The sequence below is a fragment of the Aristophania vespae genome, from assembly GCF_009906835.1.
Classification (GTDB): domain Bacteria; phylum Pseudomonadota; class Alphaproteobacteria; order Acetobacterales; family Acetobacteraceae; genus Aristophania; species Aristophania vespae.
Map to the genome: position 1 here is coordinate 1,759,045 of NZ_CP047652.1, position 57,671 is coordinate 1,816,715.

Here is a 57,671-nt window from a genome sequence, read left to right on the forward strand (position 1 = left end):
TGAGGATATTTCAATTTCAAGCAGTTTTTTATCAACGTCTCGTAAGACGAAATATATTTATGGTCATTCCATTTCCAGGAAGCCGAAACAATCTGTAATTTTTTGGGTCGTGGGTAAAATAGTGCCGTATCCACAACGGCTGGCACGACTTTGACATCATCAAACCCTATAACAGACTGAATAGACTGCTCAGCCCATTTACTGGGAACAATAATGCTTTTGATACCCCAGCTTTTAAGGTCGCTCGCTGTGACATTATAGGAATAGAAATAAAACGGGTTTTGGCAAAATATAATTTTAGTGCACGGCCAATTTAGAGACACTGTCTCTTTAAACCATCCATTTAGTGTTTCTGGATATACGGCAACGTCATGGGCATGGAGTGTTACGTCTTTACAGGCCAGGGCACGCTGTACAGGATCTTTTAAAAGGTCAGGTGGGCCAGAGGGCTGTAAAACGACAGTTTCTATCCCCTCTTCGTTAAGCAGGGCCGCATGGCGATAAGTCGTTTTAATACCACCCGTAAAAATGTCTTTTGCAAAGGCGTTCAAAAAAACAACGCGACCCATAAACACTTATCTCTATTTTGCTCCCCCTACGCGTTGTTAGGAAGGATGATTGAGGATGGCTAAAATCGAAGATGGTGTTAACACTTGTGGAAGAATTTTGCCAAACGATTTTTCTTTTGCCTCCCCTTTAGCAGACAGCCTTCTTTTTTCATAATAAACGTATAGAGGCACGCCATCACGCCCATATTTATTGAGATACTGCGTAATTTCTGTATCGCGGCGGGTCCAATCTCCCACTAAAATAACGACATTATGGTCTTTAAAAGCTTTTGAAACAGAAGGGGATTTTAAAGCAACACGCTCATTAACAAGACATGTTATGCACCATGAAGCTGTCATATCGACCAAAACCGGTCTGCCTTCATTACGGAGTTCTTCCAAACGTTTTTGGGAAAATGTCTCCCAACCTGATGGTAATGACGACGTGGCGTTGATTTTCTCTCTCAACCCGCCATCAGGAACTACAGAACCCTGCGTAAAGACCAATATGGCAGCAGAGGCACCCAGTGCCATAACAATGCCGCCATAGCAAAAACGGCTAAAATTCTTTTTCCCGCCATGGGCGTCATTTCTTTGTGCCAAACCATAAAACCATCCAGCGAGAGCCAGGCAAATGGCAATGGTTGTCATAAATACTATAAAATGAGGACCAACCTGTACTGTTCCAATCCATAAAAGCCACAGACTTGTTGCCAAAAGCGGAAAGGCCAAAAACTGCTTAAAAACCTCCATCCAGGCTCCTGAACGAGGCAGAAAATTGACGGCACGAGGGACATTAGCCAGTAAAATATAAGGAAGAGCCAACCCCAGCCCCATAACAACAAAAATAAAGACCCCTATAAAGGCTGAATGAGATAAAGCAGCAGCTATGGCAACACCCATAAATGGTGCCGTGCAGGGGGTAGCGACAAAAACGGCCAAAAAGCCTGTTACCATTTCCTGCCACTGATGTGTTTTATTGGTCTGTTCTTCTAAAGCCTGGTTATGGCTTGCTATGGTTCCTAACCGAACCCCCAGCCTTCCTAACCCAATATGAAACACACCAAAGAGATTTAGGGCCAAAAGCATCAGCCCCCACCCCATAGCCGCAACAAAATAAGGGGATTGAAACTGGAACCCCCACCCAATACTAGCCCCCAAAGCTCGCAAAATTATCAATACTGCACCGAGAAAGGCAAAACTGATAATAACGCCCAAGGTATAGTAAAAAGCGCTCTTCTGCCTTTCTCGGCGCTCAGCATCTTTCAAATGTGACAGAGACAGTATTTTCATTGCCAATATTGGAAAGACACAGGGCATGGCGTTAAGGATAATCCCCCCTAAAAAGGCAAAAAGGAGGATGAGCCCTAGTTTTTGTGTTTTAGCGTCTTTGAAACTGGAAAGCGTTTTTTCGGTCGTGATATTTAAATAACTTTCCTGCCCCTGCACGTCTTTAAGGAACAAAACACCTTTTATTGGCTTTTCACCTAATGGTCCTTTTAATGAAGAATCAGCTTTTAGAGAAAGAGATAATTTTCCTTTGGAAAGACGAAGATTTTGTAGGGTATCTGGATTAACAAAGCCTGATTCTTCTGGGAAAAAATATGCCTGACTGATTGTTTGAGGAGAGAGTTCTTCACCCTCTAAAATCAGCTTTCCATCAGACGATAATCTTGCCCTGAAAGGCGATGGTTGGGGGAGCTTTTGTTCAGCTTGTTTGAAAAGAACTGTTTCTTTTTGGGCTTCAAGCGGTTGAGAAAATAAAGGGAGAGCAAGGGTAAAATCTCCCTCTTCTGGCACGCAAATAGTCGCACAAACCAACCATTGGGCATGAGCTTTAATGCTAATATCTTTTTGGGCCTTAATAACGGTTTTTCTGGAAAGGAGAACGTCGCCGTTATAGGCATAAGCCGTTAAGTCCCCTTCTTTTAAGCGCTGTGGAGCTGGCCAGTTTATGGGGCCAATTTTCGCGCTACCCCCTGATATTTTAAGATCAAAATGAGGTGGCTCCCCCGCTGCACCAGGGTTTATCCAGTAACTATGCCAGCCTGGTTTTAATTTTAGAAATAGGCCAATTTTAATGGAGCCATCTGCGCTAATAGCATCATGATCTGCGACGAGGCGAGCCTGCACGTGAGGTGTTTGCACAAGATTTGACTGAGCCGCATAAACATTCTCACCCCCAAGCCATAAAAGAGCAAAAAGAATAGCACTCAAATATCGAATCAAAGCCGTCACCCCTTAAAATAACTATTTTGCCCTAAAACGCCTTTGAACCCAGAAACATCATTGTTTCATGTGAAACAATGATGTCCTCAATAATCAAAACCAAACTTTAGCGCATAATTCCTGTATGACCGATGCTATAGCGCCCCGGCTGTGGCCAAACTGTCAGACCATGAGGCTCGGCCCTACCGGAATTTCTTTGACTTTTCCGCTCTGCGTGTCAATCGCATAAACCACATCATCAAAACGCCCAGATAGCCATAAAGTGCGACCATCAGCACTGACATTACCCATATCAGGACTGCCTCCCCCTGGAATAGGCCATGTTGTGACGACCTGTTCTGTAAAGGCTGAAATGACAGAAACACTTCCTGGTCCATGTTTTTGGCCATGAACTTTGTGGCTTCCTCTGTTAGCAGCATAAATCAGGCCACCATCCCTGCTTATATAGAGACCATGAGTGCCAATGCCTGTTGGAATAAAACCAGTTTTCTTAAATTTATCGCCATCAACAATAAAAACCCCATCAGCCATCATATCTGCCACATAAAATTTATGGCCATCGCGAGCTGTTAAAATATCTTGAGGCATTCCTCCTTTATTGAGGGCTAACATTGCTATTAACTTGTGATTAACTGTGTCGACCTTTGCAATATATCCACTAAATTCGCAGGTAAAAATAGCGTAACGTCCATCTATAGAAAATGCAGCATGATTTACCCCACTACAAAGCGGCACATTTACCGAAGCCTTTAACGCCATTGTGTGAGGGTCACGGAAATCCAGGCGACGACGGGCTTCTGCCACGACGATGGCATTTTTTCCGTCCGGCGTGAAATACATATTATAAGGATCATCAACAGCGATGGCACGCCCAGTTTTACCCGTTGCAGGATCAATTGGCGTCAAAGAGCCATCTGTCCGTCTTTCACTATTATTAGTGACCCATAAAGTACGCAAATCCCACGCTGGCACTACGTGCTGGGGCGAATAGCCAACGGGCAACGTATCCACCACTTTCATGGTTTTAGGGTCAATAACCGAAACGCTATTACCTCTCACATTAGGAACATAAACGCGTTCCAAATGATCTTTTACAATAGGTGATAATTTATCAGCCCCTTCTGTCTCACTATAAATATCATCCGGATTAATGACAGGTGGCATACCCTTAAGGGTCTGAATAGCATTTACGACAACAGGCTTAGTCTCTTCTGCATGAGGCCGGCGTTTGAGGAAATATAAGTCTTTTCTCTTTTTCAGAAAGTCACTTTTTACACCTAAATGTGACTCTTTTAAGTGAGTCTCGTTTTTTTCTGTATGTGCAGTGACAGAGCTATCTTTAGGGACAATTGGTTCGGGGGCTGTTTCTTTGGGCTCCGATGGGCGCTCCGTGATAACGGGCATACCATCAATATATTGACTATGAGAATAATGGAGTGAGGGGAACGCGCTTTGTGCTTTTACTGAACCAACAGCCGCAAAAGCGCAGAAAAAAGTAAGAAAAAAACTGCGCCTCATAGATGACTCCTGTTAAATAATCTAATTGCCTTTACAGCCTCATTAAGCTGCATTTCAATTCCCCACCGACCAATCTCAGCGCTCGCTGGTCTAGGATCACCCCCATATACACCATCTGCTATTCCTGGCTTAGGGGCCTGTTTTAAAGCCTTAAGGCGCACAAGAGAAGGATCAACAGCCAATGTAAGAGAGGTATCACTCAAATCCGCATGCTGACCTAGAAATGGTTTTAGCCCTTTTTTGGCTAATAATTGGGCATAGCTATGAGGAATGACGTCGTAATAATTTTTCACATAAAGAAGGCGTGCTTGTGCACCCTCTTTTTGCCATTTTCGGTTTAGTGACTGAGCAATTTGGGCAAGTTGTTTTTGATATCCACCATGATCACCCAAAAGAACAATTGTCTTAAAACCCTGCACCTTCAAACTTTCTGCAATTCCTTCTAGCAGCCCTGCAAAAACATGAGGTGGAATTGATAATGTGCCTGCAAAACGCATATGAGACTGACGTGGGTTTGTCGATCCCTCTGGCACATAAGCAATAACAGGTGCTACAAACGTGCCACCCAAATTGCGTGCAATCTCTCCGGCTAAATAATGCACTCGCCTATTATGTTTATCGACAGCAATATAAGGACCACTCTGCTCAGTACCCCCTATTGGTACGATAACTGTGGTGCTTCCCTCTTTTAAAGCCTGGGTTATTTCAGTCCAGCTATGGCATCCAAGCTCAAATTCTGCATTTTTCTGCTCGCAACTTTGCGCAAAAGCAAAATTCACGCAAAAACTGCTTATTAAAACCAACAGGGTTATTTTTAGAAAATCTGTTTTATCATTGAGCAGCCTCCAGCGGAGGAGAGGGGTAAAATGCGCCATATCGCCAGTTAGCTACCTCAGAAGGTTCATCTTCAAGACAGGAAGATGCCTGTGGAGGGTAAAAGATGTTCTCAAAATCCTCGCCCTTCATAACACGCTCAACCAATCTTTCAAAAACATAAAGATTATCTCTTAAAAGCTTCATAACACTTTCATTATTATTATTTTCACAGATAATATCTCTGTTCATCATCGCTTCGATTGAAGGACCCAGCGGAATAAAGTCTTTTGCCTTTTTTTGACAAAGCTTAAAGTCTTCACTTTTTACGTAATTTAGGAACTTATGAAAACTTTCTTGCAAAGGTGAAAATATTTTCAAACTATCACAGAGAAAATCTAGCTCATTTAATTTGTTATTCATAAAAATAACGCAATGATAAGCAAAGTAAAAAATAGCATCCATATTTGTCTTTGCATATAAATAATACCAGCTATCAAAACCAGCATATGAATTATAATGGCAAGATACAAAAGACGTAATCATAGATGATAAAAAATCATTATATAGATCAATATATCTTTTCGTCTCTTCTCCTCTTAAATAAGCGGCAATAGTATTACATACCATTGTATTTTCATAAGCTATGAAATCTGTTCCATTTGAATAGAGGGGATCAATAAAAGCTTTTGCTTCGCCTATAACAGCCCAGTTGTCGTGTGATATAAACTCGTCAGATACATATGTATATCTACGAAAATACTTGAAATCGAGCACAGCGTAATTTTTGCTCATTAACTCATTATAAAGCCCTAACTGGTTAGATTTTAACCATAAAAAAGCCTTTTCCTGATTGATAAGATCTCTAGCATTATGAATATTTTCATCAAAAACAATGCCTATGCTGGTTTTTCCGCCAGCTAAAGGAATAAGCCAAACCCAATAGCCACGACCCATTAGATGCACAGTGCTGTGACTACGATTAAAGCCTTTAAAAACATTCTCTGAAGAGTCTGAAACATAAAAATTATTAAGATCTACAAAGCCATCAACCCGGAACCAAACAGCAGAATGGGTCAATGGAAATTCTGTTTTAAAGTTGAATTTTTTGGCCAAACAACGCCGGCGCCCAGAAGCATCTACCATCCAACGCGCTTTAATAAGCTTTTGCTCACTATTTTGGTCAAGTGCTACGATGTGATGGAGGCCGTCTTTTTTTTCTACATTTATAAAACGATGATTTTCGTGAATAACAACCTTATTCTTAACAAGCTCATAAAGATCATTTTCTAAAAGACCACGATCCATCTGATAAGCTTCATGGTAAGGAGTGCCCTCTATTCCCATTTCTTTATAACTTACGCCGTCACTATCAGTATGTAAGATGCGCAAGCCCATTTTAACGATATGTTTATTTTGCAAATAATCTTTAAGGTGCAGACTCTCACGTAAATAGTAACTTCCTATCTCAACGGCCGATTCTCCAACTTTGTGAACCGCCAAAGGATTTGGAAAAGATTTATCATGAATAAGACATACGCTCACATCCCCAAGCTCTAGGGACATTTGACGAGCTAGGCTTAACCCGGCCAATCCCGCACCAATGATCGCGACATCATAAACCATGGTTGTTCTTCTTCATTTACAATAAAGGATAAAAAAACAATTTAGTCTATTTATATAGCCAATTTTCTGATTATACTTACTACCATATAGAATATTGGAGCAAGTTCTTTCGTGAGCCACTATTTAAACCATAAATCTTACAGATTCACCCCATGAATTTCCCCCTCTATTCTGATCCGGAAACAGTTGATAGCGCCGCGCATCTCATTCAGGTAGCACTCACACCTGTATTTATGCTCTCTGGTATTGGTACACTCATAAATGTATTTAATACCCGCCTTTCACGCGTTTCAGACCATCTTGAAGATATCAGCAAAAGACTTGCATCGCCCCCTTCTGAAGGTCAGGAACCAGACCCTTATTTCACGCCAGCACGCTTAAAAGTTCATCAGGCCCGTCTTCGGCGGCGTATATTTGTGCTTGATATCGCCATTATTCTTAATGGATGCGGTGGGGCCTTTACGTGCGGATCAGCCATAGCGTTGTTTCTAGGCTCCATTAGAGACTCCGTAACATCAACCTGGCTGATCTTTCTATTTGGTGCTGCCTTATCCTGCACCGTGGCAGCCCTTACGGCTTTTTTAATAGATACTCTTCTGAGTTGGCATGGTCTGAAACATGACCGTGAAGATATTCTCCAAAAACGTGAAAAGCTTCTTGCCGAGGCTGAAATGAAAGAAAAGCAGCCGGAAAATTAACCCGGCCATTTTTCCAGAATTGCCATTTTCACGTCATGCGGAAGGCCAACATAACCTAAAGCACTATTAAGCTCTTCACCGTGGCTTAATCCCCATTGAAAGAAAGATTTCACGCCTTTTCCTTCGGCCGTATTGATGTTTTTCTGAGGAATAAGGGCATAGGTTGCTGAAACAATTGGCCACGCATTAGGCCCGGCCTGATCCAATAAATTGACCGTAAAATTAGGGGAATTTTGCCAGTCAGCCGCCTGAGAGGCTGCCGAGAGGCTTTCTAGGGTAGGTGCGATAAAAACTCCATCGTGGTTTTTTAATTTTGCCACATCAAGATGGTTCCCTGTGGCATAGGAAAATTCTACATAACCTATACTGCCCTCTGTTTGTTTGACGAGGGCTGCAATACCATCATTACCGCGCGCACCAGCCCCACCAGGCCATTCAACAAGGGTTCCGGCACCGATCTGCTTTTTCCATTCAGAAGAGAGCTGAGACAGATAAGATGTGAATACATAGCTCGTACCTGACCCATCAGCACGATGAATTGGCACAATATCATCATCAGGTAACTTCAAACCCGGGTTTAGAGCGAGAATAGACGCATCATTCCATTTTGTGATTGTGCCATCATAAATACCAGCAAGGGTTGGGCCATCAAGCTGTAATGTTCCCTTCACAATATGAGGGACATTTACAATAACAACAACGCCGCTCATGACGGTAGGAAATTGATAGAGCGCTGCCTTTTTAAGCCCCGCCTCGTCCATGGGCTTATCAGAGGCACCAAAATCTATGGTTCCTTCCATGACCTGATCTTGGCCAGCACTAGAACCAATTGTCTGATAATTAACATGAACATTTATATGCGGAAATGCAGCCTCACCCCAGCTTTCATAAACAGGTGCGGCAAAGCTTGAGCCTGCCCCCGTGACCGTTACGGCAGCCTTGTGAAAATTGTTTTCACGACTATTTTTGCTTTGAGCGTAACTGACTCCCAAAGAACTCACACACCCTGAAACAATAAGACAGCCAAGCCCTATTTTGAGGAGTAAAGCATGATTAAACCGCATAGAGCCTCCAACCGAAGCTGATGATCATTGTGACGTATATGTCGATATCATAACACAGAAATAGGAGTCAGATAGTTTTTGGGCTATTTCCATCCGTAAAATATTGTTATGGGCAATTCTGTCCTTAACAAACTCGGCAGGTTGCCAATGATGACACCTTCGCCCCGTCTTAGGCCTAAAACTATTTTGCTTTCATGCCTTTCTATAGGCACTGCAAACATCTCCCTTTTTACGACTGTGCAAGCCGCCACTAATACAGCAGATGCTATCACAGTTATGGAAAAGCAGATCCATGCACTGCAAAATCAGCTTAATCAGTTAAAGACCAAACAGGAGGCCGAAAATAAGCGTGTAAGAGCGCAACTTGCTCAGCAACGGGAACTCATAGAAGCCAACCCCTATGCGTCTCGCGATGCTCTTTTGCATCGCTCTTCAGAAAGCGCTTTCTTAAGCCCTGTCAGAAATGGGCCCTACCAAAGTAATTTTGCTTTAGGAGGAAGCTTTTTTCTCTCTCCTTCACAGACGGCCCACACACCTAACGGTATTGTTACCGCCACGCCGCCAGCTCATCCTGACCTATATGGACCGCTCCGTCGTGGTCAAATTCAAATTGGTGGTGTCAGAGTTACGCTGGGTGGCTTTTTGGAAGCTGCAACCATATGGCGGTCACGCCAGACCGGCGCTGATATTGCAAGTGGGTTCAACGCTATTCCATGGAAAAATCAGCCCGCCCACCATATGAGCGAATTCCGCCAATCTGAAAGGCAAAGTCGTCTTGCTGTATTGGTAGAAGGCATGATTACCAAAAAACTTGAAGCAGATGCCTATGTAGAAACTGATTTTCAGGGCGCTGGATCAGCCTCAAACTCCCGTCAGTCAAATTCTTACGTCCCCAGAGCTCGGGTCGTTTATGGCGAGTTGAAAGATCATGACGATGGTCTTTATTTTTTAGGGGGCAAAACTGGTCTCTTATTACCTTATTTAATAAGGGAATGTTTGCACGAGATGAGCAGATGCCTCTGGTCATTGAGGCTCAATATGTGCCAGGCTTTAACTGGACACGTAACCCCCAATTACGTGTTGTAAAGGTTTTTGGGCAAGAAGAGCGTTATGCCCTTGGCCTTTCAATCGAAAATCCAAGCGCCGTTCCGGCAGGCCGCGCATTTGGCCATGTCACTGATAGTGTTAGCGGAACAAATGTTAATAACCCCAATACTTTCTACACAACCGACCCGGCACCCGATCTTATTGCCAAATTAGCGGCTGACCCTGGTTGGGGGCATTATGAGCTTACGGGTATAATGCGCTTTTTCAGAAGTCGTTCCAGTAAAGAGGGAGACGGCCAAAACCACACCGTTATAGCTGGTGGCGGTGGAGGGGGTATGGTCTTACCTCTTATTGACAAAAGATTATATGCCCAACTTTCCGGGCTTGTTGGTCAGGGTTTAGGGCGCTACGGCACATCAAACATGCCTGATTATACATATGGTCCTAATGGTGGACCTGTTGCCTTACCAGAAGCCAACATACTCGTTGGGCTCTATGGCACGCCCTATAATGACCTCACGCTCTATGCTTATGCAGGAGCTGAAAAGATATTACGGCGCAAGGCCTTTGACCAGAATGGACAGCATTTTGGTTATGGCAACCGTGGTTATGATATGAGCGGATGTTCAACTGAACTTTCAACAGCCTGTGCCGGTGCAGCGAATGTACAAACCGTGGCTCAGGCCACAACAGGGTTTTGGTACACAGCCGCGAAAGGTGATTACGGGACATTACGTGTTGGAGCTCAATACGCCCATACTTACATTCAGGCTTTTTCTGGCTTTGGAGGAAGACCGCACACAGATGCAGATATGCTCTTTATGTCTCTGCGTTATATGCCTTTTAATTAATTGATTCACAAAAATTACGGAACAAAAATATGCGCATCACAATTATTGGCGGGGGTTATGTCGGGCTCGTTTCCGGGGCCTGCCTTGCTGCCTATGGTGCGCATATTACCCTGGTTGAAAAAGATCCAGAACGCTTGAAACGGCTGGAAATTGGTGAACTTCCCATTTATGAACCAGGTTTAGAAGCACTCTTTTCTGAACAAAAAGCACAAAAACGCCTTTCTTTCTGCGCCACTATTGAAGAAGGACTTCGGGGCAGCAAAGCTGCTTTTATAGCCGTTGGTACTCCAGCACGCCGCGGAAGCGGCCATGCTGATTTAAGTTTTGTTTACGATGTTGCAAAAGATATTGCCCTGACGGCCCAGAATGATCTTGTGGTGGTGACAAAATCGACCGTCCCTATTGGGACGGGGCGTGAAGTAAGCAGCATTTTACGAACATTAAGACCCGAACTGCGCTTTTCCGTAGCCTCTAATCCAGAATTTTTACGAGAAGGACAGGCCATAGCAGATTTTATGAATCCTGACCGCGTGATCATTGGATTAGACCGGAACAGCCCGGACAAGGGACTCCACGCGCAAAAGCTTCTAACAACCCTTTATCACCCCTTACACACCCTCAAAACAAACTTGTTTTTATGGGGCTAGAAAGTGCCGAACTCACAAAATATGCAGCTAATGCCTTTTTAGCCATGAAGGTCACATTTGCTAATGAAATTGCTGATATCTGCGAAGCAACAGGCGCTGATAGTGAGGAAGTACGTTATGGTATGGGTTTGGATCCCCGTATCAGCCCTGATTTTTTAATGGCTGGACCAGGTTTTGGTGGGTCATGCTTTCCTAAAGATACACAAGCCTTGGCTGTAACGGCGCGCAAAGTCGGTACGCCCAGTCAATTAGTTGAAACAACAATTGCCGCCAATGATGCCCGTAAACGCCGCCTGGCTGAGAGAGTTTTGACCTTATTAGGCGACCACATAACGCAAAAAACCGTCGCAATTTTAGGATTAACTTTTAAAGCCAATACAGATGATATGCGCCAGGCACCCGCTCTCACTCTCTTACCTTACCTAAATGAAGCAGGTGTAACTTTGCGTGTTTATGACCCACAAGGCATGACGCAGGCGCGTTCTCTTTTGCCCAAAGGAATTTATTTCGCCCATAATGCTCTGGATGCTGCAAAAAACTCTGATCTTTTGGTCATTCTTACGGAATGGGAAGAATTTTCTCATATCTCTTTCGAGGAACTTCAAAAAGCCATGAAAGGGCGGAAGATTCTTGATTATCGTGGATTATGGAAAGATCAAAACGTCTCTGATTATGGTTTTACCTATCACCGCATCGGCAAGAGAGACTAAAATGTCATGGCCATGTGGGTATTAAAATTAAAGCATTTAAAAGAGCGTCATAAAACGCTCTTTTAAATAACTCTACTTCTCTAATAGATACCTAATGGCTGCATAATGGCCGTCATTAACTCTTTTACTGAAGAGGCTATAGCCTGCTCGGTAGAGAGAGTGATATCTGCATTTAAAGGCGGTTCATAAGGTGATGAGACACCCGTAAACGCTGCAATAGCGCCTTCACGCGCTTTTACATAAAGCCCTTTAGGATCGCGCTTTTCACAAATATTTTGGGGTGTATTGATAAAGACCTCGTGCCACTCTGTGCCAATAATCTTTTTCGCCATCGCACGATCTTCTTGCATTGGAGATACGAGTGCTACAATAACAATATGACCGGCTTCAGCCAGAATTTTTGCTACATGCGCCGTGCGACGAATATTTTCCCGTCTGTCCTGAGCCGAAAAACCAAGGTCACTACAGAGACCTACACGCAGGCTATCACCATCTAATACAATAGCTGAATAACCTCTCTGATTTAACTCTTCTTCAGCAGCACGAGCAATTGTGCTTTTCCCCGACCCTGGTAAACCAGTCATCCAGAAAATACCCGCTTTATGGCCACGCATTTGGGCACGTTTTTCCTGTGTCACACGGCTTGCGGTCGGATGAATGGCCTGCTGCCCTTCTGCAAGATCTGCAACACCAATAAGCGGCGCACCACCAACAATACGTTGGTGACTATCGACTAAAACACCACGCCCATCACTCATGCCAGGAGCAAAGGGGTCAAAAAGCACATTATGTGACGCGGCCAGTGTAATTTCTGCAAAACCATCGGCTGGTACTTCATCACCTGGATTTAGAGAAAGATCATCTAAATCCACCACAGCATCAATAGAGGCTATGGTTACATCATGCTCAGCTGTAGATAAGCGCAGGCGAAAAGACTCCCCTACCCGTAAAGGTTCGCTACGTAGCCAAAAGAGCCGTGTCTTTATACGGGCTGAGCACAAGGGTGCCGCCGCCTCATCCCCTGCAGGGAAAAGCAAATCCCCGCGATCAGGCACCAAATCAGGCTCTAATCTCAGAGCAATAGACTCCCCGGCCCCCGCAACCGGATAATGGGGAGCATGCCAGCGTGCGACTTCAACAACTAATGCTTCCTGCCCTTGTGCCCCAATAACAAGGCGGTCTCCCTCACGGACAGTACCCCGCTCGATGCGACCTGCAACATATCGTTTATCATCAAAACGATACACGTCCTGTACAGGCATGCGGAAAGGCAAGGCTAAACGTGGCGCTGGAGGGGGTACATCTTCCAATACTTCTAATAAAGTAGGGCCGTTATACCATGCAGCCTGCTCTGAGCGCGTCGCAATATTATCGCCATCACGTGCAGAAGCGGGAATTACATCTTTAACATTTAATTCTAACCGGCCTAGAAGCTGACGAATATCAGCCTCAACCTGCCTAAGAGGTGCTTCTTCAAAATGAAGTCTATCGGCTTTATTGAGGAGCACAATAACATGACGAATACCAATAAGACGCAATAGCATGGCATGACGGCGTGTTTGCTCACGCACACCTTCCATAGCATCAACGACTAATACGGCTGCTTCTGCGTCAGCAGCGCCTGTAATCATATTACGTAAAAACTGACGATGACCGGGAGCATCAACAATAACATATTCACGCTGCTTTATACGAAATGGAATACGTGTTGAATCTACGGTTACACCCTGATCGCGCTCAATTTGTAAGGAATCAAGCAAAAAGCTCCACTCAATGGTCAAGCCACGCTTACGGCTACTTTCTATAATTTGCGTAACACGTCCATCGGGTAAGCTGTCTGTATCATAGAGTAAACGCCCAATGAGGGTAGATTTCCCATGATCAACATGACCAACAATAACAATTGGCGTACTGACAGCAAGGGTATGAGACAATGTAGAAGACATGATTTTCCCCCTGTCCTTAAAGATAGCCAGCTACGCGAAGACGCTCAAAAGCATCTTCAGATTCATGATCCATAGCGCGCCCTGCCCGTTCAGAGGTGCGGCTATTTTCAAGCTCTGCAATCACTTCAGCTACAGTTGAGGCGGTGCTTTCTATAGGGCTGGTTATATCCTGGTCCCCTAAAGAGCGATAACGTCTGCCATTTTTAGAAAAATAAAGATCAACCAGGGGTATATTTTCACGTTCAATATAGCGCCAAATATCAATTTCCCGCCATGATAAGAGCGGATGAACCCGAACATGCATTCCTTCTTCATAGGGCGTTGCATATTGATCCCAAAATTCTGGCGGCTGATTACGAACATCCCAGCGATGACCCGCACCGCGAGGGCTAAAGACACGTTCTTTAGCTCTCGTTGCTTGCTCATCACGTCTGATACCTGCCACAACACCACGAAGCTGATGCTTTTCGATAAGAGCCGCTAACCCAGCTGTTTTGCGTGCTGCAGATCGTGCCGCAGGAGGAAGAGAAGGATCCATGTCTTCCACAGGGGGGCAATCACCTAAAAGCAGTTCAAGATTCCATTTTTTAGTATATTCACTCCGAAATTCGTACATTTCGGGAAATTTCTTGCCAGTATCAACATGCATTACAGGAAAGGGTACACGCCCCATAAATGCTTTGCGGGCAAGCCAAACCATAACGTTACTATCTTTGCCCAACGACCATAAAAGTGCCATTGGCTTTAATTTACGATAAGCTTCACGCAGGATAAAAATACTCTGGGCCTCTAATTGGTCCAGCCCATCCATAATACGGGGTTGTACTAGACTCATGACGAATTGCCTCTCCTAAGATAGCCTATTTTGCGGCGTTAATTATGCTTGCCTGGGCACTGGCCGATGAATGCCACATTCCATTTTAACCTTACCCGCCCAACGGCCGGCACGACTGTCCTCACCCTCTTTGACAGGCCGTGTGCACGGTACACAGCCAATAGAGAGATAACCTTTTGCGACTAAAGGATGCTGTGGAAGACCCTTTTCACGCATAAAATGCGTAATATCTGCCTGCTGCCACTGAGCTAGCGGATTAATTTTTACCGTGCCATCTTTTTGCGGTTCGATGACGGGCAGGGCCGCGCGTGTAAGAGACTGCATTCTCTTGCGTCCCGTAAGCCAGAGATCAAATTCAGGAAGCACTACTTCTAGCGGCTCAACTTTACGTAATGCACAACAAGCATCAGGATCAAAACCGGCTAATTGATCTTGAGGGTCACGATCCTTTAAAGCCTCGTCTGAAGGCGATAAAATGCGCAAATTTTTGAGACCTAAAAATTGTACAAGCTGATCGCGATATAATAATGTTTCGGGAAAATGACGCTTTGTATCTAAAAAATAGACAGGTATTTGCGGATCATTTTGCGCAAGAAGTGCCAAAAGTACCGCTGATTCAGCTCCAAAAGAAGAAATAAGAGCAACACGCCCCGCAAATTGTGCCGCTACTTTACTGAGGACCAAAGACGCTGTTTTCTGAGGTGTTTCACCTTCACCGAGTTGCCTCAATATTCCAAGCTCTTCACCTGTTAGCGCCATACTCGTGATTCCTTCTCACCATAGTACTTAGTACAGATCTAGACCTTATTTTCACATATTACAATGTAATTTATTATTTATAACTATTCAATTTAGTTTATTTATTCTAAAAGGACAGATTAAAACCGCAGATTATTAGAGCGAAGTTTTTTAAAATTCCCTTTTAAAACCAGCTCCAGCCTTCTAAGTTGCTTTATTAGTTTTTATTACTCCCTCTATAGTAGGAGTCTTCATGTGAAAGGGCGTTTGATGTCGCTTTTCTTTGGGTCTTTAAAGCGTTGTCAGGCAAAACGGCGCCACAATCTTTGGGCTGCCCTCCTTTTGCTGGGAAGCTCTCAAGCTGCATTAGCAGATACACCTGTTCATACAATTCTCCCAGGTGAAGAGCTCGACCTTAGTGTACCCTGTGCCATGGTATTGCTTTCAGTAACACCCAAACTGAAAAACAGTGTTACAATTGACGAAGTCAATGGCGCATCTCCAGAAGTGGTACGCGGCAAAGATGGAACAGAGAATCGGGTAGCCCTAGCACTGCGCGGCTGCAATAAGGGTTCGTCTTTGCATATGCATCTATCTCCAAATACGACCTTGACGCTTCATGATAGCCATGATGCCAGAGTTATTATTGAAGGAAGCCTGGCCTCTTTGGAGACTAGCCTTAATGACGCCTCCCTTACGGCTGAAACTGTGCAATCACTTGATCTCTCTGCAAGTGGCGACACACAGATTGCAATTCAAAATCTCAATCGCGCGGCCCAGATCGTTGCCTCTGATAGGTCTCAGCTTCATATTGGTCGGGTAGCCCTCACCGCGCTTTCAGCAAAATTGAGTGGAGCCAGTAACTTACAGGTTGGTTCTGGTCAGATCGACACAGCAACCCTTACTTTAACTGATCAAGCAACATCTCATATTTCTGCCCTTATTGGTAAAGCTGTTGTCACAGCTCAAAATACGAGCAAAGTCGCGTTAGGACCAATTAGAGGGGCCCTTTTCCCAACGGGAACAGGAACGATCGAACAATTACATACATTGGAAAGTGCTCCTGTAACTACGCAACAACAAACAGGACCTCAGCCTCCCGCACAGACTGAACCTAAAACGCAATCACCAACGCCAACGCCAGAAACTCCAGCTTCAAATAATAATTCTGCGCCAATTAACATTCCAGCTTCGCAGCCCGTAGATGCCCAGCCTGTTACGCCTCAGCCAGCAAGTACAGCACAACAACCTACCCCCGCTCCTTCTTCCGACAAGGACAGTGAAACGAGTGTACCGGCGCCATCCATATCAATTATTCCCACCGAGAAAAAGAAAAGTGAAGACGAATCTGTAGCCCCTTCTTCTGACACCGAGCAAACACAAGAGGAGCAATCTACCACTTCAGAAGCAGCTTCAGAAACAACAGCTGATACTACTTCAGTAATGCCCGCTACCGAAGACAATAAAACTGACAGTTTAAAACCCCTACCATAGAGATAATTTAGAAGGATATTTTTGGTATAATTTAGATCATAAGCTATAAAGCACATGATACTTCTTAAATAACTAGGGACTAAAGCGTGACTCTTGCCCTCCTACCTTTTATTGCCCTTGGTCGTTTTATTCTTTCTGGGATTAAACAGGCAGGTTCCGTCGCGCTTTTTGGACTCAAAGCTCTCATGGGGTTGATAAGACCGCCTTTTTATTTTGGGACTTTTGCACGCACCTTAGTGGAAATTGGCTTTTTATCTTTGCCCGTTGTTGCACTGACAGCAATTTTTGCGGGTGCTGTTATCGCGCTGCAATCATATACCGGATTTCGGCAATATCACGCTCAAAATGCCATTGCGAGTATTGTTGTGCTCTCTATTACACGTGAATTAGGGCCAGTATTAGCGGGGTTAATGGTGGCTGGCCGGGTAGGTGCTGCTCTCTCAGCACAAATTGGTACTATGCGTGTCACAAATCAAATTGATGCTCTCTCAACTCTTTCCACTAACCCCATAAAATATCTCGTTACACCACGGCTTTTAGCAGCAACCCTTGCTTTGCCAGTTCTGGTGCTCATTGCAGATATTTTGGGAATATTTGGTGGATTTACTGTTTCTGTCGTTAAGCTTGGCCTGGAACCAGAAACTTATATAAATGCCACCATGACAGCCATTAAATCTTCTGATGTGTTCATAGGGTTGGTTAAAGCTGCCACCTTTGGGTTTCTTATTGCTTTACTTGGCTGTTACCATGGTTACAAAAGTCGTGGTGGAGCAGAGGGTGTTGGCTCCGCAGCAACGGCAACAGTTGTCAGCACGTCTATTTTACTTTTACTCTTTGATTATATCCTCACCGATCTCTTTTTCACAATTTAATCCTTTCCACTATTAGGTATTTTACAATGACCACTCCACGTATCCGCATTCGTGGCCTTAAAAAATCTTTTGGTCCTAAAGTGGTACTTGATGGGATCGATTTAGATGTGCAAGCCGGCACATCAATGGTCATTATTGGTGGCTCAGGAAGCGGTAAATCTGTCTTATTGCGCTGTATTTTAGGGATCATTCTCCCTGACGAAGGTACCATAGAAATTGATGGAGAAGATATTCTTCGTGCATCACCAATGAGACAAGAAGAATTGAGACGCAAAATTGGGATGTTATTCCAAAATGCAGCTCTATTTGACAGTATGACAGTCTTTGACAATATCTTATTTGGTCTAAAAGCAAAATCTTCACTCCATCCCCGACGTGATAGGCACAAACTCAAGCAAGAGGCCCTGAGGCTTCTCTCTCAGGTCGGTCTTGATGAGAGTGTAGCTGCCTTGAGCCCTTCAGAATTATCTGGCGGTATGCAAAAACGCGTGGGACTTGCACGCGCTATAGCTGGACAACCAGATATTTTATTTTTTGATGAGCCTACAACGGGCTTAGATCCGATTATGGGCGCCATTATTGATGGGCTTATTGTCGATTGTGTCAAAAAACTCGGCTCAACTGCTATTGCCATCACTCATGATATGGCTTCTGCTCAGCGTATCGGTAACCAGGCAGCTATGCTCTATAAGGGCAAACTGATCTGGCAAGGGCTTGCACAAGATTTGCTGCACTCAAATAATGATATTGTCGACCAGTTCACACATGGGCGTAAAGAAGGTCCTATAAACGTAGAGACTCATCCTACACTTTAAGAAAATATCATGGCCAAAAAACCCGTCACACGCTTTATCTGCCAAAACTGCCATGCCACTTATTCAAAATGGCAAGGCAAATGTGAAAGTTGTGGCGAGTGGAATACGCTTGAAGAAGAAAAAATAGAAGCCAGTCCCCGCCGTACAGCACCAACAAAGGCTAATGGTCTGACAACAGTCCGCCTGGATGGCAAAACCACGCCACCAGAACGCATTAATAGTGGCATTTCAGAATTTAACCGTGTCCTTGGCGGTGGTTTTGTCCCTGGTTCTGTTGTTCTGGTTGGAGGAGACCCCGGCATTGGCAAGTCAACCCTTATGCTTCAGGCTACCTGTGCACTGGCAAAATCTCAACATGAGGTTCTATATGTTTCAGGCGAAGAAGCCATTGATCAAATTCGTTTACGTGCCCAACGTTTAGGGCTTGATACAAAACCCAACGAACTAAATACGTTAGACCTGGCTGCCTCCATCAATGTTGCTGATATCGCTGCAACACTCGAAGAAAAGCGCATTCACAAAGTTGTTGTGATTGATTCTATCCAAACTATGTGGCTCGAAAATATTGAAAGTGCGCCGGGTTCTGTCTCACAGGTAAGGGCCTGTGCTTTTGAGCTTATTCGTTTGGCCAAAACGCTTGGCTTCTCACTTGTTCTCATTGGTCATGTTACAAAAGAAGGTGCTCTGGCCGGACCACGCGTTTTAGAGCATATGGTTGATGCCGTTCTTTATTTTGAAGGAGATCGCGGCCACCAGTTTCGTATTTTACGTGCTGCAAAAAACCGTTTTGGCGCTACCGATGAAATAGGTGTGTTTGCCATGACGGATTCTGGCCTCAAAGAAGTACTTAATCCCTCAGCCCTATTTTTAGCAGAGAGACGTGGCAATATTGCGGGTTCAGCCGTTTTTGCCGGATTAGAAGGCACACGCCCGGTTTTAATGGAAATTCAAGTGCTTCTTTCCACAAAGGCAGGCGATGGTGCTGCTAGAAGGTCCGTTATTGGCTGGGATAATGCGCGCCTGAGTATGATTTTAGCCGTGTTAGAATCACGATGCGGCGTGAAATTAAACAATATGGATGTTTATCTGAATATTACAGGTGGCATTAAAATTAACGAACCAGCAGCTGACCTCGCCGTTGCTGCCGCCCTCATTTCAGCCGCTACGGGCCAGCCAACAGCTTCGGAAGCCGCTTATTTTGGTGAAATTGGCCTTTCAGGTGAACTTCGCCAGGTCAGTCAAACTGAACTCAGGCTTAAAGAAATGGCAAAACTTGGCTTTCAGCATGCTTATCTTCCCCGCCATGTCAGCGCAGTGAATGCACGCCCGCGCCCTCCAAAAGGACTTTCATTGCAAGAGATTGGGCATTTGAGTGATTTGGTGGCGCGTTTCTCCGCAGCGACTCCCGGCGCTCCGACCTCTACTCAAAAAGAGACCTAAAAATTTTCTTCTTCTAAAAATGTCAGTGGTTTTTGGCCTCGTGTCATATCACGCAACCAATTTGCAATGTCATCTTTATAAATAAGGGGCAAAGCCAGTAACAAAGCAGCCCCTTCTGCATCAAAAGTGCAAGATCTGATTTCGACCTGCCACTGTGGTAATTTGGCTTCTATCTCTGCATAAATAGAAAAAGGGCAATGAAAACTGAGCATAATTCGTTCGATACGCTCAATTTTCTCAGCCTCGCGCAAACAGGCAGCAGCAGCCCCACCATAAGCGCGAACCAAGCCTCCGGCACCAAGTTTTATCCCTCCAAACCAGCGCGTTACGACCACCATGACATGGTCAAAATCTTGGCCTTCTATAGCTGAAAGAATAGGGCGCCCGGCTGTACCTGAGGGCTCGCCATCATCGCTAACGCGAAAACGACCCCCTATTTTAAAAGCCCAGCAATTATGGGTAGCATCTGGATCGGCTACCTCATCCAAAAAAGTAAGGGCTGATTTTTCATCATCCACACTCACTGCACGCGTACGAAAAACACTATGTTTTATAACCGATTCATGCTCGGCTAGGCCGTCTATTGTCCACGTCATGAAACTCTCTTACTTAAAGAAGTAAGTTCTTGCCAGCATCTAAATAATTGCACACAGCTCCAATGGCTTTTAAGAAGAACAAAAGCTTCATGCTGACTTAAGGGATTGATATGCTCTCCAGACTGACTCGTGGTTTAAATCATTTTTGTGCATGCCATGCTTATTTGGTCGTGTCCTTGTTCATCCTTCTTTCTGTCGGCGCAGGATGGTTGAGCTATAACCGCCTTGGCATCACCACCGAAACTGATAAGCTTTTTTCAGATAGCCTTCCCTGGAAGCACCACAATCATGAGATTGAACGCCTTTTCCCAGGTGAGAAAGATACACTCGTTGCCATTATAAAAGCAGCAACACCTGAAGAGGGGCAGGCAACGGCTCATGCCCTCACTGAAGAGCTACAAAAAGACAAAGAACATTTTACAAGTGTCAGCGAACCAGCGGCCAACCCCTTTTACACTCAGCATGCTTTATTATTTTTAGAAAAACCACAGTTAGACAGGTTATTAGACTCTACAATATCAGCCCAGCCCTTTTTAGGAATGTTGGCGGCTGACCCTTCACTTGTTGGTTTATTCAAAAGCTTTAACCTGCTCAGTTTAAGTCTCAAATCTGATCAAAAAATCCCTGAAACTTTTGGCAAGACACTCGATAGCTTTGCCAACACACTCGATAAAGCCTCTCGCGGCCATGCTGAGCCTCTATCATGGCAAAACTTATTAGCAGGCGACTTAACAGCTATGGGGGGGATTATTATTTTGTCCTCACACACCCCAAGCGTGATTTTGCATCTTTTGAGCCTTCTGAAGCGGCCACCACGGCAATGCGCAATGCGCTCAATAATCTTCCAACCATTCATAGTGGCCGCGCTTCAGCTCTGATTACAGGCGAAGCTAAACTTAATGACGAAGAATTCTCAACTGTTGCTCAGGGTATGGTCTTTGGCCTTATCCTCTCATTAGCCCTTGTGACTTTATGGCTCATTCTTGCAGTGAGATCGATCCGTGTCATTGTGCCTATTCTCATCACTCTTATTTTTGGCCTGATTTTAACAACAGGCTTTGCAGCACTGAGTGTTGGTACGCTTAATCTGATTTCCGTTGCATTTGCTATTTTATTTGTCGGCATTGCGGTTGATTTTGGCATTCAATATGGCGTGCGTTTTCGCTGTCAGCATGGCGAAAATGGCGAAACTCTTTCCCGCACAGAGGCTATAACACGCACAGGTGCAGAAAGCGGGCCACAAATCTTTGTTGCTGCGTTAGCAACTGCTGCCGGCTTTATGGCCTTTACGCCTACTCATTTCGTCGGCGTCGCCCAACTGGGGCTTATTGCCGGTGTCGGAATGTTAATCGCGTTTTTCTGCACATTAACGCTCTTACCTTCACTTTTAGTTGTATTCCGTGCACATTCCTCAGCGCAAAATCGTGGCTTTAATTTCCTTAAACCAATCGATCAGGGTTTGCGTAAGCATCGCTTTATCGTCATTGGTCTTTTTGGCATAGCTGGGGCCATCGGGCTTGGATTTACAACGCAATTACATTTTGATTCCGACCCTCTTCATACTAAAAACCCAAATACAGAGGGTATGCGCGCCTTAAAGCTCTTAGAGGCCAATCCTTTAACGACATTTTACAATGCTCAGCTGGTTGTCAAAAATAAAGATATCGCAACCCAACAAGCTGACGCTTTATCAAAGCTACCAAGCGTGCATGATGTGTTATGGCTCGGTGCTCTTGTTCCTGATGACCAGCAAGAAAAACTTGCCATGATTGAGGATGCCGCAGATCTTTTACTGCCAAGTCTAAATCTTAATGTGTCCGCCCCAACTCCTGATGCGCAGGCCCTTCGCAAGGCAGCTTTGGAGACTGTACAAGGCTTTAATGAAGTCGATCCTCAAAAGCTCACCCCTGCGATGAAAAGGCTAAAGGAAGCCCTTCAGCGTTTAAGCAAAGCCCCTGATAGTACAATTCTGGCCGCTAATGAGGCGCTCACGCAGTTTCTGCCGCTTCAATTAAACCAGCTTAAGGAAGTTCTGCGTCCAACTCCGGTGACGTTTGAAAATATCCCTGAAGATATTAAACAGGAATATGTCTCTCCTGACGGGCGCTATCGTCTGGTCGTTCACCCTAAGGGGCAAATGTCTGATCCTGCCATATTACATAAATTTGTAAGTGAGCTTGTAACGATCAACCCTGATATCGCTGGCCCTGCTCTAGAAATTACAGAAAGTGCCAAAACGATTACCCATGCTTTTATTCAGGCTGCCCTTTGTGCCATCGTTGCAATTGCTATTATCCTTCTGGTTGCACTCCGGCAGGTTATGGATAGTTTTTTAGTGGTTCTACCGCTGATTTTATCCTCTTTATTAACGGTCATTCTCGTCATATTAGTGCCAGAACCCCTTAACTACGCCAATATTATCGCGCTTCCCCTGTTACTCGGGGTTGGCGTATCATTTAACATCTATTTCGTCATGAATTGGCGTGCCGGGTTAAAATACCCTCTTACCTCACCTACAGCACGAGCTGTCATTTTCTCAGCCCTGACAACAGCCTCAGCTTTTGGCTCTCTAGCGGCATCTGCTCACCCAGGAACGGCAAGTATGGGAAGGCTGTTATTGCTATCTTTAGGTTGCACCCTATTATGCACCCTGTTTTTTATTCCTGCCCTTTTGCCAAAACGCAAAATAGACGAAAAATAGGGTCATTATGCTTGCTGCCATTGGTGAGCATTTTCTTAAAAGAATATGGCAGGCAGGAAATCTGCCTGCCATATGTCTTTTTACACCACCATATCGATGAAAAGCTTGGCATTTAGAACGACAATCAAGCAGGCCACTAACCAAGAAACCCCGACCCAAAAAGGCGACAGGACAAAGTTTTTCATTTTCTTTTTACTTGAAACAAAAATGACCAGTGGAATAACGGCAAAAGGCAGCTGCATAGATAAAATAATCTGACTAAAGACCAAAAGCGACCCTATTTTTCCCTGCCCGTAATACATAATGAAAAAGATAACAGGAATAATAGCTAAGCCGCGCGTTATGATTCTACGCACCCAGTAAGGGAACCGTAAATGCAAAAACCCTTCCATTATAATTTGGCCCGCTAATGTTCCTGTAACAGTAGAGTTTGTCCCTGCTGCCAAAAGCGCAATGGCAAAAAGAGTTGATGCAAGCCCAAACCCTAAAACAGGTGACAATAAGCGCCATGCGTCGCTAATCTCTGCGACATCTTGATGCTCGGTGCCATGAAAGGCAGCCGCAGAAACGATTAATATGGCTGCATTAATGCCCAATGCAAAAGTCAGGGCAATTGTACTATCCCAACTGGCCCATTTTATGGCTTCCAGGCGGCCTTTTATATTACGTTTATAAGCGCGGCTCTGTACTAAGGAAGAATGTAGATAAAGATTATGGGGCATGACCGTCGCCCCCACGATCCCTATGGCAATATAGAGCATCTCTGGGTTCATCACGATTTGCGATGAAGGAAGAAAGCCTTTGAAAACCGCACCAATAGAGGGAGAAGAGGCAATGAGCTGAATACCAAAACAGACACCAATAATAGCCAGCAATACAATAACAAATGCCTCTAACGCACGAAAACCAAAGCGCATTAGTAATAAAACCAAAAAAGCATCAATGACTGAAATGCACGTCCCTACCAGAAGGGAAAAACCAAAAAGCAAATTTAGAGCTACAGCCGTACCAATAACTTCAGCCAAATCACAAGCAATAATGGCAAGCTCGCAGGCTAACCATAAAGGAATATTGACCCATCGTGGTAACCAGGCCCGGCAGGCCTGTGCAAGATCATATCCCGTCGCAATTCCTAAACGCGCGGCTAAAACCTGTAATAAAACCGCCATGAGATTAGATAATAAAATAACGAAAAGTAGAACATAGCCAAATTGAGCGCCCCCCTGCAGGTCGGTCGCCCAATTTCCAGGATCCATATAGCCAACAGCAACCATATAACCCGGCCCAACAAAGGCCAGGAATCTCTTTAATACAGAAGCCTTCTGCCCCGGTATTGCAACGAGAGACGGGTCTTGCCGATCATTATCGCGCATGCGTTCAGCCATAAGAAATAACAGCCCATTTCATACAAAAAAGCTCCTCTGTTAAGAGGAGCCACGTTAAACCATATTTAAAAATAAGGCCTTAAGACTCAGTATTAACTTGCTTACGGCTTACTTTAGGGTCAATCCCACGCAACATGCCATACCAGTAAAGTTTGGGGAAAATTTTTGCTTTAAAGTTCCAGGCAATACGACTGGGTTTGCGCTGATCATAACGAAGGCTTGATACAACCTTTCCGCCGTAAAGGAACTCAGCTAATACAACTTTGCCATATGAAACAGTCAAGGGGCACGCACCATAGCCATCATAACTTGCTTCTAATGGTTCGCCTGCAAGAGAGCTTATAAGATTTTTGACAAGGACTGGAGCCTGTTCACGAACCGCCGCGGCTGTTTTCGCATTGCTTGTGCCGAGCACATCACCCAGCCCAAAAACTGTCTCAAATTTATTATGACGTAAAGTTGCTGAGTCAACATCTAACCAGCCAGCTTCATTTGCCAGCACGCTTTGACGCACAAAATCAGGGGCTGATTGTGGCGGCACGACATGGATCATATCAAAAGGCCGGACAATCACTTGGTCTGTACCAATAATTTGGAATGTGGCTTCTTTTTTCTCACCATCAATCGCAATGAGATTTTCTTTAAAGCGAAGCTCAATGCCGTAATAATCTACAACTTTCTGCAATGATGGCACATAGTAATTAATGCCAAATAATTTATCTCCTGCCAGGCAGAACTGGGCTTTAATACGATGCAAAACACCTTCACGCCGCCAATAATCGCATGAAAGATAAACCGCTTTTTGAGGCGCGCCTGCACATTTTATGGGCATGGGCGGTTGGGTAAAAATAGCCGTGCCCCCATTGAGATTGCGGACGCACTCCCATGTATAGGCTGCACCATCACGATCATAATTTGATGTAACGCCGTTGCGTCCTAAAGTCTCTTTTAGCCCGTCAATAGCATCCCAGTTTAGCTGAATCCCTGGGCACACCACCAAACGACGATATTCTATGACAGCGCCATTATCTAGGGCAACTGTCATGTCTTCAGGGTGAATGGAACGAACGCGTTCGCGAATCCACGTTACGCCGTGTGGGATAAGGCCACCTTGCTGTTTAAGTGTAGATGCCAGGGGCATGACACCTGCACCAACCAAAGTCCAGCCTGGCTGGTAAGCATGAGTGGCAGAAGGGTCGATAACAGCGATTGTCAATTCAGGTTTAGCCCGCCTCAAACGTGCTGCAACGCTTAATCCACCTGCTCCGCCGCCGACAATGACTACAGAATAACGTTCTGCATACTGTGTATCTGTCATATCATGTCTTCCTTCTGCCTTCAGCTAAAATTATGCTGTTGTATCTTCACTAGTTTCGTTGTCTTTAAACCATACTTCTACTGACCCGGTCAGCTTTAGAGTCATAGGGCGGCCGTGACGGTCTAGTGTACGACCTACTGCAACGCGAATCCAGTTCTCACTAATACAATATTCCTCGACATTCGTCTTCTCGGAACCTTTGAATTTTACACCAATCCCGCGATTAAGTATTTCCTCATTAAAATAAGGGCTATCTGGATAGATCGATAAACGATCAGGAAGTGTATCGGTCATGATTATAAACTGTCCTTTGCTCTGTGAATAGGACACAGCATTAAGAGACTTCGAAAATGGCTTCAACCTCTACAGGTGCATTTAATGGTAAACTCGGCACCCCGACAGCAGCCCGGGCATGTTTTCCGGCCTCTCCAAAAATATCCACCGCCATATTAGAGGCGCCATTCATAATATGAGCATGATTTACAAAATCTGCACTACAAGCAATAAATCCACCTAAACGCACAATACGCTTTACACGCGAGAGATCACCATTAAGAGCAGCCTTGATCTGCGCTACGATATTAAGAAAGCAGGCCCTTGCGCACGCAATGCCTTCTTCTTCAGACACGTTTTCACCTAATTTACCTTTAGCCAATAGCTCACCTTTTTCAAAAGGAAGCTGCCCTGAGACCACTAATAAGTTACCTGTCTGTACTACTGGCACATAATTGGCTACGGGTGCAGCAGCCTGTGGCAAGCTTATACCAAGTTCGGCAATACGTCCCTCAGCGCTGGATGACATTTTCTTATCCTCTGTTCCGTCTTTTCCAGAATACAGACTAGCCACCCCCAGGATTTATTCACAAGTCTTTTTAAGCAAAAATTAAACTGAAAGGCGGTCTTCCCCTGCCAACTCACGACGTGATCGATCCAGTTCTGCTGCGTACCGCCTTAAAGTATATGACTCAGTAAGCTGTCCCACAGCTATGCAAGATATATAGTCTTCCACAACAACAAGGGCATCCGCTTCGAACTTCATAAATAATTTTGCTGCTTCTTTAATATTCATTTGCGGTGTGAGCATTGCATTCTTCCATGCAGCTAATGCCCCAATCATTTTTTCTTCATCATGACAGGAATGTAAATCTACAATCGAAACCATCCCTCCATAACGGCCTTCTTCATCAATTAGAATGATACGATGCCCACTCCCCAGAGGATAAAGCGCCTGAGCCTGCAAAACTGTTACTGAAGGGTGTAAACTTCTTATATGATCACGCATTAGGCTCTGCACAGTCAAAGACCGTATGCACCCAATATCAATAGGTGATCTTATTGACTCACCCCGAAGGTGAAAACGCCAAGTCGCAAAATTATAGCCAAAAAGGCGCCTTGTCGTGAGCAGGGACAAGACAGCCGCTAAAATAACAGCTCCCCCGATTGAAACCTGCCCCGTCATCTCTAAGATCATACAGATAATTGTCATGGGAGCACCAATAACGGCCACGGCCATAGCACTCATGCCAATAAGAGCACACATCGTTTCATTTACTGGTGCCAAATCATAAGGCGCCAGGATCGCACCGAACCCAACACCAGCCAAAGAGCCAAGGTAAAGTGAGGCAAAAAATAGCCCACCCCGAAAGCCTGAGCCAATCGAGATACTTGATGATACTGCCTTCGCAATAAGCAATAATAATGACAATGAGGTAAGATATCGCCCTTCCAGCACCAGGCGCATAGCCTCATGACCCGAGGATAATACTGAAGGACTTCCGGCTGCTATTAGCCCTACAATCAGTCCCCCCATAACGGTTTTGACCAAGCAGGCCCTGGTATGCGCCTAAAAAGCCCTTCACTTTGCGTAACGCCATACATAATGACGATAGCCATCAGAGCGCATATAATGCTTAAGCAAGCAACCCCCAGGCTATCATGCCATTTCATGGAGGATAAGAGGGGAATTTTTACCTCATTATGCAATCCCCCAAAAAGCCTGGTTACACCAAGCCCCGTAATAGAGGCCACGGCTATAGGGCAAAGAGAAGAAATAGAATAAGTCCCTATGACAAGCTCGAAAGCATAAAAAGCCCCTGCAATGGGCGCATCGAATGCTGACCCTATCGCTCCTGCGGCCCCTGCCCCTACCAGCATGCGCAAATCTTGGCGCCTGACACGAAATGCCTGCCCTATGCGTGACCCAATGGCTGAGGCTATTTGTGTAAATCCTGCCTCTAATCCAATAGAAGCGCCTACACCGTTTGAGATAAGGGTCTGAATGACAACTATCAGACTGTCACGCACTGACATTTTGCCACCATGAAGAGCATTGGCCTCAATCGGATCAACAGCATTTCTTTTCATGACCTGGGTAATCCAGAGTCCGAAAACACCAATGACCAAGCCACCCAGACCTAAAACGACAAGGCAGCGCCATAATGGAAGAGACTTTAACCCTGACAAACGACCACCATTATCAAGGTTATAAAAGACACTATGAGCCAATAAAGTCAGGCGCGTTATAATGACAACGCCAACCCCTCCTAAAGCCCCAATGAGAGCTGCTAGCAAGGTAAGCCCTATCTCACTTCGTCTCACCACTAAACGCAAAGCTAGCGGAGCATATGACTTACGGCGTGACCAGCCTGTTAATAAGTTCATAACGTCTTGCCCCCGCATTTAACGTTTGTCTCTAATCACGCATGAAGATAGCGTTTAGTGTGACAATAGAAAACAAAATCTGGGCTTTAAATCAGTAAAAGATCCTATTATCGTCGCCATTTATTAAAATAGCTTTATAGGGTTTGTTATAAGTTATCATGAGTATATTCCAATCAGATATCTGGAAAATAGGCGTTATAGACGCTCCTCTCTCAGACATCCTTAAAGAAGGGTCACTTTCATCTTTTCACGTTCATTGGTTGCCAGAGGCCGGGTCATTTCGTTTTTTGGCTGACCCTTTTGGATTTTGGCATGAAGATATACTTTATTGCTTTGCTGAATATTATGATTACCGCACCCGTAAGGGTGAGATAAAAGCTTTTAGTCTTGATAAAAATTTTCGTGTCCTCGAACAACGCACGGTTCTTTCAGAACCCTGGCATCTTTCTTACCCTTATATCATAGAAGACAATGGGGAAATTTACATGCTCCCCGAAGGATATAAATCAGGAAAACTCACCCTTTATCGTGCCAAGAATTTTCCGTGGGAATGGGAAAAAGTGCCAGAATTTTCTTTTCCCTGCGCTGCAATTGATGCAACGCCCCTATATTATGATGATAGATGGTGGCTCTTTTACGCTCCCCCATCCCCCTCTTTTGCCCGCACTGGTGAGTTGCGCATTGCCTATGCAGATCATCTTTTAGGACAATGGCAAGAGCTGGCCCCTTATCCTTTTAATAAAGGAAAGGGAAATAGCCGTATGGGCGGCACTCCATTATGCCTTGATGGTAAAGTTTTTTTGCCAACTCAAAATTGCCTTAACACTTATGGCGGTAACATTCAGTTCATTAGCACATCTCTGCCACTTACAATTCACAGTAAGTTTGAAAACCACACCAAGATAACAGCACCACCTCATTTTAAGCGTTTTACTAACGGCATTCACACATTATCTGCAGCAGGCAATGTCACATTTCTGGATGCTAAATATTATGCAAAAAACGTCTTGCACCGTGCACTTATTGACTTGCGCTACCGATACTCGAAATAGTCAGGATTTTATTAAAGTTTGCATACGCGCTAAAACAGCATGGCCGGCATCATCAAAGGCTTTTTTGCTATATGTGGTTTTCGCATAAGCCAGGGCTTTTTTTCCTTTTTCCTCTATGAGAGACGGATCATCAAAAATGCGTTTTAACGTCTCACATACGGACTGAGGTAAATCTTCCCCAAGAGAAAAACCAACATCATTCTGAAGGCTTATTTTCATTTCTCCAACGGGCCGGGCCATTAAAGGCAGCCCTGTTGCAATAGCTTCATGCGCAGCTAAACACATTCCCTCATATATTGAGGGCTGAGTGTAGAGGTCAATTGTATCCAAATAAGAATAAACCTCTGGAAAATAACCTAAAAGCTGGACGTGATCAGTAAGTCCCAAGCGCTGAATAGTCTCTTCTATTCTTGAGCGGTCGCTCCCTTCTCCTAAAATGGAGAATGTAATTTGATCAGCATATTCAGGGTATTTTCTCATAAAAAGAGCCAACCCCTCTAAAAATAGAGGATAATTTTTGACTTTATCCAACCGCCCTACGCTACCAATCTTTAAAGGACGATTTTTTGTCCATGGAGCACGGATGATCTCTCTGTCTTCGCTGTAAAAAAGAGGCCAGACCATAATTTTGGAAGGGCTAATCTTCATTACATTTTTTACAAAATTACCGACAGCATAAGAATCCGCCAGCCAGACTTTACTTAAATGGCGCCCCCAAAAAGTACAGAATTTCAGACTGGCACTATGCTTCCAGCTGATAACAGGTAATCTTAATATTGCACCAGCAATTTGACCAACGATTGTTGCTCTCGTCAAAGAGACAACAATAATATCTGGCTTACCTGATTTTCTTAAAAAACTGATAAGTTTCAAAATCGTTCTGACTTTTGACTTACGTTTTTCAAAGAGGATATTGTAGGAAAAACCTGCTTCTTTCAAACGCAGTGCCGCTAACATGTCCCCAGCCTGACAGGCTGTTATCTCTATTTCGTGACCTGCCTGTCTAAATAATCGCAGGATCGGAATCATGGCAAATTCCGCACCACCGCCATCAAAACTAGTCACTAAATAATGAATTTTCATATTGAGCGGTAGTCCCTATAAATTAAATTCGGTGAAAACTGCAATGATTTTATGAATAAAAGGTTAACCTTAACGAAGATTAATTCTTCTTTGATCATTTATCAACCATTAACGATACTAAAGGACTAGGCGAATGCGGCTTTCCATACATAAGCAAGCTGACCCAGAAGACAAGCAAAAAAAGACCGTTATTTTGCTCCATGGTCTTTTGGGGCGTGCTCGCAATTTAGGAATGTTACAACGCGCATTAAGTCCTTTTTTCAACACGATCGCCTTTGATCTGCGCTCTCATGGTGACAGCCCCCATGGCCTCTTGGATTACCATGTGATGGCCAAAGATGTACTTGAAACAATGGACCAGTTAAATATTTCAAAGGCATCATTGATAGGGCATTCAATGGGGGAAAGGTCGCAATGGCCGTAGCGCTCACAGCGCCAGAGCGTGTGAACAAACTCTGTGTGGCAGATATATCTCCTGCCCAGGCCTTACATGGCAGTAAGGAAATCATACAAACTATAAGCTCTCTTTTATTACCGTCTCTTAAAACCAGAACAGAAATTCGTCAGTTTTTGGTATCTGTTTTGGGAAAAGAGGATATGGCTGACCTGGTTGGCCAAAATATCAATCCTGGAGATCCCGCTTACTGGACGATTGGCTTAAAAGAAATCACCCAGAGCCTCAATATTATTGAAAACTGGCCTGATTCTTTTTTTGCTCACCAATGGAATGGCCCAACGTTATTTTTACGCGGAGAGTTATCCCCCTACATTCAGCCGAAACATCATCCACTTATCCACAAACTTTTCCCCAAGGCTGATATTGTAACTCTACCTGGCACTAATCACTGGCTTCATGTTGAAAAACCAGATGAATTTAACAGCCTGGTTCTTGATTTTTTGAAAAACCATTCGGAGTCATAACGACTCCGAACACCCGGTTTTTAAGCAAAAACGAATCGAAAAAAAGTTATAATCCCAAATCAAGAAGAGCCTGCCGCATGACATTGGGATCAACATCAACCCCTGTCCAATAATGGATAGCCAGTACACCTTGCTGCACTAACATGCCCAAACCATCCACAGTTATGCATCCCTTTGCTCGGGCCTCTTTTAAGAACCGTGTCTGTGGAGGGTTTGGGATGCCATCAGCAACAATCAATGATGGTTCAAGCGTGGACATTTCAACATTAGGGATAGCATCTACATTAGGATAAAGCCCTATAGAGGTCGCATTAATAAGAATATCTGTTTCTTCTGGAACTTTCAGGACACTATCCCAAGCAATAAAATCTGCTTTTGCTGGAGTTTTATCTGCAACAAGTTGAGTTAATTCCTCACCACGCTGCACATTGCGGTTAACGATTGTTATTTTTTCTACTCCAGCGAGCGCCATTTCAACAGCAACGGCACGTGCCGCGCCACCTGCTCCCAAGAGCACGACATTCTTACCTTTGGGATCAACCACTTTCCGAAGAGCCTGAACAAAACCCTTACCATCCGTATTTTCGCCAATTAAGCGCCCATCGCGGTTTACGACTGTATTGACAGCACCAATAATCTGGGCGGATTCACCTAAAGCATCTAAAAATTCAATGACTTTCACTTTATGAGGAATAGAGCAGTTAAATCCCTTCCATCCCATAGCCAACGCACCTTTGACTGCGCTGGCTAAATTATCGGGGCTAACCTCACAATTAATATAGCGCCAATGCAAATTATGGTGGCGATAGGCAGCTTCAACCATCATCACTGTTGGATTTTCAGAAGCAGGTTGGGCAAAAGACCCTGTTAGGGACGGTAAAAAATCATGAGCCATAATATTTTCCTTTTTGATAATTAGGTTGCTAGATTCAGTTAGAGCTGGGCATCCAGAAGCCCCTGCTGCCATTTTTCTTTAAGATGTGCCCCCACACGTAATGCCTGAGCAGCAATCGTTAAGGCTGGATTTAACCCTGCTGAGGAAGGAAAAAATCCACCATCCACCACATAAAGATTAGGATGGTCATGAGCCTGACAAAAAGAATTCAAGGCTGAACTTTCGGGATCATTGCCCATACGCACTGTCCCACATTGATGAGATGGCGCTTCAATTCCAAAACTGTGACGCATAACCATAGGAAAGCCGAGTTTGCGTATCTTTTGACGCATGGCTTTTACAAACCGGTCATGACCTGACCACCCTCCCGGATGGTAAGCAATCTCTATTTCCCCTTCCTTTGAAAAACGGACCTGACTCTCAGCATTTGGTAAATCTTCTGACATAATGAGCCAGTCTACGGTATGTTTACCTATCATATTGGCTATAGGCACAGGGAAACGCTTGTGAATGGACCGGATCATAGCGCCCTGAATTTTACCCAACATTTGCACATTGCCACGTGCAGTTGGGTCTCCAGGAAGGCCATAATAATAATCATTTACTGATATTGTTTTAGGAAAATGCGTTTCATTTAATGAAAAAGGCAGTACCCCTATGAGGCCAGTAAGATGGTGGTTCATCAAATAACGCCCCACTACCCCCGAACGATTAGCGACCCCGTTTGGATTTTGCTCAGACCGGGATCTCAGTAAGATCAAAGCAGAATTAATGGCACCCGCACTTAATACAAAAAGTGGGGCCTCAATAAATTCACGCTTGCCATTATGATCAACTTCGATGGAGGTGATCTTTTTGCCTTCTTTATCCGTAATAAGGCGTAAAACCTTTGTATTAGTCTGCAAAGCCACATTAGGCAGGTTCAGAATAGGGTTTAACAAACTTGTTTCAGCATCACCCTTGGCACCTATAAAACATGGAAAAGCATCACAGGTTCCGCAGCGTTCACATTTACCGCCATCACCAAAATCTACAGCAGATGGCATATGAAACGGCTTTAAACCCTGTTTCGCAAGTCCTGCCGCCATTCGTGCAATCACTGGCTCATGAGGGATAGCAGGGTGTGGATAAGGACCAGAACGAGGGGGTTCGGTCGGATCTATTCCAGCCTGCCCACGTACACCAAAAAGCTCTTCTGCCTGAGCGTAATAAGGCTCTAAATCACGGTATGAAATAGGCCATGCTGGTGAAATACCATCTTCAAAACGTGCTTCTTCAAAATCACTTTCCCGAAACCGGAACATAGCCGTTCCGTAAAATTTCGTATGCCCACCTACAAAGTGATAATGACCTGGCCTAAAACGCTTTCCATTATCATGTTGCCATTCTTCTTTTGTGCGATAACGGTTTTGAACAAAAACCGCTTCAGCATCTCTATTTTGAGCTTCTTTGGGAAGAAAATCTCCCCGTTCCAAAATAAGCACGCGCGCGCCTGTTGAAGCGAGCTGATAGGCAACGCCACCACCACCGACACCCGAACCAATAACGACGATATCCGGCTTGATACCCCCGCTACTAAATGAACTCATGACTAATCCTCCTTTATGTATAAAGAAAGTTAAGAGTTCGCCCGGAATATGCCATTCACAAGAACCGCAAATACTTGTATGATTGCCGCATTACAAAATCTTTTCAGGACCAGTTCCTATGAAACCCTGGTTTGAAAATTTATCCATTCCTCCTGATAGATCCTGGCTTCTTTTTGATCGACAGCTCCCAGAATTCTCTTTTAACTGGCATTATCACCCTCAATATGAACTCACTTACACACTAAATAGTGAAGGATTACGTTTTGTAGGTGATTCAGTTGAAGCGTACGGTCAGAATGACCTTGTACTTATAGGGCCTAACCTGCCTCATGCCTGGCTTTCACGTTCTCTCATTGACGCTAACCAGCACCATCACCATGCAATTGTATGTTGGTTTTCTCAGGAATGGGTCAATTCTCTTTTAAGCTTTATGCCTGAACTAAAAAATATTCAGTCAATTTTAGCAAAAGCACGGCGTGGCCTTCATTTTAGCCCAGAATTTGCTGCAAGCATGAGTGATGATTTTCTCCAGCTTAGAGCCTTACCACCAGAAGAGCAGCTTTTTTCTTTTCTCAAAATTCTTTTGCGCCTCAGCCAAACCTCCGCTTATATGCCTTTAAGCACCGGGCGTATATCACATGACGTTATTGCTAAAGATCGCTTGAGGATGGAGCGTATTTTAACGTGGTTGCACGATCATTATGACGCTCCACTCCGTCTTGCTCCCCTGACAAAATTAGTTCACCTCACTGATAGCCAAATACAACGCATTTTTAAGCGCAGTACTCACATGTCTATCAGCCAATATATTGCCCATTTGCGTTTGGAAAAATCATGCCAGCTCCTTTCACAAACTGATCTGCCCTTAAATCATATTGCCCTTAAATGTGGTTTTAGTGATGCCGCTCACTTTTCAAGGCAGTTTCGCTTACTAAAAAATATGCCACCTTCACATTATCGTGCGCAATTTCATCATTCTGAACGTTCAGAAAGAGGCGACCAGCGATTAAGCCATAAGGCATTACACACCACAGAAACAGAACTTAACGCCATTAAAGACGCAGCTAAAACAGGCGTTAGATAACCAAAAGCAGCTAAAGGCAAAGAAAGCACATTATAAATAAAAGCAAAGAAAAGATTTTGCTTAATACGGCTCAATGTTGCTTTTGAAAGAGAAAGTGCATCAAGCAACGTATTTAAACCATTTTTTACTAAAACAATATCAGCACTTTCTAGGGCAGCAGCGGCACCACTACCCATGGCAAAACTCAAATGAGCGGCAGCAAGAGCCGGAGCATCGTTAATGCCATCTCCAACCATAGCCACTATGTGATTTTCATCACGCAATCTCGTAATCTCACGCGCTTTCTGGTCTGGCAGAATAGATGCAAAAACTTTTTCGATACCCAGCTTTTGAGCAACTGATCGTGCTACTATATCCTGGTCTCCTGTAAGGATAACAGGCTCAATGTGAGACTTTAATAAAGTTTCTATAACGTAATGAGACTCAGGACGCAGCTCATCTTCGAAACATAAAAAACCAATGGCTTTACTGTTTTTTGCCAAAATAACGACAGACTGTGCCTTTTCCTCTAATTTTTTGAAGTCTTTTTCTGGTAGTTCAATATTATGTTCTGATAAAAATAAAGGCGTTCCTAAAAGAATAGTTTCGCCCGCCTTCGATAAGGCCTTTATACCTTTTCCCGGCACAGCCTGAACTTTATCTAATTCCACAGGCGAAATATTTTTCTCTTTTACGTCATGTCTGACAGCTTCGGCAAATGGGTGCTCTGAATCCTTTTCCAAGGCATAGGACAAAGATAAAATTGTTTCTTTATCAGAACCATCAATAGTGACAATATCAGTTAAACTTGGTTTTCCTTGTGTCAGGGTTCCCGTTTTATCAAAAACCATCGTTGTTATATGACGCGAACGCTCCAAAGCCTGCGCATCACGAAATAAAATACCAGCTCGTGCCCCACGCGCCGTACCGACCATCAGAGCCGCTGGCGTTGCCAAACCTAGAGCACACGGGCAAGCCACAACCAGAACAGAAACTGTCCTAATAAGGGCATGTGACAATGAAGATAATAAAATCCAGTTACCTATAAATGTTATCAGAGCTATCGCCAGAACAACTGGCACGAATATAGCAGACACCCGATCAGCCAAGCGTTGAATATTAGCCTTGGATCCCTGTGCCTGCTCAACCAACCTCGTAATACGAGAAAGAGTTGTTTGCGCCCCTATTTCCGTCGCCCTGAAACGTAGAATACCATTGCCATTAAGCGTTGCTGCATAAATTTTATCATCTTTCTTTCTCAAAACAGGAAAAGCTTCACCTGTAAGGAAAGACTCATCAATTTCTGACTCACCAGACAAAATAATTCCATCAACTGGTATGGCTTCGCCTGGTCTTACAATAAGATGATCTCCTACCCGAAGATCATCGATAGAACATTCTATAACTTCGTTATTATATTCTTTATGAGCTATTCTGGGTTGAAGTTTTAAAAGGCTTTCAATACCTGCTCCCGCCTGATGACGCGCACGCATTTCAAGTAGGCGCCCCAGTAAAATGAGTGTTATAATCATTGTACTGGTATCGAAATAAATTGACTGGGAGCTACCCAAAAACATTATAAGAGCGCTAGAAATATAGGCTGTTAACGTTCCCAGAACCACGAGAACATCCATATTAGCCGCTTTATTGCGCAATGAAGCCCAGGCTTGACGATAAAAGCGCCTGGCACACCAAAACTGCACGATAGACGCCAAAAGAAACTGGCTCCAACGTGGCAAAATATGATGTAGCCCCGGCAACATCATAAGCATTAATGGTAAAGTACAAAAAAGGGCTATGAGAAAATCTCTTACAACCCCGTGATAATGATCTGAAAATCGTTTTTGTATGTCTTCCTGGCGTATTTGTTGAGAGGGCTGCCCCTCAAACCCTGCATCCTTAATTGCTTTGACAATCACTTCTATTTTCGGAAGTGACTTACCTTTTTGAGCTCGAATCTGCGCTTGCGAAGCAGCAAAATTAACACTTGCCTCAACATGATCCAGGTTATTTAGAACACGCTCTAAACGCCGCGCACATGCTGCGCAACTCATGCCGTCAATGGTAAAATCCATTGTGGAAGGGGCAGCCATAATTTTATCCTCAAGCTAACTCATCTCAATGGAAAGATGAGCCCTTAAAAGATAAAATCAAGCCTTACCTGTCCTTCAGAGCTTTGACTTAGTCATTCCTTAGATAAAGATTTAAGTCTTTCTGAAAGACTTAGAGCATGGGCTTCAAGCCCCTCTTCATGCGCTAAAATCACCGCCGCCGGACCCACAGCTTTCAGGCCCTCTTCACTCGTTTCAATCGAAGTTGTACGCTTTAAAAAATCAAAGACTGACAGGCCAGAGGCAAAGCGTGCTGTGCGGCTTGTTGGTAGAACATGGTTGGGACCACCAATATAATCTCCCAATGCCTCTGGACAGAAACGCCCCATAAAAATAGCCCCAGCATGACGCACTTTTTGGCTAAAAGCGCGCGCCTCGTCTACCATAACTTCTAAATGCTCAGGTGCTATAATATTAACCACCTCTGCGGCTTCATCCTCATGACGAACTAAAATAATAGCCCCGTGATGCTCCCAGCTCTTACGGGCAATCGCAGAACGCTTCAGGGTTTTTAAGGAGTTTTCTACAGCCTCGGCAACCTTATCGGCAAAATCATTATCAGTTGTGATCAAAACAGATTGTGCAAGCTCATCATGCTCTGCCTGAGCCAACAGATCCAGCGCCACTAGATGCGGGTCATTATGACCATCTGCAACAATGACGACTTCTGAAGGGCCTGCAATATTATCTATACCAACATGACCAAAAACCTGCCTTTTGGCTTCTGCTACAAAGGCATTACCTGGCCCAACGATACGATCTACTGGTGCGACTGTTTCTGTTCCAAATGCCAAAGCACCAACAGCTTGCGCCCCCCGATACGATAGACTTCATCTACCTCACATAATTGTGCCGCCGCCATAACAAGAGGATTGAGCACATTATCAGGCGTGGGCACACACATTGCAACGCGTTTCACCCCCGCAACACGCGCAGGTAAGGCATTCATAAGAACCGAAGAGGGATATGCCGCCTTGCCCCCTGGCACATAAAGCCCAACAGCATCAAGTGACGTCCATCGCATACCCAGACGCAAACCAGCATCATCGGTATAATCTACTTCACCTGGCATCTGAGCCTTATGGAAAGCTTTAATGCGTTGTGCAGCAAGCTCTAGCGCCGCTTTCGTTTCGGGAGAAATCTGGGCTGCAGACTGTGCAATTTCGTCCTTACTAACCCGGATGGTTTCGGCTGTGAGTGCAAAACGGTCAAAGCGTGTTGTATAGTCACAAAGCGCTTTATCTCCTTTTTGCCGCACAGCACTTAAAATCGCACGTACAGGCTCTATAACGGAGTTTGTTTCTTGCCCACGATTAGCCAGAAGAGCTTGCAGGGTCTGTGTAAACTCATCTGATCTTGTATCTAGACGTTTCATAAAAGCGATTTCCCTTATTGCGTTGAAGATAAAAGCGCAGAGCGGAAACGCTCAATCAGGACACCAATTTCTTCAGGCCTCGTCTTTAAAGCAATTCGGTTGACGATAAGACGGCTCGTCACATGGGCAATCGTCTCTATTTCTTCTAATCCATTAGCTTTAAGTGTTGATCCCGTATCGACGAGATCCACAATGACATCTGCCATATCCAATGAAGGGGCAAGTTCCATTGCACCATGAAGATGCACAATTTCGGCATTAATAGCCCGAGAGGCAAAATGGCGGCGCGCAATGGTTGGATATTTGGTCGCAACACGCAGGCGAGATTTTCCCTCTGGGGCCTCAGCAGCACTTTCCTTAAGTCGTGCGACAGAAATACGGCATGCCCCTATCCCGAGATCAAGAGGCGCATAAAGGTCAGGATAATCAAACTCCATCAGCACATCTGCGCCACAAACACCAATATCAGCACCACCATATGCAACAAAGGTTGCAACATCGAAAGATCTTACTCTTACGACGTCCAAATCTTTATTAGCTGTCGGAAAACGAAGGCGGCGGCTGCTTTCATCAAGACAGTCAGATGCTGGATCAAGGCCTGTATGCAGTAAAACAGGACGCAGGGCTTTTAGTATTCTCCCTTTAGGAAGAGCGAGAATTAAAGGCGCGCTCTGCTTTTCTGTCATGAAAGGCTCCCAGGCTCAATAAATAGAGACAGTAAAAGTTAAAATTAGATCCTCTTATATATCATGACTTAGACAAAGGGGGCCAGAGTAAGAAAAAGCTTATTAAAGAAAAGTCTTTGCCATGGAGCAGCGTTCTGTCGCTAAACGCGAGGCCATAAGAACAGAACGAGCCTCTTCTATTGCTTTTTCAAGCTCCTGATTGACCACAACATAATCAAATTCTGACCAATGAGAGATTTCATCTTCTGCTGCCATCATACGTTTTGCAATTTCTTCTTCACTATCAGATTGCCGCCCTCTGAGACGCGACTCAAGAACATCTAATGAAGGTGGAAGTATAAATAGCCCAACAACGTCTTCCGGTAAGGCTTTTTTCATTAAACGAAAACCCTGCCAGTCAATGTCCAAAATAACATCCTTGCCTTGGGCTAAAGCCTTCTCAATAGGGGCACGCGGAGTCCCATAGCCCCGGCCAAAAACCTCAGCCCATTCTAAAAGCTCGCCATTTTCTGCCATTTGACGAAATGTTGCTAAATCACGAAAATAATAATGCTCGCCTTCTTTCTCCCCTGGGCGGGGGGACCGTGTTGTAACAGAAACCGAGGTGAATAAATTATTATCGGTATCTCTCAAAGCCTGAGCTATTGTTGATTTACCGGCTCCTGATGGTGCGGCAATAACTAAACATACCCCACGGCGGAAGCTCTGGCTCATATCACCCTCTCTCAATAGTGAATTTGGCAAAAAATGACTTAATTATTCACTGGTCCTAAAAGAACATATCGTGAAGCGCCAGTGAAATCGCTCACAACACTGTGTGAATCTGCATTTTTAGGTGAATATTTTTTTTATTTCGATTAACATCTATGTAAGACTATGTTGGATTAACAGAGTCTTCTGTGAGACCTTATCGACCTTAAGGAAGCATGACCATGGCTTGGAATACACCTAAAGTAACAGAAATCCCCTAGGCGGAGAAATTAACTCTTACGTCTGTGGTGAGAAAAAATAATAGATCATCCCCCATTTAGAGGGGAACGGCTGCTCCCCAGAGGGGCAGCCGTTTTCTTTATTTGCCCCTGGCTTTTTCATTAATTGACATATAGGGGCCTGTTTAGAGGAACCTGTATGATAAAGGTCATTATCCTGGGAGCATCTGCTGGTGGAGGCTTTCCGCAGTGGAATTCGGCAGCGCCGGCCTGTTTGAAGGCCCATCAGGGAGTAGGCGCCAAAGCGCGAACACAAGCCTCCATTGCCGTAAGTGCTGATGGGGAAAACTGGTTTTTACTCAATGCCTCGCCCGATTTGCGGCAACAAATTCTCTCTACACCAGCCTTACATCATAAAGGCTCATTACGGGGAACACCCATTCAGGGCGTGATTCTCACAAATGCTGAGATTGATGCAGTGATTGGCCTTTTGACAATGAGGGAAAGAGAGCCTTTTACCCTCATGGGAAGTGCCTCTACTTTAAGGCAGCTTGATGCCAATCCAATCTTTGAAGCACTTGACCGTGAAATTGTTACACGCAGAGTTCTGCCTCTTCAGCATCCTTTCCCGCTAGCCTGCAAAAACGGAATCTCTTCTGGTCTGACATTAGAAGCCTTTACAGTGCCGGGAAAAGCACCGCTTTATGCTGAAAAAGAAGGAACACGGTCCGACGATACGCTGGGCATTTCTATCTCAGACGGGAACAAAACCCTGATCTTTATTCCAGGATGTGCCGAAATTACGCCTGAAATTGTGGACCGGGTTGCAAAAGCTGATCTGGTCTTTTTTGATGGTACATTATGGCAGGATGATGAGATGATCCGTGCAGGGTTAAGCCCTAAGACAGGCCATAGAATGGGCCATGTATCTGTCAATGGAGAGGACGGTCCGCTTCGTCATTTGGCAAATTGCACCATACCTCAAAAAGTTTTTATTCATATCAATAATTCCAACCCGATATTACTTGAAAATAGTCAGGAACGTCAGGCTGTTGAGCAAGCGGGCTGGATCGTTGCCGAAGACGGCATGACATTTCAGCTGGAGGTCGCATGACAAACCCTCTTACCCCTGATGCACTTGAAGCAGAACTTCGTAAAATTGGTGCAGAGCGCTATCACAACAGGCACCCCCTGCACAAAGCCATGTATGCTGGAAATTTAACAAAAGGTCAGCTTCAGGCCTGGGCACTGAATCGCTATTATTATCAGGCGATGATTCCTGTGAAAGATGCTCTTTTATTAGCGCGGCTTCCTACACCTGAATTACGCCGCGAATGGCGACGTCGTATCGAGGATCACGATGGGCATGAACCCAATACAGGCGGGATTGCACGCTGGTTTAAACTAACAGATGGGTTGGGACTGGACCGTGATTATGTCATGAGCCTCAAAGGTCTTTTACCTGCAACACGCTTTGCTGTTGAGGCTTATGTTCATTTTGTGCGTGATCGCTCGCTTTTAGCAGCTATTGCTTCTTCTCTAACTGAGCTTTTCTCTCCAACAATCATTCCCGAACGTATGGAGGGCATGCTCAAAAATTACGATTTCATTTCTGAAGACACAATGGCTTATTTCAAGCCCCGCCTCACTCAGGCTCCGCGTGATTCAGAATTTGCTCTTTCTTATGTTAAAGAACATGCAACAACCATTGAACAGCAACAAGAGGTGCTGCAAGCTTTGGAATTTAAATGTTCTGTCTTATGGACCCTTTTAGATGCTCTCGATTACGCTTATGTAGAAGGGAACATCCCTCCTGGGGCCTTTGTACCGGACAGATCATAATTATGCTTACTGAGAGTTGCTGCTTAAAATTTACGCGTGGTCATCGTCTTCAACACGATAAAGTGCGTGATTTATGGTTAATCCAGGCCCCTGAAAAGGCTTTTATTGCTGATAATATTGCCGCGGCAACTCTCAATTTAATTGATGGTGAAAGAAGCATTGCTGATATCATCAATCAGCTTGCCCTAGAATATCAAGCCCCAAGAGACATCATCACCAAAGATGTATTATCTTTGCTCTCTGATCTGCACAGCAAAGGAATATTATCGCAATGAGCTATAGTCCTTCGCCATTGGGGCCAGTTCCACCGCCTATGAGCCTATTGGCTGAGATTACCCACAGATGCCCTTTATCCTGCCCTTATTGCTCTAATCCGCTTGAACTTGAACGTAAGGCACAGGAGCTTTCAACTGAAAGCTGGAAACGTGTTTTAAACGAGGCAGCAGAACTTGGTATTTTGCAGGTGCATTTTTCCGGCGGTGAGCCTATGGCAAGGCCAGATTTGCCCGAACTTATTGCTCATGCACGAAGTCTCAACCTCTATACAAATCTTATTACCTCAGGGGTTTTATTAACTGATGAGGCTATGGATATCCTTGATAAAGCTGGACTAGACCACATTCAGCTTTCCTTTCAAGATAGCCGGGCCAAAGAAGCAGACATGATGAGTGGTTTTACAAACGTACAACCACGAAAACTTGAAGCAGCAAAGCGTATTCATCGAGCAGGTTTGCCCCTTACTTTAAATTTTATTCTTCATAGAGGTAATATTGAGCAATTACCCGACATGTTTGACCTTGCTCGTGAATTAAAGGCCATACGTGTAGAAATGGCCAATGTTCAATATTATGGATGGGCATTAGAAAATAGAGCCGCTTTACTTCCAAGCCTGCCCCAACTTGAAGCCGCGCAAATAATAATTGACCGTGAACTTGCTAAAGGCGGGTTGGCCATTGATTACGTAACACCAGATTATTACGCCACAAGACCTAAACCTTGCATGGGTGGATGGGGGCGCCGTTTTTTAAATATTAGCCCTTCTGGCCGTGTTTTACCCTGCCATGCTGCTGAAACAATCCCCGACCTTGTTTTTGATAATGTAGAAGAAAAACCCCTTAAAGAGATTTGGGAAAATGGTTCTGCCTTCCAACTCTTTCGCGGAACAGAATGGATGCCAGAACCATGCGCAAGCTGTGATCGCAAAGAAATAGACTGGGGCGGTTGCCGATGCCAGGCTTTAGCCCTGACAGGCAAAGCTCAGAATACTGACCCTGTATGTAGCCTATCGCCCCATCATAATATTATCGAAAAAGCCTTATCAGAAGCTAACGAAGAGCAGGAAACGTCTTTGATTTATCGCCGCTTTAGAACTTCATAGATTTGAAGGTTTGCTTCAAGGCAAGCCACTTACTGCGGGCATGGATATGATGAATCTTCTTTCCAGAAGCTACAGCGAACGTCCCTGCTCGCCACGTAAAAACATTATTCCAGATACAAAACCGTTGTTCTATTGATGGTTTAAACTGAATATTTTGAGCTCTATAGCGCCAATAAAGCCGTTTAAAAGGATTAAAACAGTTACGCTTCCATGGTTTGCGATCTTCAATAAAATGTATAATCCCCGGATTATTTAAGCTAAATATGAGTTCATCTCGCGGAAAATCATTATTTTCTTCATCAAGTAGATCTTTTGGCAATCTTGGCCAAAAATAATAAAGCAACCCTGGAACATTCCAGCGCAAAGGAAGCTGTAAAATTTTGTTATGAAAAGCTAAATTAAGAATATCTTGGTCGTGATATTTTACTTTATCTTTATGTTCATAAAACACTTTGGCAAAATAACTTGATAAACGACCATAGCGTTTCTGTGCCAGCTCCAAATCTAACAACATAACACCGCTATTTATATAAAGACCGTCTGAAGCTCTTCCAAAAAGCCGTTTGTCATTTCCTACGGAATAAATATCTGGTATTGCCCCAATAACATGATCATGAAGATCGATATTCCATAACTCAACAATGTCATCACAAACTAAAATGTCTGTATCTAAATATATTATTCTATGCACATTATCTGGCAAAACATCCTGAACTAACAGGCGATTATAGGCGCTTTTTGTCAAATAATTATCTTCTAACTCTAGATTATCTAAAAAACAGCTATCTATCTTTAAAAAACTTACGCTCACTCTTTCAGAAAAATTACGACTAATTTCATTTATCTTTGATAATGGTAAATCGCTCCCGTAAATAACAAAAATATTAATATCTTTATGATTGCTGGTATGTGCCAATATAGAGTTTATAACACTATAAGCATGTTGAGCATAACCATTACGATTATCAAACGACATAACTACATTTATCACGCCCCATAAAGAACTTTTTTTGGAGAAGTGTAGCGTATAATTTTTTCTTTTCTCAGAACTGACTTAACAATATTTCGTGAATTCAGATCGTTAGAAATACGCAAATAGTCGCTTACATATATGGCAGGAGCTGAAAAGCTTAATGATTCTATATTGCCATTAGTAAAATAAGTCGTAAATAATATTAATGATAGTAAATAATAATCAACATACTCATCTTGATAACTAGAAAAACTTATTTTTTCCAACAAACCAAACAAAAACTCACAATATTCATTAAGCAAATTCCGTTGCAGAAAAAAAACATTGCAAGGTATCAGAGTTTTCCCATTTAGAACGTCATCAAAGCTTGCATAAAATTCTGGATATGCTTTTTTTATAAGCTCAGAAAGCTGCTTTAAACTCCTGTCCTTTCCAGTTTTTCTTTTATAGAAAGACGCAATCGTATCACCATCCTGAACAACAGAAATGTCTTCTAACGCGTATAATCTAGGTATAAAATTTTCACTAACTTTAATGACAGAAAGGAGATCATTTTCTCTCCATTTAAAGGACCGACTGTCACTTTGCGTTATGCCTGCCTTTGCAATATCCTTATCATACTCTCTACCTGCCAGAGATAAAAACACATCATTGTAAGAAAAACCAACATAGTCACATTGATTATGCTTCCATACGGCATATAGCTGGTCCAAAAAGCCTCTTGAGGTCTTTAAATGATGAAAAAATCCTTCGTTATGTCCTGCTTCTGATTTCACCCACTCTTGCGGAATAGAGTTAAATAAATCTCTCTTAATGATAGATGCCTCTTTTTCAAATGGCAGGTAAATACAGGCAGTTACCATAAATAAAGAATTCCCAATTTTTTATAAAAGCCTCATAAGAGGCTTTCATCATTATGTTACTAGTGTGAAAATTTGAACCGCTTTTATTTCTTTTGAAAAAACAAAGCCTTTTTAAAGCTTTTCACGTAACTACGTAGCGGGATAACGTAAAACTGTTTTCCTAAAAACAAACACGCAACGCCGTTACAGACCAAAAGAAAATAATTAACCCGACAGATACGCTGTACTATAGAAATTTTCACGTCTGTATGTTTTGCCCTATAGTGCCAATAAAGCTCTTTTACAGGCGTGAGACAATTTTGCTTCCATGGTTTCCGGCGGCCAATAAAATGAATGATTGCTGGGTCATTAAAGGCACTTTGCTGCATTTCAGGCAAAGTTTCATAATCTGGATGATCAATGATATCCTTAGGAAGGCGCGGTTGGAAAAAATATGAAAGGCCAGGAATATTCCAACGCAACGGAATATTATAAATATCGCCTTCAAAAGCAATATTAAGTATGTCCTGATCGTGGTAACCAATCCTATTTTGATGTTTGTAAAAAACTTCAGCAAAATAATATGAGAGCTGGCCATAGCGTTTTTCAGCCAAAACAAGGTCAAGAATAAGCACACCTGAATTGACGTAAATATTTTCATTTTTCTGATCAGAGAGGCGGTTTCTAAGCTCTTTTCCCTGACAGTCCTCTACGCCTCCCATAACATGGCCTTGTAGATCTATATTCCATAGATCCACAATATCATCACATACGACCAGATCTGTATCTAAGTAAATTATCCGATCTACCCCTCTGGGTAAGATCTCTTGAACAAATAATCTATAATAAGCGCTTTGTGTTAAATGGTTGCCCGTAGGTGGGAGTTGGTCTGCAAAATCATTATTAATTTCTTTGAAAATCAAGTTTAATTTTTTATCATAATAGGCCTGCATTTCTTTCCTTTTTTCAAAAGAAAGAGCATTGCCATGTATGATATATAGATCAATATCGTCGCAATTTTGAGTATGGGCTAATATTGAATTTATAACACTAATGGCATGAGGCGCATAAATATCGTCAAATGACATGACAATATTTATTTTATCTCCATATTTAATATCTTTTTTCTTCTTTTTTATTATATCACTTTCTCTTTTTATAACAGTTTTTATAATATCCTTCGCATTTATTGATAAATTACGTGGGTCAACACAAACTAATGGTAGATTAACAAGTTTTTTTGACTCCTTATCTGCCGAAAGGCTATTAAAATATATTGTGCTTAAGACTAGTGATAAAAAATTATAATCATAATTTTCTGCTGTGTGATTTGGTGATTTATTTTTAATTTTCTTTAAAACATCAAACAAGAATGTACAGTAATCATCAAATATATCTTTCTCTAATAAGAAAAATAAACCTGGCAAAATAAGATCACCATAACAAACATTAAGAGCATTTATGTATAAATCAGTATATTCTTCTTTTATGATAGAAATTATATTGGCAATATTATCTGTGTTGCCTATGCGTTTTTCGTAAAATGAGCTCACATTATCCTCATGAGCGCTCATTGATACTTTGTTTAATGGATATAGATTAGGTATAAAGACATCGCCTCTTTGTATGACAGAAGGCATATCTTTTTGCCGCCATTTATAAGACCGGCATATGTTATTATTTATGCGCGGTATTCTTAAATCTGTATCACTCTTTCTTTCGGTAAAAGAGAGATATAAATTATTGTAAGAAAATCCAATATAATCCTGCTGACTATTTTTCCATACCGCATAAAGCTCAAATAGAAAGCTCTGCGACTGTACAAGGTCACAAAGCAAACTATCTTCGTTAAGCGCGCTTTTCTGCCGCCATTCTGGAGGAATTTGTTTAAATAGGTCACTTTTAATAAAAGACTCTGATTTAGAAGATGTAACGAAAACACTTACATTAGCCGTCATTAATACGAGACCTTTTTCTTAAAATTTACCTCTTCTAAACAAATTCACGCTGCCGATAAACCTATCTAGACAAGTATGGCCTTAAATGTATCTTAAAAAAGAAATAGTTTCCACACATGCAGCCGCAGCCTCACGGCCTTTATTATGTGCATCTTTGCGAGAACGCACTACAGCTTGCTCGTCAGTATAGGTTGTGAGAATTCCAAAGGAGATAGGCGTATTTGTAGTTAGCTGAGCTTGCATAATTCCCATAGTCGCGCCCAGTGAGATAAACTCAAAATGAGCAGTATCACCTTTGATGACACAGCCCAAACAGATAATGCCTTCATATTTACCTGTTTTAGCCAGAGATTGTGCCATGAGAGGCAGCTCAAATGCACCAGGTGCATCATAAATATCTGCCGCTTCCATACCACGTTCCTGTAACCATTCCAAAGCCCCATCCCTAAGGCCATGTGTTACATCTGTATTAAACCGACTAACCAGAATAGCCAGTTTAGGGGCAGGTGTAAGGCGTAATCCCTCTGGGGCTGTAGCAATATGGCGACTCATTATAATGTTTCCTGCAAAAAATGTCCCATCCGAGTGCGTTTGGTTTCGAGATAGTGACGGTTAAAAGGATTAATGGTTGTAATCAAACGTTCTGATGAGACGACATTAATACCAAGCTCATTTAATCCATGAAGCTTTGAAGGGTTATTTGTGAGCAAAATACAGCCCTTAACCCCTAATGAATTTAAAATATCTTTTGCAACGCTCCAATTTCGAGCATCAACAGGTAAGCCAAGCTCTTTATTAGCTTCTAATGTATCAAAACCCTGATCCTGTAACTCATAGGCACGGATTTTATTAACCAGGCCAATGCCACGTCCCTCATGACCACGGAGATAAACCAAAACCCCACTTTCTGCTTCTTTAATACGTCGCAAAGCCTCCTGAAGCTGAGGGCCACAGTCACAGCGTAACGATCCTAAAGCATCACCTGTAACGCATTCAGAGTGCACTCTTACTAAAGTCGTACCTTTAGAAGGGTCACCTTTGACTAACGCAATATGCTCCACACCGCTTTCATCTTTAAAAGCATGTATTTTCAGCTCGTCCCCACCATATAGACTTGGCAAGTCTGCTATCGCTAACGACGATAAGTTCGGTGTAGATATGTCCTCGGCCAAGGCTTTTACAGGCTGATTACCATTTTGGCTGATCCATTCTTTAAGAGCAGCAATCGAGATAATCGGTAAATTATGCTGGGCAGCATAAACACGCAGTTCAGGCAAGCGCATCATCGTGCCGTCTTTGGCCATGATTTCACATATAACACCAGCAGGATTTAATCCGGCAAGGCGCATAAGATCAACAGCACCCTCTGTATGACCCTCCCTTGCTAAAACCCCATCAGGATGTGCCCTTAAAGGAAACATATGGCCAGGAGAAATAACATCTTGCGGCTGAGCATCAGGATGAGAGGCCGCCAAAACTGTGCGTGCACGGTCAGCAGCAGAAATCCCCGTTGAAACCCCTTCAGCAGCCTCAATTGAGACTGTAAAAGCTGTTCCTTTAGGATCCTGATTATTTGCTGTCATTTGCGGCAGCTGTAAACGCTCTATTTGAGCGGGCTCTAATGCAAGACAAATAAGACCACATCCCTCACGAGCCATAAAATTAATGATCTGTGGCGTTGTAAATTCTGCTGCGCAAATAAGGTCTCCCTCATTTTCGCGCTTTTCTTCATCAACCATTATAACCATGCGCCCGGCACGAATAGCGGTGATTGCAGCCTTTAGAGATGACGGTAGTGCAGGCACTATTTCTCTCCTTTAAAATTTAAATTTAATGTTTCAGGGGAGAAACGGCATAATGTTTCAACATATTTAGCCAAAACATCAACTTCGACATTGAGTTCAGCCCCAACTGAAAGCGTTGAAAGATCTGTATGTTCCCACGTATGAGGGATAATCATCAAATTGATTACAAACCCTTCACTACCCTCATATTGAGCTTCATCTTTGATATTATTAACAGTCAAACTAATCCCATTAAGGGTTATGGATCCTTTTTCTACGACATAACGGCGTAAACTTTGGGACAAAAACAAATCCAGGGCATAGGAGTCACCAGCCTTATTAATGGCTTGTAAAACACCCGTACCATCAACATGACCCTGAACAATATGACCCGAAAGACGTGTATTGAGAGAGACAGCACGCTCCAAATTAACTGAGCGCCCCTCAGTCAATTTTCCCAAATTCGTACGCTTTAACGTTTCACCACTAATATGAAACTGAGCGCTACCTTCGGCTGTAAAATCCTTTACAGTCAAACACACGCCATTAACAGCAACACTTTCGCCTAAAGACAGATCTTTAAAATGGCTCTTAACGACCAAGTCCATTGCCTGCTCACGAATAGAAACTTGCTGCACTTGCCCAACACATTCAATAATTCCAGAAAACATTACCTACTCTCCCCCATAGTTTTTTAATAAATTTAACGGACTCACATCCCCGTTTTCTGGATCACGCAATAAGAGCTTTTGAGAATCATCTTGCGTTCCTTCATTCTGCTGAATGGTCAGCCATTCATCCCAAAAATCATGGTCTTTAATGATCTGAAGAAGGGTAGGGCCGGCTTCGATAAGGGCCCAGTTAGCCTGATATTGTCGAAGCAAATTCTCAGCCTCTTCCAAATCAGAACAGGCTTCGACCAGAAAACCGCTTTCCTCGCGGTCTTTTTTCCAGCTTATGGGCATTTTTTTGTGGCGGTCTAATACGATCAATAAACGAGCATGACGCTCTGAATGATCTTCAACATGCCGCACGGTAAAAGAGGGGTCATCAGCTAACACCGTGCCAATAGCTGTTATAACGGCGTCTGTTGCGCGCCTTAATTGATGAGCCAATTTTAGAGAAGACGGCGAGGTAAATGTAACCTGACCCTGTGGCGGATACATTGTCCCATTTTTATTAAGAGCCTGCTTAACAGTAAGCCATGGCCTTTTTTTGAGGATGCGCGTCAAAAAAGGCATTAAAAGAGCATGACAGTCTTTTGCGAGATCTTCATAATCTGGCATATCTTCAAGGTAAAAGACTTGCTTGGCAGGCTCACCCTGCGTCAAAACATCTCCACCGCCTGTTGCTAAAGGGTTTGGATCTCTAAAACCAATCCACACTTCCTTAACAGGACTTTCTTTCAATTTTAAAGCACAGGGGGGGGTGCGACCATAATGTGCACAGGGCTCTAATGTTACCAAAGCAGCATAAATCTTATCAAATAAACCAGCCGCCCGGGCAGCCTCCAAAGCAACCACTTCAGCATGAGACTCACCTGCCTTGGGATGAGCACCAACAGCTAGGATATTGCCATCTTTATCAAGCAAAGTACAACCAACAGAGGGGTTAGGTGCAGTTGCACCCACAGTACGGGCAGCAAGGCTTAATGCACGCTTAAACCCATGTCTCACCGCCTCAGAAGGCAAAATTGATAAAGATTGTGTTTTCACTAGAAACGCACAGCCCCCTTATATAAACATTACAGGGCGGTACGCTTCCTCACACTGCAAAGCTAAAGAGCAAACAGCACATCGTACTGCCTCTCTGCTATGCAGGGCATAAAAGCGTTCTCTCTCATCCGGACTATAACCGTCGGCCTCGGAATCTCACCGAAGTCTGCTAGACCTCTATAAAACTAGGCTTTATAGAGCGCTCGCGGGCTAAGCAGCTTTTAGGCTGCCATTACCGCCGGTAGGGAATTCCACCCCGCCCCGAGAACGTTTTTCAAATTGTTAAAATTAATATGTGCTCAACATCTTAAAAGTGCAAGAGGCTGTCTCTCATTCTTGGAGAGACAGCCTCTATTTTTTCACCACTTCAGCATTTCTACTTTTAAAAAGAAACGCTTTTAGATGGCAGCAATATTATAAACCACCATGCAAGAGATTATGCACATCTGAGCGTGTACGATCTCCCGATTGTTTTAGTCTCTGAAGATCTTCTTTTTGCTGATCTTTGAGTTTTTGAAGTTTCTCAGCACGCTCTGCACGCTGCTCTTTAAAGCGGTCTAATTTGCCACGTAGCTTTTTCTCATTGTCACCACGCATATTTTGTAGTTTTTCACGTTGCTGATCTATACGCTTCTGAAGCTTCTCACGCGTATTCTGAGGAGCATTTTCATATTTATCGCGCAGATCCTTGAGCTTCTGTTCCTGGCGTTGACGGTTTTCTTGATATTTATTCAATTTGTTATCAAGACCAGAATTTAAACAATCCTGCTTGTTAGCCATACGATGCAGGAGAGTACCCCCTTTGTCATCACAGGAAGAACTTGCCGCATGAGCATGTGGTAATAATGCAAAAGAAGAGGTTAATAACGCAGCTGAAAATAGTAAATGTAATTTCATAAAATTATCCTTCATTTTATTCTGACACCACGTTTTTAACAAAACACAGATTTATAACATAAAAAAGGCAATTTATTTTAAGAAAAGTTAATTATTACCTTCAGAAATAAACTTTAAACGCACTGTATTTAGGAGTGTTACAGTCTTTACATCCTGAATTTTAATAAGCCCCTCAGCCTTAAATATTTTTAAGGTACGACTCACCGTCTCAATCGTTAGCCCCAGATAATCAGCAATATCACTTCGCGACATGGGTAGAAAAAGCGATATGACAGGAGGGATACTTAAATTTTTTCTCTGATTGAGAGCTTCTTCAAGCCCATCTTCAGAACAGCAGGCCTGTTCTATAAAAAATGAGGCGAGCCTCTCTCTTGCCGATTTACGCCCGAGCAGAACAAGACGAGCCTGCATTTTAACAAGCTCACGTGACGCCTCCGCACGGAGACGCTTTTGAAGATGGGGAAATTGCTCTGTAAGATGATCCATAGTCTCATAAGCAAAGCGGCAGAGTTTAATATCACCCAAGGCTTCAGCACTAAAGGCATATCGTTCCGAAGCAGCGAGTCCCAAGAAATCTCCAGTTGCGACAAAACCGGAAATCTGCCGGCGACCATCAGAGAAAAGATTAAATAACTTAGCTCGCCCTTCAGCAATTACGTAAAATGCCTGAGCAGACTCCCCCTCTTCAATAAAAATACGTCCTGAAGGCAAATGTAAACGCGATGAAGCCGCTAACAGCCTCGGAAGATCTTTTTCTTCAATAGCATTACAAATACTTTTCGTACGCCCACAACAATAAGTGCAATCCCTCACAGGAATTCCATCGAGCGCCACCATGCTCTTCTCCCTTTCAAAAAGAAGAAACGAACTAAAAATATACGTTTTATTAACCAGTGCAAAAAAGCAACATTTAACAACTATTAGCTATTTTGCTCCGGTTTTTGATCTACATCAAGGTTAGGACATAAATAAATGTGGTCTGACGTGATCAACTTATTTTGCTTGATTAGGGTCTTTACGCATATGCAACGCGGAACTTTAAAAACATCGATCATGGCTTTAGGCCTTTTGGCAGGTTCAGCATACGCTCAAACACCTGCCGCCACTGTTGCAACAATGCCTCAGCAAACACAGGGTACTGTAACAGCAACATCTCCATATCAAGCAGCTCCTGATGCAACGGTCCATCTTTCTGCACCTAAAAGTCAGAGCTGTGGCATTTTTGAGACATGTGAGAATACAAAAATTGGTCTTGGTAAAGGCGATTTTTTAATCCGTCTATCTGCTCTTGGTGTTATTACAAATAATACCAGCTCATCAGTTAACATTAAAGGCGGTCCAGCAGCTGGTAACCAGGGTCATATTACAGCAACAAACCAGGTTGCTCCTGAATTTACCTTTGAATATTTCTTTACTGATAATATTTCTCTCGACCTGATCGCTGCTTCTACCCGTCACGAAGCAAAAGCCCACAATACCTCAGCTCAGGCTCTCCTTAAAAATGGTGATCTAGGTAGCTTCTGGGTCCTTCCTCCTACCTTAACTGTTGCATGGCATTTCCGTCCCCACAAACGCTTTAACCCTTATTTGGGCGTTGGTTTAACAGTGGCATTCTTCCATAATGCAAGCCCCGCACAGCCAAATGCCAGCCTGAGACTTTTTGACCATTTAAAACCTCAAACAACAGTTGGGCCAAGCTTCAATGCTGGCTTTGACTATCAAGTGGTTGGTAACTGGTTCTTCAACATGGATGTTAAGCAAATTCTGCTTCATACACCCATTTACGTAAATCATCGCGACAACCCAACAACAGGTGGTCGTATTCACGCTCGTGATAGCATCAACCCAACGACTGTATCTGCCGGTATTGAATATCGCTTCTAAATTAATCCACTTTAGAAAAAACGCTCTAGAGCGGGAAGGAGGTTACTCTCTTCCCGCTTTTTTTTCATTCTTTCCAAGTACTAATGTTTTTTTAAGATCTTCTTAGGTCTCATTAGCGTGACAGATCGTTACGATTATGGCAGAAAACGACTTCTTCTAACCGGCTGACAGAAAGTGGAATCGTTTGCTATGGTTGGTTCCCGTTCCCTGGCTAAAGCTTTTGGCCTCTTCATACTCGTTATATTGTGCTTATGGGGCCTGTGGCGTGTAATTCAACGTCCTACTTTGCCAGCCCCCTCTGCACCCATGATTACCCGAGTCGGTACAGCCTTACATGTCAGGGCGGACAGCTCCTTAAGTAAGCGCCTTATTGTTGAGCCTGTTATTGTAGCAACGCTACCTCACCTTATTGAAGTCCCTGCTGAGCTAACGCCAGCCCCGGGACATGATGTCAATATTTACTCACCTGTCACAGGCCGGATAATCAATATCGCTGTACAACCAGGTCAGACTGTTCAAAAAGGCGAAATATTAGCCAGAGTTCTTTCTGGAGATCTTGCCCAAGCCAGGTCAGACCAGAAAAAAGCCCAGGCAGCCCTTAACTTTGCACGCCTTACTTATAACCGCACGAAAGCCGTCATGGCCGCTGGCGGAAATGCTGTAAAAGATATGCAGTCGGCTCATAATGACCTTATTCAGGCAGAGGCAGAAGCAAACCGGGCACAACAGCATTTAGAAGCTATTGGTGAAGGGCGTAATGACGATGCAGCCCATCATGGCCTTCTTATTACGTCACCTGTCAATGGCGTCATTTCCAGTGTTAATATTGGAAAAGGGCAGCAAATTACTGATATTTCCAATGCCCTGATGAGTGTCGTTGATTTGAGTGATGTTTGGGTTTCAGCGCATGTGCCAGAAAATCTTATTCCACAGCTTCGCCCTAATATGACTTTAACTGCTAATTTCGATGGTCAAACATGTTCTGGTCCTGTAACGAGCCAGAGCCCCGTCTTACATAATGATACACGCCGCATCGACCTCTATTTACGCTGCGCCAATCCCGATAATAATTTGCGCCCAGGACAATTTACCACAGCATCTATCAGTGTGCCTGAGCGCCAGCAGATCTTATTACCCAAAACGGCCCTTGTCATGAATAATGACGCCGTTACCGTTATGGTAGAAACAGCCCCTCATGTTTATAGGCGACGCCAGATTGAGATTAGCTACGATGAAGGGCCAAATGTACGCGTTATAAGTGGTTTGAAGGCTGGAGAGCATGTCATCACACATGGCGCCATCCTGCTCAATGATAATTAATAAAAGCTGACGGAGCATATCATGCACATTGAAGCTTTTATTTCCTGGTGCTTTGCACGCCGTAATCTCGTTTCTTTTTTGTCTGTGCTTATTGCCCTTCTCGGCATTATAGCATGGAAGCAGCTCCCTATTGAGGCCTATCCCGACCTGGGGCCCATTAGCGTGCAGGTAACCACGCAAATGCCTGGCCTCGCTGCCGAAGAAATGGAACAACAGGTTACAACCCCTGTGGAGCGCGCTCTAGCCAGTGTCCCCAACGTTGTAGAGAGCCGTTCAACAAGTACCTTTGGTCTATCTCTTGTTACGCTCGTCTTTAAAGACGGCACAGATATTTACTTGGCTCGGCAGCAGGTTCTTGCTGAGCTTTCCAGTCTCGATCTCACAAATGGAGGAGAGCCTGCATTGGGGCCTGTCTCAGGTCCGAGTGGAGAAATTTATCGTTATACTTTGGAATCTGATGACCAAGACCTTATGGCTTTATCAGATGCCCAAAAATGGATTGTCATTCCGGCCCTAAAACAGGTGCCAGGTATTGTTAATATTGATAATTTTGGCGGCTTCACACGTGAATACCAGCTTATTATCGATCCAAACGCCCTTATTCGTTATAATATTAGCCTTGAAGATGTCATAGCTGCCGTAAAAAACAGCAATTCCAATGCTGGTGGTGGACGCATCAGCCGAGGAGAACAATCTTATATTATTCGCGGTGTTGGTCTCATTCATTCTCTAGAAGATATGAATGAAATAGTCGTCACACATCATAATAATGTTCCTATTCTTCTGAAACAGCTTGGTCACATAGAATTTGGGCACCAGGTTCGTGAAGGGCTATTAGGTAAGGACGGAAATCCAGATACACTTGAAGGTGTTGTTACGGCCCTTCGTGGCTCTAACCCTTCCCAAGTTCTCAATAATCTTCATCAAACAGTTGATAAGCTGCAAAAACGCTTAGCTCCGCTTCATATGCGCATTGTTCCCTATCTTGATAGGGACAATTTGGTTCACGCCACCACTGAGAAGGTCGGTGAGACTATGACAGAGGGTATCACCCTCGTTCTCGTCATTCTTACTTTCTTCCTGGGGTCTCCACGTTGTGCGGCTGTCACAGCTGTCACGATTCCTTTTGCGCTCGCTGTGGCCTTCATACTCATGCGTGCATGCGGAATGGCTGCCAATCTGTTTTCTCTCGGCGCAATAGATTTTGGTGTTATCGTCGATGGCGCCATTGTTATTACAGAAGTTATTTTACGCCTGAGAGAAGAAGAACCTGGCAAACCACTCGACCCAGAGCATGTTCTCAAAATCACTCGCCGTGCCGGGCGCGCTATTTTTGCCTCAACCCTAATCATTATTCTTGCTTACAGCCCCTTATTTGCTTTTGATGGGATGGAAGGAAAATTATTCCGTCCCATGGCCTTTACGGTAAGCTTTGCCCTTTTGGGGGCGCTCCTTTGCGCTTTGTCCCTTACCCCCATATTAACTTATCTTGGTTTGCACAAACCACGCCACATCTGGCGCAACAAACCTTTAGAATGGTTGATAGAGCGTTATAAAAACGGGCTTAATTACTTTTTAAACCGGCCTCTCATACCGTTTGTCAGTGCGGGTGGTGCTCTTATTTTGGTTATCATCCTCGGTATGACAACAGGCAGGGAATTTTTGCCTGATCTGGATGAAGGTGCCTTATGGATCCAGGTACAAATGCCAACAGGCATTTCCCTGGAAAAAGGCCAAGAAATCTCAAATGAACTTCGTAGTGCTGTTAGAGAATTTTCTGAAACATCTTATGCCATTACGCAACTTGGTCGTTCTGATGACGGAACTGACCCCTGGACTCCTTCACATATTGAAATGCCAGTTGGGTTAAAACCATATAAATTATGGCCCAAAGGCGAAGATAAAGCTGCTTTTGTTGAAAAATTACGCAAACGCCTCAATGAAATTCCGGGCATTACATTTTCAATCAGCCAGCCTATTCAGGATAATGTGAGCGATGCTGTTGGAGGAGCGCATAGCCCTCTGGTGCTGCGTGTTTATGGAAATGACTTTAATGAGTTACGTCGTATTGGCCAGCAAATTGTAGATAATCTGTGGCAAATACCTGGAACCGTGCAGGCCTCTCTTTATCAGGAGCCTCGCATTCCCCAGATTGAAGTCCTGGCTGACCGCAAGAAAGCAGCTCGTTACGGAATCACTGTTTCTGATATTTCAGATATTGTTTCTAATGCGATTGGAGATGCACCTATCACAACCATTGTAAAAGATGGACGTGAATATAATGCAACACTTCATGTTGTGCGCAAACACCTCGATAATTTGCAAGTCATGGGCCAAATCCCGCTCATTACACCTGATGGTGCTGCTATCCCCCTATCTGAAGTAGCAAATATTCACCTTCATATGGGTGAGAGTAACATTGCCCATGAGCAGGGAGAGAGAGAACTCACCATTCAGGTCGATAATGGTGACAAACCCATGTCACAATATCTGGCAGAAGCTCAACAGCGCATAGACCAGAATGTTCATTTTGACCCTCAAAATTACCGTCTGGAATGGGCAGGAACTTTTAAACAAGCACAACATGCTCAAGTTCGCTTGGCTATTGCCCTGGCCATTATGTTTTCCGTCATGCTTGGTCTGCTTTATATAGAATTCCAAAAAATACGGCAGGCTCTTTTGATTTTGGGTGTTGTGCCATTAGCAACATTAGGCGGTCTCATTGCTCTTCATTTACGTCATGAAACGCTTAATATTGCGACAGCGGTCGGGTTTATTGCGCTCTTTGGTGTAGCAATCCAAAACGGGATTATCATGATCTC

The 57,671-nt window shown here is 43.7% G+C and carries 48 protein-coding genes, 4 pseudogenes and 1 riboswitch (2 of these 53 only partly in view); of the genes and pseudogenes, 21 read left to right on the forward strand and 31 right to left on the reverse strand.

The genetic code is table 11. The annotated features are described in order from the left end of the window. From GT348_RS07910 to GT348_RS07930, 5 genes and pseudogenes are all read right to left on the reverse strand, one after another. Window positions 1–569, reverse strand: partial view of a glycosyltransferase gene (locus tag GT348_RS07910; RefSeq protein WP_160619235.1) — the 5' portion only. Its footprint begins 412 nt before the window's first position; the window shows 569 of its 981 coding nt (coding positions 1–569); the start codon lies at window positions 567–569; its stop codon lies off the left edge, out of view. Window positions 570–605: 36 nt separating this feature from the next. Next, entirely contained in the window at window positions 606–2,777 is a 2,172-nt protein-coding gene (locus tag GT348_RS07915) for a protein-disulfide reductase DsbD family protein (protein WP_160619236.1), read from the reverse strand. 106 nt (window positions 2,778–2,883) lie between these two features. Then, window positions 2,884–4,037 (reverse strand): annotated as a pseudogene (locus GT348_RS07920) (YVTN family beta-propeller repeat protein). Window positions 4,038–4,291: 254 nt separating this feature from the next. After that, window positions 4,292–5,074, reverse strand: coding sequence for a creatininase family protein (locus GT348_RS07925; RefSeq protein ID WP_236646477.1), 783 nt, complete (start codon window positions 5,072–5,074; stop codon window positions 4,292–4,294). A gap of 52 nt (window positions 5,075–5,126) precedes the next feature. Next, window positions 5,127–6,734, reverse strand: a complete 1,608-nt coding sequence (locus GT348_RS07930) for an NAD(P)/FAD-dependent oxidoreductase (protein ID WP_160619238.1) — start codon at window positions 6,732–6,734, stop codon at window positions 5,127–5,129. Window positions 6,735–6,886: 152 nt separating this feature from the next. Here GT348_RS07930 and GT348_RS07935 point away from each other — a divergent pair, with 152 nt between their 5' ends. After that, a complete protein-coding gene (locus tag GT348_RS07935; RefSeq protein WP_160619239.1) occupies window positions 6,887–7,432 on the forward strand; it encodes a DUF2721 domain-containing protein in 546 nt (181 codons plus the stop codon). Here GT348_RS07935 and pstS read toward each other — a convergent pair. Further along, window positions 7,429–8,496, reverse strand: coding sequence for a phosphate ABC transporter substrate-binding protein PstS (gene pstS / locus GT348_RS07940; protein ID WP_160619240.1), 1,068 nt, complete (start codon window positions 8,494–8,496; stop codon window positions 7,429–7,431). The genes GT348_RS07935 and pstS overlap by 4 nt on opposite strands. Window positions 8,497–8,643: 147 nt before the next feature. On the opposite strand from pstS, the gene GT348_RS07945 reads away from it, so the two are divergent. From GT348_RS07945 to GT348_RS09715, 4 genes are read left to right on the forward strand one after another with little or no spacing between them, the layout of a single operon-like run. Continuing rightward, window positions 8,644–9,582 carry a hypothetical protein gene (locus GT348_RS07945; RefSeq protein WP_160619241.1) on the forward strand — a complete coding sequence of 313 codons (939 nt, stop codon included), beginning with the start codon at window positions 8,644–8,646 and terminating at the stop codon, window positions 9,580–9,582. Further along, complete coding sequence (locus GT348_RS07950) at window positions 9,510–10,394, forward strand: hypothetical protein (RefSeq protein ID WP_160619242.1); 885 nt, start codon at window positions 9,510–9,512, stop codon at window positions 10,392–10,394. Before GT348_RS07945 ends, GT348_RS07950 begins: the two co-directional genes overlap by 73 nt. 29 nt (window positions 10,395–10,423) lie before the next feature. Further along, a complete protein-coding gene (locus tag GT348_RS09710) occupies window positions 10,424–11,041 on the forward strand; it encodes an NAD-binding protein (RefSeq protein WP_369692597.1) in 618 nt (205 codons plus the stop codon). Next, entirely contained in the window at window positions 11,032–11,751 is a 720-nt protein-coding gene (locus GT348_RS09715) for a nucleotide sugar dehydrogenase (RefSeq protein ID WP_369692598.1), read from the forward strand. Before GT348_RS09710 ends, GT348_RS09715 begins: the two co-directional genes overlap by 10 nt. Window positions 11,752–11,831: 80 nt before the next feature. Here the strand turns inward: GT348_RS09715 and cysC are convergent, their stop codons facing one another. The 3 genes from cysC to GT348_RS07970 all read right to left on the reverse strand — a co-directional run bounded on the left by cysC (window position 11,832) and on the right by GT348_RS07970 (window position 15,291). Further along, the gene (gene cysC / locus GT348_RS07960) at window positions 11,832–13,697 is read right to left on the reverse strand and encodes an adenylyl-sulfate kinase (protein WP_160619243.1); all 1,866 of its coding nucleotides are present in this window, start codon (window positions 13,695–13,697) and stop codon (window positions 11,832–11,834) included. 16 nt (window positions 13,698–13,713) lie between these two features. Then, window positions 13,714–14,508, reverse strand: coding sequence for a sulfate adenylyltransferase subunit CysD (gene cysD / locus GT348_RS07965; RefSeq protein ID WP_160619507.1), 795 nt, complete (start codon window positions 14,506–14,508; stop codon window positions 13,714–13,716). Between the two features lie 66 nt (window positions 14,509–14,574). After that, window positions 14,575–15,291, reverse strand: coding sequence for a phosphoadenylyl-sulfate reductase (locus GT348_RS07970; protein WP_160619244.1), 717 nt, complete (start codon window positions 15,289–15,291; stop codon window positions 14,575–14,577). A 234-nt stretch (window positions 15,292–15,525) separates the two neighbouring features. On the opposite strand from GT348_RS07970, the gene GT348_RS07975 reads away from it, so the two are divergent. From GT348_RS07975 to radA, 4 genes are all read left to right on the forward strand, one after another. Further along, window positions 15,526–16,764 (forward strand): hypothetical protein, encoded by a 1,239-nt coding sequence (locus tag GT348_RS07975; RefSeq protein ID WP_160619245.1) that lies wholly within the window; start codon window positions 15,526–15,528, stop codon window positions 16,762–16,764. An 86-nt stretch (window positions 16,765–16,850) separates the two neighbouring features. Further along, window positions 16,851–17,636: an MlaE family ABC transporter permease gene (locus GT348_RS07980; protein WP_160619246.1), complete on the forward strand. Its 786-nt coding sequence runs from the start codon at window positions 16,851–16,853 to the stop codon at window positions 17,634–17,636. A gap of 26 nt (window positions 17,637–17,662) precedes the next feature. After that, complete coding sequence (locus GT348_RS07985; protein ID WP_160619247.1) at window positions 17,663–18,451, forward strand: ABC transporter ATP-binding protein; 789 nt, start codon at window positions 17,663–17,665, stop codon at window positions 18,449–18,451. A 9-nt stretch (window positions 18,452–18,460) separates the two neighbouring features. Further along, complete coding sequence (gene radA, locus GT348_RS07990; RefSeq protein ID WP_160619248.1) at window positions 18,461–19,891, forward strand: DNA repair protein RadA; 1,431 nt, start codon at window positions 18,461–18,463, stop codon at window positions 19,889–19,891. On the opposite strand, the gene GT348_RS07995 is transcribed toward radA, so the two are convergent. Beyond that, complete coding sequence (locus GT348_RS07995; RefSeq protein WP_160619249.1) at window positions 19,888–20,487, reverse strand: IMPACT family protein; 600 nt, start codon at window positions 20,485–20,487, stop codon at window positions 19,888–19,890. The two genes, radA and GT348_RS07995, sit on opposite strands and share 4 nt — an antisense overlap. Window positions 20,488–20,597: 110 nt before the next feature. Here GT348_RS07995 and GT348_RS08000 point away from each other — a divergent pair. Beyond that, a pseudogene (locus GT348_RS08000) lies at window positions 20,598–23,188 on the forward strand (MMPL family transporter). 80 nt (window positions 23,189–23,268) lie between these two features. Here GT348_RS08000 and GT348_RS08005 read toward each other — a convergent pair. The 5 genes and pseudogenes from GT348_RS08005 to GT348_RS09720 all read right to left on the reverse strand — a co-directional run bounded on the left by GT348_RS08005 (window position 23,269) and on the right by GT348_RS09720 (window position 28,570). After that, complete coding sequence (locus GT348_RS08005; RefSeq protein WP_160619250.1) at window positions 23,269–24,573, reverse strand: Nramp family divalent metal transporter; 1,305 nt, start codon at window positions 24,571–24,573, stop codon at window positions 23,269–23,271. A gap of 79 nt (window positions 24,574–24,652) precedes the next feature. Next, window positions 24,653–25,891 (reverse strand): NAD(P)/FAD-dependent oxidoreductase, encoded by a 1,239-nt coding sequence (locus tag GT348_RS08010; RefSeq protein ID WP_160619251.1) that lies wholly within the window; start codon window positions 25,889–25,891, stop codon window positions 24,653–24,655. Between the two features lie 30 nt (window positions 25,892–25,921). Continuing rightward, a complete protein-coding gene (locus GT348_RS08015) occupies window positions 25,922–26,185 on the reverse strand; it encodes a DUF3297 family protein (protein WP_160619508.1) in 264 nt (87 codons plus the stop codon). A gap of 40 nt (window positions 26,186–26,225) precedes the next feature. After that, window positions 26,226–26,693 (reverse strand): RidA family protein, encoded by a 468-nt coding sequence (locus GT348_RS08020; RefSeq protein ID WP_160619252.1) that lies wholly within the window; start codon window positions 26,691–26,693, stop codon window positions 26,226–26,228. Between the two features lie 81 nt (window positions 26,694–26,774). Continuing rightward, window positions 26,775–28,570, reverse strand: a pseudogene (locus GT348_RS09720) (chloride channel protein). A gap of 140 nt (window positions 28,571–28,710) precedes the next feature. Between GT348_RS09720 and GT348_RS08030 the strand changes: the two are divergent. Beyond that, on the forward strand, window positions 28,711–29,604 hold the full coding sequence (locus tag GT348_RS08030) for a glucosamine inositolphosphorylceramide transferase family protein (protein WP_160619253.1): 894 nt from the start codon (window positions 28,711–28,713) through the stop codon (window positions 29,602–29,604). Here GT348_RS08030 and GT348_RS08035 read toward each other — a convergent pair whose 3' ends face one another. Beyond that, the gene (locus GT348_RS08035) at window positions 29,605–30,687 is read right to left on the reverse strand and encodes a glycosyltransferase (RefSeq protein WP_160619254.1); all 1,083 of its coding nucleotides are present in this window, start codon (window positions 30,685–30,687) and stop codon (window positions 29,605–29,607) included. Between the two features lie 133 nt (window positions 30,688–30,820). Here GT348_RS08035 and GT348_RS08040 point away from each other — a divergent pair, with 133 nt between their 5' ends. After that, window positions 30,821–31,111, forward strand: a complete 291-nt coding sequence (locus GT348_RS08040) for an alpha/beta fold hydrolase (RefSeq protein ID WP_160619255.1) — start codon at window positions 30,821–30,823, stop codon at window positions 31,109–31,111. Continuing rightward, a complete protein-coding gene (locus GT348_RS08045) occupies window positions 31,102–31,608 on the forward strand; it encodes an alpha/beta fold hydrolase (protein WP_160619256.1) in 507 nt (168 codons plus the stop codon). Before GT348_RS08040 ends, GT348_RS08045 begins: the two co-directional genes overlap by 10 nt. Window positions 31,609–31,654: 46 nt before the next feature. Here the strand turns inward: GT348_RS08045 and aroE are convergent, their stop codons facing one another. Then, entirely contained in the window at window positions 31,655–32,503 is an 849-nt protein-coding gene (gene aroE, locus GT348_RS08050) for a shikimate dehydrogenase (RefSeq protein WP_160619257.1), read from the reverse strand. 38 nt (window positions 32,504–32,541) lie between these two features. Further along, window positions 32,542–34,092: an FAD-dependent oxidoreductase gene (locus tag GT348_RS08055; protein ID WP_160619258.1), complete on the reverse strand. Its 1,551-nt coding sequence runs from the start codon at window positions 34,090–34,092 to the stop codon at window positions 32,542–32,544. 118 nt (window positions 34,093–34,210) lie between these two features. Here GT348_RS08055 and GT348_RS08060 point away from each other — a divergent pair, with 118 nt between their 5' ends. Continuing rightward, on the forward strand, window positions 34,211–35,176 hold the full coding sequence (locus tag GT348_RS08060) for a helix-turn-helix domain-containing protein (RefSeq protein ID WP_160619259.1): 966 nt from the start codon (window positions 34,211–34,213) through the stop codon (window positions 35,174–35,176). Here the strand turns inward: GT348_RS08060 and GT348_RS08065 are convergent. The 4 genes and pseudogenes from GT348_RS08065 to gmk all read right to left on the reverse strand — a co-directional run bounded on the left by GT348_RS08065 (window position 35,065) and on the right by gmk (window position 40,041). After that, on the reverse strand, window positions 35,065–37,248 hold the full coding sequence (locus tag GT348_RS08065) for a heavy metal translocating P-type ATPase (RefSeq protein WP_160619260.1): 2,184 nt from the start codon (window positions 37,246–37,248) through the stop codon (window positions 35,065–35,067). The genes GT348_RS08060 and GT348_RS08065 overlap by 112 nt on opposite strands. A gap of 92 nt (window positions 37,249–37,340) precedes the next feature. After that, window positions 37,341–38,641 (reverse strand): annotated as a pseudogene (gene hisD / locus GT348_RS08070) (histidinol dehydrogenase). A 14-nt stretch (window positions 38,642–38,655) separates the two neighbouring features. Beyond that, the gene (hisG, locus tag GT348_RS08075; protein WP_160619261.1) at window positions 38,656–39,327 is read right to left on the reverse strand and encodes an ATP phosphoribosyltransferase; all 672 of its coding nucleotides are present in this window, start codon (window positions 39,325–39,327) and stop codon (window positions 38,656–38,658) included. A 102-nt stretch (window positions 39,328–39,429) separates the two neighbouring features. Beyond that, window positions 39,430–40,041, reverse strand: coding sequence for a guanylate kinase (gene gmk / locus GT348_RS08080; protein ID WP_160619262.1), 612 nt, complete (start codon window positions 40,039–40,041; stop codon window positions 39,430–39,432). A gap of 414 nt (window positions 40,042–40,455) precedes the next feature. Between gmk and pqqB the strand changes: the two genes are divergently transcribed. The 4 genes from pqqB to pqqE are packed head-to-tail and all read left to right on the forward strand — an operon-like array spanning window position 40,456 to window position 43,476. Further along, entirely contained in the window at window positions 40,456–41,370 is a 915-nt protein-coding gene (gene pqqB / locus GT348_RS08090) for a pyrroloquinoline quinone biosynthesis protein PqqB (RefSeq protein WP_160619263.1), read from the forward strand. Further along, window positions 41,367–42,098: a pyrroloquinoline-quinone synthase PqqC gene (pqqC, locus tag GT348_RS08095; protein ID WP_160619264.1), complete on the forward strand. Its 732-nt coding sequence runs from the start codon at window positions 41,367–41,369 to the stop codon at window positions 42,096–42,098. The genes pqqB and pqqC overlap by 4 nt, the downstream gene beginning before the upstream one ends. A gap of 2 nt (window positions 42,099–42,100) precedes the next feature. Then, the gene (pqqD, locus tag GT348_RS08100) at window positions 42,101–42,373 is read left to right on the forward strand and encodes a pyrroloquinoline quinone biosynthesis peptide chaperone PqqD (RefSeq protein WP_160619265.1); all 273 of its coding nucleotides are present in this window, start codon (window positions 42,101–42,103) and stop codon (window positions 42,371–42,373) included. Next, window positions 42,370–43,476 carry a pyrroloquinoline quinone biosynthesis protein PqqE gene (gene pqqE / locus GT348_RS08105; RefSeq protein WP_236646480.1) on the forward strand — a complete coding sequence of 369 codons (1,107 nt, stop codon included), beginning with the start codon at window positions 42,370–42,372 and terminating at the stop codon, window positions 43,474–43,476. The genes pqqD and pqqE overlap by 4 nt, the downstream gene beginning before the upstream one ends. Here pqqE and GT348_RS08110 read toward each other — a convergent pair. The 9 genes from GT348_RS08110 to GT348_RS08150 all read right to left on the reverse strand — a co-directional run bounded on the left by GT348_RS08110 (window position 43,463) and on the right by GT348_RS08150 (window position 52,482). Further along, on the reverse strand, window positions 43,463–44,452 hold the full coding sequence (locus GT348_RS08110; RefSeq protein WP_160619266.1) for a glycosyltransferase family 8 protein: 990 nt from the start codon (window positions 44,450–44,452) through the stop codon (window positions 43,463–43,465). The two genes, pqqE and GT348_RS08110, sit on opposite strands and share 14 nt — an antisense overlap. An 11-nt stretch (window positions 44,453–44,463) precedes the next feature. Continuing rightward, window positions 44,464–45,312 carry a DUF4422 domain-containing protein gene (locus GT348_RS08115; protein ID WP_160619267.1) on the reverse strand — a complete coding sequence of 283 codons (849 nt, stop codon included), beginning with the start codon at window positions 45,310–45,312 and terminating at the stop codon, window positions 44,464–44,466. Window positions 45,313–45,395: 83 nt separating this feature from the next. After that, window positions 45,396–47,249 (reverse strand): glycosyltransferase, encoded by a 1,854-nt coding sequence (locus GT348_RS08120; protein ID WP_160619268.1) that lies wholly within the window; start codon window positions 47,247–47,249, stop codon window positions 45,396–45,398. 81 nt (window positions 47,250–47,330) lie between these two features. Continuing rightward, window positions 47,331–47,801, reverse strand: a complete 471-nt coding sequence (gene ribH, locus GT348_RS08125; RefSeq protein ID WP_160619269.1) for a 6,7-dimethyl-8-ribityllumazine synthase — start codon at window positions 47,799–47,801, stop codon at window positions 47,331–47,333. Continuing rightward, window positions 47,801–49,057, reverse strand: coding sequence for a 3,4-dihydroxy-2-butanone-4-phosphate synthase (gene ribB, locus GT348_RS08130; RefSeq protein WP_408865162.1), 1,257 nt, complete (start codon window positions 49,055–49,057; stop codon window positions 47,801–47,803). The genes ribH and ribB overlap by 1 nt, the downstream gene beginning before the upstream one ends. After that, window positions 49,054–49,704, reverse strand: coding sequence for a riboflavin synthase (locus GT348_RS08135; protein ID WP_160619270.1), 651 nt, complete (start codon window positions 49,702–49,704; stop codon window positions 49,054–49,056). The genes ribB and GT348_RS08135 overlap by 4 nt, the downstream gene beginning before the upstream one ends. A 3-nt stretch (window positions 49,705–49,707) precedes the next feature. Next, window positions 49,708–50,748, reverse strand: a complete 1,041-nt coding sequence (ribD, locus tag GT348_RS08140; RefSeq protein WP_160619271.1) for a bifunctional diaminohydroxyphosphoribosylaminopyrimidine deaminase/5-amino-6-(5-phosphoribosylamino)uracil reductase RibD — start codon at window positions 50,746–50,748, stop codon at window positions 49,708–49,710. Between the two features lie 112 nt (window positions 50,749–50,860). Further along, window positions 50,861–51,021: riboswitch (FMN riboswitch) on the reverse strand. 141 nt (window positions 51,022–51,162) lie between these two features. Beyond that, on the reverse strand, window positions 51,163–51,645 hold the full coding sequence (locus tag GT348_RS08145; protein ID WP_160619272.1) for a hypothetical protein: 483 nt from the start codon (window positions 51,643–51,645) through the stop codon (window positions 51,163–51,165). An 87-nt stretch (window positions 51,646–51,732) separates the two neighbouring features. Next, on the reverse strand, window positions 51,733–52,482 hold the full coding sequence (locus GT348_RS08150; RefSeq protein WP_160619273.1) for a Crp/Fnr family transcriptional regulator: 750 nt from the start codon (window positions 52,480–52,482) through the stop codon (window positions 51,733–51,735). Window positions 52,483–52,668: 186 nt separating this feature from the next. Here GT348_RS08150 and GT348_RS08155 point away from each other — a divergent pair, with 186 nt between their 5' ends. The 3 genes from GT348_RS08155 to GT348_RS08165 all read left to right on the forward strand — a co-directional run. Continuing rightward, window positions 52,669–53,529: an OmpW/AlkL family protein gene (locus tag GT348_RS08155; RefSeq protein WP_160619274.1), complete on the forward strand. Its 861-nt coding sequence runs from the start codon at window positions 52,669–52,671 to the stop codon at window positions 53,527–53,529. Between the two features lie 189 nt (window positions 53,530–53,718). Beyond that, window positions 53,719–54,849, forward strand: coding sequence for an efflux RND transporter periplasmic adaptor subunit (locus GT348_RS08160; RefSeq protein WP_160619275.1), 1,131 nt, complete (start codon window positions 53,719–53,721; stop codon window positions 54,847–54,849). Between the two features lie 21 nt (window positions 54,850–54,870). Next, a protein-coding gene (locus GT348_RS08165; protein ID WP_160619276.1) for an efflux RND transporter permease subunit crosses the window boundary here: on the forward strand, window positions 54,871–57,671 show its 5' portion. The gene runs 301 nt beyond the window's last position; the window shows 2,801 of its 3,102 coding nt (coding positions 1–2,801); its start codon is at window positions 54,871–54,873; the stop codon falls past the right edge of the window.

Excerpts from the sequence above, each read along its gene's own strand:
- GT348_RS07930 (WP_160619238.1), bottom strand. The coding sequence starts at position 6,734 with ATGGTTTATGATGTCGCGATCATTGGTGCGGGATTGGCCGGGTTAAGC.
- GT348_RS07935 (WP_160619239.1), top strand. The coding sequence starts at position 6,887 with ATGAATTTCCCCCTCTATTCTGATCCGGAAACAGTTGATAGCGCCGCG.
- pstS (WP_160619240.1), bottom strand. The coding sequence starts at position 8,496 with ATGCGGTTTAATCATGCTTTACTCCTCAAAATAGGGCTTGGCTGTCTT.
- GT348_RS07945 (WP_160619241.1), top strand. The coding sequence starts at position 8,644 with ATGATGACACCTTCGCCCCGTCTTAGGCCTAAAACTATTTTGCTTTCA.
- GT348_RS07950 (WP_160619242.1), top strand. The coding sequence starts at position 9,510 with ATGCCTCTGGTCATTGAGGCTCAATATGTGCCAGGCTTTAACTGGACA.
- GT348_RS09710 (WP_369692597.1), top strand. The coding sequence starts at position 10,424 with ATGCGCATCACAATTATTGGCGGGGGTTATGTCGGGCTCGTTTCCGGG.
- GT348_RS09715 (WP_369692598.1), top strand. The coding sequence starts at position 11,032 with ATGGGGCTAGAAAGTGCCGAACTCACAAAATATGCAGCTAATGCCTTT.
- cysC (WP_160619243.1), bottom strand. The coding sequence starts at position 13,697 with ATGTCTTCTACATTGTCTCATACCCTTGCTGTCAGTACGCCAATTGTT.
- cysD (WP_160619507.1), bottom strand. The coding sequence starts at position 14,508 with ATGGATGGGCTGGACCAATTAGAGGCCCAGAGTATTTTTATCCTGCGT.
- GT348_RS07970 (WP_160619244.1), bottom strand. The coding sequence starts at position 15,291 with ATGGCGCTAACAGGTGAAGAGCTTGGAATATTGAGGCAACTCGGTGAA.
- GT348_RS07985 (WP_160619247.1), top strand. The coding sequence starts at position 17,663 with ATGACCACTCCACGTATCCGCATTCGTGGCCTTAAAAAATCTTTTGGT.
- radA (WP_160619248.1), top strand. The coding sequence starts at position 18,461 with ATGGCCAAAAAACCCGTCACACGCTTTATCTGCCAAAACTGCCATGCC.
- GT348_RS07995 (WP_160619249.1), bottom strand. The coding sequence starts at position 20,487 with ATGACGTGGACAATAGACGGCCTAGCCGAGCATGAATCGGTTATAAAA.
- GT348_RS08005 (WP_160619250.1), bottom strand. The coding sequence starts at position 24,573 with ATGGCTGAACGCATGCGCGATAATGATCGGCAAGACCCGTCTCTCGTT.
- GT348_RS08010 (WP_160619251.1), bottom strand. The coding sequence starts at position 25,891 with ATGACAGATACACAGTATGCAGAACGTTATTCTGTAGTCATTGTCGGC.
- GT348_RS08015 (WP_160619508.1), bottom strand. The coding sequence starts at position 26,185 with ATGACCGATACACTTCCTGATCGTTTATCGATCTATCCAGATAGCCCT.
- GT348_RS08020 (WP_160619252.1), bottom strand. The coding sequence starts at position 26,693 with ATGTCATCCAGCGCTGAGGGACGTATTGCCGAACTTGGTATAAGCTTG.
- GT348_RS08030 (WP_160619253.1), top strand. The coding sequence starts at position 28,711 with ATGAGTATATTCCAATCAGATATCTGGAAAATAGGCGTTATAGACGCT.
- GT348_RS08035 (WP_160619254.1), bottom strand. The coding sequence starts at position 30,687 with ATGAAAATTCATTATTTAGTGACTAGTTTTGATGGCGGTGGTGCGGAA.
- GT348_RS08040 (WP_160619255.1), top strand. The coding sequence starts at position 30,821 with ATGCGGCTTTCCATACATAAGCAAGCTGACCCAGAAGACAAGCAAAAA.
- GT348_RS08045 (WP_160619256.1), top strand. The coding sequence starts at position 31,102 with ATGGCCGTAGCGCTCACAGCGCCAGAGCGTGTGAACAAACTCTGTGTG.
- aroE (WP_160619257.1), bottom strand. The coding sequence starts at position 32,503 with ATGGCTCATGATTTTTTACCGTCCCTAACAGGGTCTTTTGCCCAACCT.
- GT348_RS08055 (WP_160619258.1), bottom strand. The coding sequence starts at position 34,092 with ATGAGTTCATTTAGTAGCGGGGGTATCAAGCCGGATATCGTCGTTATT.
- GT348_RS08060 (WP_160619259.1), top strand. The coding sequence starts at position 34,211 with ATGAAACCCTGGTTTGAAAATTTATCCATTCCTCCTGATAGATCCTGG.
- GT348_RS08065 (WP_160619260.1), bottom strand. The coding sequence starts at position 37,248 with ATGGCTGCCCCTTCCACAATGGATTTTACCATTGACGGCATGAGTTGC.
- hisG (WP_160619261.1), bottom strand. The coding sequence starts at position 39,327 with ATGACAGAAAAGCAGAGCGCGCCTTTAATTCTCGCTCTTCCTAAAGGG.
- gmk (WP_160619262.1), bottom strand. The coding sequence starts at position 40,041 with ATGAGCCAGAGCTTCCGCCGTGGGGTATGTTTAGTTATTGCCGCACCA.
- pqqB (WP_160619263.1), top strand. The coding sequence starts at position 40,456 with ATGATAAAGGTCATTATCCTGGGAGCATCTGCTGGTGGAGGCTTTCCG.
- pqqC (WP_160619264.1), top strand. The coding sequence starts at position 41,367 with ATGACAAACCCTCTTACCCCTGATGCACTTGAAGCAGAACTTCGTAAA.
- pqqD (WP_160619265.1), top strand. The coding sequence starts at position 42,101 with ATGCTTACTGAGAGTTGCTGCTTAAAATTTACGCGTGGTCATCGTCTT.
- pqqE (WP_236646480.1), top strand. The coding sequence starts at position 42,370 with ATGAGCTATAGTCCTTCGCCATTGGGGCCAGTTCCACCGCCTATGAGC.
- GT348_RS08110 (WP_160619266.1), bottom strand. The coding sequence starts at position 44,452 with ATGTCGTTTGATAATCGTAATGGTTATGCTCAACATGCTTATAGTGTT.
- GT348_RS08115 (WP_160619267.1), bottom strand. The coding sequence starts at position 45,312 with ATGGTAACTGCCTGTATTTACCTGCCATTTGAAAAAGAGGCATCTATC.
- GT348_RS08120 (WP_160619268.1), bottom strand. The coding sequence starts at position 47,249 with ATGACGGCTAATGTAAGTGTTTTCGTTACATCTTCTAAATCAGAGTCT.
- ribH (WP_160619269.1), bottom strand. The coding sequence starts at position 47,801 with ATGAGTCGCCATATTGCTACAGCCCCAGAGGGATTACGCCTTACACCT.
- GT348_RS08135 (WP_160619270.1), bottom strand. The coding sequence starts at position 49,704 with ATGTTTTCTGGAATTATTGAATGTGTTGGGCAAGTGCAGCAAGTTTCT.
- GT348_RS08145 (WP_160619272.1), bottom strand. The coding sequence starts at position 51,645 with ATGAAATTACATTTACTATTTTCAGCTGCGTTATTAACCTCTTCTTTT.
- GT348_RS08150 (WP_160619273.1), bottom strand. The coding sequence starts at position 52,482 with ATGGTGGCGCTCGATGGAATTCCTGTGAGGGATTGCACTTATTGTTGT.
- GT348_RS08155 (WP_160619274.1), top strand. The coding sequence starts at position 52,669 with ATGCAACGCGGAACTTTAAAAACATCGATCATGGCTTTAGGCCTTTTG.
- GT348_RS08160 (WP_160619275.1), top strand. The coding sequence starts at position 53,719 with ATGGTTGGTTCCCGTTCCCTGGCTAAAGCTTTTGGCCTCTTCATACTC.